This is a genomic window from Streptomyces sp. NPDC058796 (genome assembly GCF_042745235.1).
Taxonomy (GTDB): Bacteria; Actinomycetota; Actinomycetes; order Streptomycetales; family Streptomycetaceae; genus Streptomyces.
Genome location: NZ_JBHYOP010000007.1, coordinates 115,344 through 172,667, shown reverse-complemented (window position 1 = coordinate 172,667; position 57,324 = coordinate 115,344). Strand labels below are relative to the sequence as shown.

The window sequence follows — 57,324 nt, the reverse complement described above, 5'->3', positions numbered from 1 at the left end:
GCCGTTGGGCGGGAGTGCCCCAGGGGGGAGGTCCGCCTTCGGGCGGATCGCCCTGGCAGGGCAGGCTCGCCCTCCGGCAGGAACGCCCCGGACCTCAAGCACGCCCTGGGAACGCCACGACCGCAGGCCCGTCCCTCGGCGAAGGCGCCCCCGCCCGGCAAGGGTCCCCGCACCACGAGTCCTCGGCGGCGGAGCACCTGCGTACGCTCACCCCGTGACGACGGACGCCCTCCTTCCCGCCCTGACGCGCCGCGTCAGGGAAGCAGCCCACGCCCGCACCCCGGTCTGTCCCTGCGGAGCGGCCACCCCGGGCGACACCACCCTCGCCGACCGCCCCGACGGCCTCGTCGTCCGGCACGCCGGGACCGTCGCCAAGGCCCACGCGGCGGACGCGGACGCCACCGGGCTGGCCCGCCGTGTCACCGCCGCCGCCCGGCTCCCCGGCATCCTGCTGCCCCCGCTGCACCGGTCGCCCGTCGTCCTGCACGGAAGACTCGTCACGTACTGGCCGTACGGCACGCCCGTCGACCCCGAGGACCCGGACACCGCGCCGTGGGAAGCCGCCGCCACCCTCCTCGCGCGCCTCCACCGGAGCGCCGCCCCCACCGCCGTACCCCCCATGCGCGGCCCCGCGAAGGCGGCCCACGCCGTCGACCGCCTCCGGACCACCGCCCCGCACCATCCCGCCACCGCCCCCGTCCTGCGGGCCTGGGCCGCCCTCCCGGCATGGGCTCGGGGCGAGGCCGCCATGCCGGACGCGGCCGGTCTCTGCCACGGCGACTTCCACCTCGGCCAGCTCGTGCGCCACCCCTCGTCCGACGGCTCCTGGCTGCTGATAGACGTGGACGATCTCGGGACCGGTGCCCCGGCCTGGGACCTGGCCCGCCCGGCCGCCTGGTACGCGTGCGGACTGCTCCCGCCCGAGGACTGGAACCGCTTCCTGACCGCCTACCGCGCGGCCGGCGGCCCGGCCGTCCCGCCCCACGAGGATCCCTGGCCGACGCTGGACGTTCCGGCCCGTGCCCTCACCGCGCAGACCGCCGCCCGGGCCGTCACCAAGGCCGTCGCGGCGGGCCGCCCCCTGGACGCGGTGGAGGAGTCCCTGGTCGACGCCTGCGCCCGCATGGCCCCCGTGCGCCCCTCCGTCCCACGCGTGAGCGGAATTTCCACGACGCAGGGTGCAACCGACCCGTAGCCGGACAGAGTCTGTCCTGGCGATACGCGAAGCAGGACCGACCGGCGAGGAGTTGAGCCGACGATGCAGTGCCCCAAGTGCCGTGCACCGATGCACACCTACAACCGCAACGGCGTTCAGATAGAGCAGTGCAGCGGCTGCCGAGGGATCTTCCTGGACTACGGCGAGCTGGAGTCGCTGACGCGCCTGGAGTCCCAGTGGGCCCAGCCCGCCCCGCCGCCCCCGCCCGCGGCCCCGCAGGCCTACCCGGCCGCTCCCGCGCCCGCCTGGGGAGCCCCGCACGCCGGGCACGGCCACCACGGTCACCGCCGCCACAAGAGCTTCGGCCACATGCTCTTCTCCAGCTGATCTCGCTGGTCGGCCTCGCTGATCCGAGCCACGACGAAACCCCCGGCCGTACGAGACGGCCGGGGGCTTCGGGCGGTGTGGACGATACTGGGATTGAACCAGTGACCTCTTCCGTGTCAGGGAAGCGCTCTCCCGCTGAGCTAATCGTCCTGGGAGCACCAGGTGCGGTACTGCGTGCGCGATACTGGGATTGAACCAGTGACCTCTTCCGTGTCAGGGAAGCGCTCTCCCGCTGAGCTAATCGCGCGGGGATCCATGCGGATCAGTGATCCTTGCGGATCAGTGGACGATACTGGGATTGAACCAGTGACCTCTTCCGTGTCAGGGAAGCGCTCTCCCGCTGAGCTAATCGTCCTTGGAGGTGGAGACGGGATTTGAACCCGTGTAGACGGCTTTGCAGGCCGTTGCCTCGCCTCTCGGCCACTCCACCAGGAGTGTAGAGGGCCCGGGAGGCCCCCTTTTCCTGCGAGCGGACGACGAGGCTCGAACTCGCGACCTCAACCTTGGCAAGGTTGCGCTCTACCAACTGAGCTACGTCCGCCTGTCGGTTCGGTCCGCTTGCGCGTCCCGGCGACGTGTTGAACTCTAGCGGATTCCGGGGCCATCACAAAAACGCGTTTGTGCAGCGTGCTGCGCTGCGCCCGCCCGAGGGCCTGGTCAGGGCACCTGGAAGGACACGTTCGGGTCACCTCCGGGCCACCGTCCTAGACTCGGACACGTGCTCGACCTCCCTCCCCTCGCCCGCTTCGGCGAGCGTCTCGCCACCGGTCTCCTCGACGTCACGAGCGATCCCGCCGCCCTCGAATCCGAGGGCTTCTGGGCCGTCTGCGCAAACTTCGAAGGCCGTCTGACCTGCGCCCGCTTCGCGGACGTACGGACGCGGCCGGTGCCGGCCCCCACATCCGGCCGGTGGCGGGGACCGGCCGTCGGCGACTGGACGTCCTCCCTCGACCGCGCCGCGTACACGGCGGCCGTACGGCGCATACGCGAGCACATCGCCGCGGGCGAGGTCTACCAGGCCAACCTCTGCCGGGTGCTCTCTGCGCCCGTCGACCCCGGCGCGGACGTGGACGCCCTCACCGCCCTGCTGGCCCGCGGCAACCCGGCACCGTACGCCGGAACGGTCCGGCTGCCCGGCCACGGCGTCGAGATCGCCACCGCCTCGCCCGAGCTGTTCCTGCGCCGCGACGGCCGGACCGTCGAGTCCGGGCCGATCAAGGGAACCGGACGGACCGAGGCCGACCTGCTGGAGAAGGACTACGCCGAAAACGTCATGATCGTGGACCTCGTCCGCAACGACATCGGGCGGGTCTGCGCCACGGGCAGTGTGACCGTGCCCGACCTCTGCGCCGTCGAGAAGCACCCGGGGCTCGTGCACCTGGTGTCGTCGGTCCGCGGCGAGCTGCGCGCCGACGCCGGCTGGCCGGAGCTGCTCGCCGCGGCCTTCCCGCCCGGGTCCGTCACGGGCGCCCCCAAAACCAGCGCCCTGCGGATCATCGACGCCCTGGAGACCGTGCCCCGGGGCCCGTACTGCGGGGGCATCGGCTGGGTCGACGCCGACCGGGGCACCGCCGAGCTCGCCGTCGGCATCCGCACCTTCTGGATCGACCGTGCCGAGGGGGTCCTGCGCTTCGGGACCGGTGCCGGCATCACCTGGGGGTCCGACCCGGAGGGGGAGTGGCGGGAGACCGAGCTGAAGGCGTCGCGGCTGCTCGCGGTAGCGTCGGGGACGTACGAGGTGAGTGGAGAGGGAACACAGGCGTGAAGATCTGGCTCGACGGCGGGCTCCAGGACATCGAGTCCGCCCGCGTCTCCGTCCTCGACCACGGGCTGACCGTGGGCGACGGCATCTTCGAGACCGTGAAGGCGGTGGACGGCAGGCCGTTCGCCCTGACCCGGCACCTCGACCGGCTGACCCGCTCGGCCCGCGGCCTCGGCCTGCCGGATCCCGACCTCGACGAGGTCCGCCGCGCCTGCGCCGCCGTCATCGGGGCCAACCCCATGCCGCTGGGCCGGCTGCGCATCACGTACACCGGCGGTCACGGCCCGCTCGGCTCCGACCGGGGCGAGCACGGCACGACCCTCGTGGTCGCCCTCGGCGAGACCGGCCGGCGCCCCGACTCGACGGCCGTGATCACGGTGCCGTGGACCCGCAACGAGCGCGGCGCGCTCACCGGCCTGAAGACCACCTCCTACGCGGAGAACGTCGTCGCCCTGGCCCGCGCCCGCGAACGGGGCGCCACCGAGGCGCTGTTCGCCAACACGGTGGGGCAGCTGTGCGAGGGCACCGGCTCGAACGTCTTCGTCGTCCTCGACGGCGAGATCCACACCCCGCCGGTCGCCTCCGGCTGCCTCGCCGGGATCACCCGCGCCCTGGCCGTCGAGTGGACCGGCGCCCGCGAGACCGACCTCCCGATGGACGTCCTGGACCGCGCCGACGAGGTCTTCCTGACCTCCACCCTCCGGGACGTGCAGGCCGTGCACCGCGTGGACGACCGAGAACTGCCGGGCGCCCCGGGACCGGTGACCGCCAAGGCGATGCGCGTCTTCGAGGAGCGGTCGGGGAACGACCTGGACCCGTAAGGGCGCCCGCGGATACGGGAAGGCCTCGAAAATGAGGCTGACTCGAAGCCCGTCGCCGGGTAGAACTCCGGTGATGACCACCACCCTGCGGCCGACCGAGCCGCTTCAGCGCGCCGCCGACGGGACGCGTTCGCGCCACTACCAGGTGTGCGTGAACAGCCGGCCCGTCGGCGCGATACACCTCGGCACCTCACAGGCCTTCGGCGACTCGGTGGCGGTGATCCACCACCTGAGCATCGACGAACCCGACCGCCGACGCGGTCGTGGCACGGTGGCGGCCCTCGCGGCCGAGGAGGTCGTGCGGGGCTGGGGCTGCCGGCGGATCGAGACCAACCTGGCCCCCGACGCCCACGCGGGCCTGCGTCTCATGGAGGCGCTCGGCTACGCCGTGCGCAACCGCACCATGGCCAAACCGCTCGGCGGCACCGCGCCCGCCCTGCCCGCGGGCAGCCGGGCGCGGCCGATGACGGCCGAAGAGTTCGCCACCTGGCACGCCTACCAGTCGCAGCAGTACGCCCGTACCTGGATCGAGCGGGGCGTCCCCGAGGACGAGGCGTACGCGAAGGCGCGCAGTGATCACGAGCTACTGCTGCCGCAGGGGCAGGACACCGAGAACATGCTGTTCAGCGTGGTGGAGCACGAGGGAGCGCGGGTCGGAGTCCTGTGGCTGGCGCTGCGCGAGGACGGCGCCTTCGTCTTCGACGTCGAGACCGACGAGGCGCACCGGGGCCGGGGACACGGACGGACGCTCATGGCGCTGGCCGAGGCCCAGGCCGTCGACGCCGGCCGAAGACTGATCGGCCTCAACGTCTTCGCGGGCAACACCGCCGCCGAACGGCTCTACGAGTCGCTCGGCTACGCGACCACGCGCTACTACTGCAGCAAACCGCTGCTGTAGGGGTACGCGCCGGCGGCGTCGGTCCGTCAGTCCCGCCCCTCGGCCAGCAGCCGGTCCGCGATCCGCTCGACGCGCTCGCGCAGCCCTTCCTGGCTCTTGCCGCCGTCGAGGCGCTCGCCGTCGATCACGTACGTGGGGGTGCCGGTCACGCCGATCGCCTTGCCCTCGGCCTGGTCGGCGTCGACGATCAGGATGTGCCGGCCGTCGATCAGGGCCGTGTCGAACTCCTCGGCGTCCAGTCCCAGTTCCCGGGCGACCTCGACGAGGAAGGCCTCACCCTTGCGGTCCAGCTCCGCGACCCGGTTCAGCACGGCCTCCGCGTACGGCCATCCCTGCCCCTGGGCCGCGGCCTCCTCGGCGGCCTGTGCGGCGGCGAAGGAGTGCTTGTGCTTCTCCAGCGGGAAGTGCCGCAGCCGCAGCTCGATGCGGTCGCCGTAGCGGGCGCGCAGGGCGCGGAGATCGTCCAGGGCGGTGCGGCAGTCCGTGCACTGGAGCTCGCACCAGACGTCGAGGACGGGCGCGGCGGGCCGGGCGGGGGAGGAGTCGCTCATGGCCCCATTCTCCCAGCCCGCAGGGTGTCGTCCCGACCGGGTCGTACGGCGGCCACCGGCACCTGGGGAGGAGCGGACCCCGAGATCTCCCTGATCTCGGGGACGAGGCATGGCCCGAGGGCGTCCCGACGGTGCAGGATGGAAGGGACGAAGTACTCATGCCCGACCGACCTGCCCTGGAGGACCGGATGATTGCCGAGACCGTCTGCTCCGCGGTGTCCGCGGCCGGCCTGGGCATCGCGGCGGTCACCGCGTACCGCCGGCGTTTCCTCACCGCGGCCCGTATCGCCGCCTACTCGCTGGTCCCGGTCGGTCTGGTCATGACCGGAGTGGTCGAGTGGCTGGCGGACACGGCGTTCAGCCCCGTGGCCTGGGCCGGCTTCGCGGTGCTGGGCGTGTCGTGGGCGCTGTTCATGACCACGCGCGCCGTGGAGCGCCGCCGCGGCGGCACCCGCAAGGAGCGCAAGGAGGCCCGGGCCGCGGCACAGCGCGACGCGGTGGCCCCGGCGGCCTCGGAGACTTCAATCGGCCCCGGCGCCCGCCCGGCCTCCCGGCCCGCCTCCCGCCCGGCCAAGCCGTCCGGTGGCGAGGACGACTTCAGCGACATCGAGGCCATCCTCAAGAAGCACGGCATATGACCGTCGGTGCCGGTGTCGCCTGCCGGCACGGATGCCCGGGCTGAAACGACACAGCGGTCCGAGGTCGTCAGAGCGCGCTCCGTAATGATCAAGATCTGAACGGAGATTGCGGAATTCAACGAACTCCCTGTCTTCGCGGGCGTGTTGATCGCGTAGGCCCTGGTCACTGCGCCATCATCACGGCGAGATGCCGGACACCACTCAGCTGGATACCCAGCTGGACACGAGACAGAGCGAAACCACGCGGGCGCAGGACGAACCGCGCGGCTGCCTCTTCGCCCTTTCCCAGCCACCGCTCATGATCTTCCTTGCGGTGATCGGGTGTCTGCTGCTCATGGCTGCGTTGCACGATCTGCTGTTGCTGTGAGCCGTACCCGCGCTCCCCGGCGCCACCCGCCGGGGGCCGCGTCGCCACCGTGGCGCGCCCGGTGTCGCAGGCGGACGTCAGCCGGCCGCCTCCTTGCGCCGTGCCCGGTAAGCGGCCACGTGCAGGCGATTTCCGCACGTGCGGCTGTCGCAGTACCGCCGCGACCGGTTCCGTGAGAGGTCGACGAAGGCGCGTCGGCAGTCGGGGGCCTCGCACCGCCGCAGCCGCTCCTGCTCCCCGGCGACCACGAAGAAGGCCAGAGCCATCCCGCAGTCCGCGGCGAGGTGGTCGGCGACGGAGGCGCCCGGCGCGAAGTAGTGGATGTGCCAGTCGTACCCGTCGTGGTCGGTGAGCCGCGGTGTGGTGCCGGCGGCGGCGACCAGGTCGTTGATCAGGCCGGCGGCCGCTCGCGCGTCGGGTGCCGCGAAGACGGCCGCGAACCGGCCGCGGATCTTGCGCACCGCCGACAGGTCGAGCTCCGAGAGCACACCGACGTCGCTGATTTCGTGCGTTCCCACAAACACCTGGAGGGCCGCGACATCCTGCAGCCCGTCGGGCGCCGACTCGTCCTCCGGCGCGGTGTTCACCAGATCCACCACGGTGTCGAGGGCACACCGGGTGTCGTGGGTGATCAGCACATCTCGCTCCCTGGCCTGGGGTCGGGCGGGCGCCCGCCGATGCTGGCCGATGGTAGTGGCTTCCACGACGGGGGGAACCGGCTCGGATGTGCCGGTCCCGGCCGCTGGACACCCGTACCGCCGTCGGACGCCCGTACAACGGCGGCCGGCCGCCGTCCGTTCCCGCAGTGGTCCGAGGGCGGCCCCGTGGCCGCACACGCACCGGCGCCGTCCCCGCGGAGGACCGCGGCGACGACGCCGGTGTGTGCCGTTATGCGGTTGTCCGGGCCCGTGCCGTCACCCCGAGTCGACGGCGACGGGCGGCTTCACGGAGCATCGCCCTAGCTTTCCGCCAGGATGTGCGACAGCTCCTGATCGAGATCGAAGTGCCGGTGTTCCGTGCCGGGCGGCACGGCGGCGTCTGTGCGCTTCAGGAAGGACTCCAGGGCCCGCGCCGGGGCCTCGAGCAGTGCCTCGCCCTCCGGGGAGCTCAGGGCGATGCACACGACCCCCTGGCCGTGACTCCGGGACGGCCAGACACGGACGTCGCCGGTGCCGGTGGGACGGTGGAGACCTTCGGCGAGGAGGTCGCGGGCGAACACCCACTCGACGGTCTCCTCGGCTCCGGTGTGGAAGGTGGCGTGCACGGCGTAGGGGTCGGCCGTGTCGTACCGCAGGCCTGCGGGGACAGGCAGGGAGGACTCGCTCGACACAACGAGGCGCAGGTGCAGCTCGCAGCTGACCGTGGTGTTCATAAGCGCCAGGGCCTTTCGCTCAGTGTGCGCTCGGGGATTCGCACGTCGGCGAAATCGACATGCCACCTACGGTGCCGTTGTAAACCCCTCTGAGTGTTTTGCGTGTGTTTAGGTAACTCTTCCGGCCGAGCGACCGTTCGGGTCCTGCGCCCATTCCGGTGACAGCTTTCGCTCCGGTAGTGTTTGGCCGTATGAACACGGGGAGTAACAAGCCCGGCGAGGCCGCCGTGGCGGAAGACCGTACGGGGACGGACGACGAAGCGGCGCCCGCGCAGGCGCTCGGATCGCGTGCTCCGGACTTCATCAAGGCGCGCCGTGCCCTGCACCTGAGCTGGCAGGTCGGCGTCTTCATCGTCGGGCTGGCGGTCGTCGCGGCCGGCGCCGCCATGCTGGTGCTGCCGGGCCCGGGCTGGGTCGTGATCTTCGGCGGCATGGCGATCTGGGCGACCGAGTTCGTCTGGGCGCAACTCGTCCTGCGCTGGACCAAGCGCAAGGTCACCGAGGCGGCCCAGCGGGCCCTCGACCCCAAGGTGCGGCGCCGGAACATCATCCTGACCTCGGTCGGCCTGGTGATCGTGGCCGCGCTGGCGGGAATCTATTTGTGGAAGTTCGGCCTCCAGCTGCCCTGGAAGATCGAGGACCAGTGATCCGCGGCGGGGGTGCGGTGACCCGGCCCCCGCTGGTCACGGGCCCCCCTGACATGGGGTAATGTTCTTCCTGCGTCCGGGCGATTAGCTCAGTGGGAGAGCGCTTCGTTCACACCGAAGAGGTCACTGGTTCGAACCCAGTATCGCCCACCGGATCTTCAGGCGGCCCGGCTCACGATCGTGAGCCGGGCCGCCTTCGTGTGTGGGTGCTCCGGGTCTCCGGGCGTTCCGCTTCCGTCCGCCTTCACTCAACCGTGACCTTCCGCGCCGCCCGCCCAGGCGGGCCCGCCCGCGTTCGGTCCCTCGGTCACGCGGCGCCGACCAGCGAGTTCTTCCCCGCTGCCGACAGGCGGGAGCTCAAGGGGTGGTCCCGGCGGCGAGGGGCGGCGCCCGTCAATTCCTGTCCGAATCATTGACGCGCCCCGGGGCCCTCCGTACCTTGTGCCAGCAAGCGCTTACTTGAAACGATTCATGAGGCGGACGCGACGTCGCGGGGAGGCTCATATGCAGCAGGGCGGGAATGTGGAGAGGCGGACGATCCTCAAGGCGGCGGGGGCCTCGCTGGCCGTCGCGGGACTGGGGGCGACGGCCACCGCGTGCGGCGGCGGCAGCGGATCCGGGGACGGGACGGTGACGATTCGTTACTCCTGGTGGGGTGCCGAGGACCGGGCGGAACGCATCAACAAGACCATCGCGCTTTTCGAGAAGAAGTACCCGAAGATCAAGGTGAAGACGGACTTCCAGCCGTACACCGACTTCTGGAAGAAGTTCAACACCCAGGCCTCCGGCGGGAATCCGCCGGACGTCTTCCAGAATGCCATCGGATTTCTCCGGAAATACGATGCCAAGAATGTACTGCTCGACCTGAGCGAGCAGGTGAAGGCGGGCAATCTCTCCATGGACGGCTTCCGGGCTGGCCTGGAGAAGTTCGGCGAGATCGACGGAAAACTCCTCGGCGTGCCCGTCGGTTCGAACTCGATGGCGCTCGTCATCGACAAGCCCGTCTACACCCGGGCCGGCGTCAAGCCCGAACAGGGCTGGACGTGGGACGACTTCGACAAGGCGATGACGAGCATCCGGGACCGGACCGGCCGGGCCGGGGACAGCGGGATGTACGGCGTCATGTACCTCTACGACCTGTACCTGCGTCAGAACGGCAAGGCCTTCTTCACCGAGGACGGACTCGGCTTCACCGAGGCCGATCTGGCCACCTGGTGGACCAAGGCGGAGAAGGGCGTGAAGTCCGGCCTGTTCGCCGACCCGAAGAAGGTCGCCCAGATCAAGCCCAAGTCGGCGCTCTCCGCCGAACTCGCCGGCAGCGAGTTCACCTGGGACAACTTCACCGTCCGCTACACCTCCGAGGGCAAGAGCGAGTACGGTCTCGCGCCGATCCCCACCACGGACGGCGAGCGCACCGGCCAGTACCTCGGTTCGCTGATGCTCAGCGGTTACAAGCGCACCGAGCACCCGAAGGAAGTCGCCCAGTTCATCGACTTCATGGTCCACGACCCCGAGGTCGCCAAGATCATGGGTTACGACCGCGGGGTGCCGGCGACCCAGGTCCAGTACGACGCGTACCAGCCCACCGACCCGGTCAACAAGGCGATCGCCGCCTACGAGCAGTCGCTCGTCGACGCGGGTGTCCTGGAGACCATCACCCCGCACCCGAACGGCGCCGACATCTGCGAGGCCGCGTTCCTGCGCATCGCCGAGGAGATGGGGCTGGGCGAGCGCTCCGTCGAGGACGCCGTCAAGCAGTTCTTCACCGAGTCGAAGACGGCTCTCGCCGGCTGATGGGAAGCGCCGTGACACACGCCCCCGCCGTGGAGGACCCGGTCAAGGATCCCGAGCCGCGGCACGGTCCGGCGAAGTCCCCGCGCCCCGCCGAACTCAAGCGGCGGGGCCGCCGGGAGAACCTGGCCGGCTACCTCTTCATGTCCCCCTGGATCGCCGGGTTCCTGCTGCTGACGGCGGGACCGATGGCCGCCTCGCTCTACTTCGCGTTCACCGACTACAACCTGTTCGACGCGCCCAGATGGATCGGCCTGGACAACTTCTCCGAGATGTTCGGCGATCCGCGCTGGCGCCACTCGGTCCAGGTCACGCTCTGGTACGTGGTCGTCGGCACGCCGGTCAAGCTGATCGCCGCGCTCGGCGTGGCCCTGCTGCTGGCGCAGAAGCGGCGCGGGCAGGCCTTCTACCGGGCCGCCTTCTACGCCCCGTCACTGATCGGCGCGAGCGTGTCCGTCGCCATCGTGTGGAAGGCGATCTTCTCGGACGACGCGGTCGTCGACCGTACGCAGCAGTTCTTCGGGATCGACGCCGGTGGCTGGACCGGCGACCCGGACCTGATCATCTACAGCCTGGTGGCGCTCACCGTCTGGCAGTTCGGCGCCCCGATGGTCATCTTCCTGGCCGGCCTCAAGCAGGTGCCGCGCGAGCTGTACGAGGCGGCCGACGTGGACGGCGCGAGCAAGCTGCGGCAGTTCTGGAACATCACCCTGCCGATGATCTCCCCGGTCCTCTTCTTCAACGTCCTGCTGGAGACGATCCACTCCTTCCAGATCTTCAGCTCGGCCTACATCGTCGGCGGCGGCGCGGGCGGCAGCTCCTGCGGGCCGGCTGACGGAACCATGGTCTACACCTGTTATCTGTACATCCAGGGCTTCGAGAACAGTCGCATGGGCCTGGCCTCCGCCATGGCGTGGATGCTGCTGGTCGCGGTCGCCCTGGTCACCGCGGTGCTGTTCTGGTCGCAGAAGCGCTGGGTGCACTACGAGGAGGGCGGCCGATGAGCACGCAGGCCACCGACGTCACGCCGGTCCCGTCCGCCAAGGGGGCCCTGCGGCGCAGGCTGCCGGGCTCGCTCGCCTGGCACATCGGGTCGCTGGCGATCCTGGCGGTGATCCTCTATCCGGTGCTCTGGGTCATCGGCGGCTCGCTCAAGGAGAGCGGGGACATCGTCGGCAGCCTGGACCTGTTCCCGGCCGACCCGATCATCTCGAACTACACCGGCCTCGCCGACGGCATCGCCGACATCTCGATCTCCACGTTCTTCGTCAACTCACTCGTCCTCGCGGTGGGTTCGGTGATCGGGATCGTCGTGTCCTGCTCGCTGACGGCGTACGCCTTCGCGAAGATCCGGTTCGCCGGCCGCAACCTGCTCTTCACGCTGATGATCGGCACGCTCCTGCTGCCGTACCACGTGCTCCTCATCCCGCAGTACGTGCTCTTCCGCAACATGGACATGATCAACACGTACACCCCGCTGCTGCTGGGGAAGTACCTGGCCACGGAGGCGTTCTTCGTCTTCCTGATGGTGCAGTTCATGCGGAACCTGCCCAAGGAGCTGGACGAGGCGGCGCGCCTGGACGGCTGCGGGCACTTCCGCATCTACTGGTCGATCGTGCTGCCGCTGTGCCGGCCGGCCCTGATCACCAGCGCGATCTTCACCTTCATCAACTCGTGGAACGACTTCATGGGCCCGCTGATCTATCTCAACGAGCCCAGCAAGTACACCGTCTCCCTCGGTCTGAAGATGTTCGTGGACCAGGAGGGGCTGGCCAACTACGGCGGCATGATCGCCATGTCGCTCGTCGCCCTGCTGCCCGTCCTCGCCTTCTTCCTGGCCTTCCAGCGCTATCTGATCGACGGCATGGCCACGTCCGGCCTGAAGGGCTGAGGTGAACCGATCATGACCGAGGTGCGTGCGAAGGCCACCCCTGCGGAGAGGGCGGGGGAGCGGGGCGAGTCGCGGTTCGCCGAGGGGTTCGCGCTGTTCGCCGAGTGCCTGCTCACCGGCGTGTGGATCGCGGTGGCCTCGTTGCCGCTGGTCACCTACCCGGCCGCGTTCGCCGCGGGCGCGCGGCACCTCGGGCGCCGGCTCGCCCATGAGCGCGGTGGCTGGCGGGAGTTCACCGCCGACTTCCGTTCGGCGGTGCGCCGCGGGTGGCTCGTCGGGGTCGCCGGATGGGCCGCCCTGGCCGCGGTGTGGGTGGACGTCCAGGCCGTGCGCAGCGGGCTGCCGGGCGGTCCGTTCGTGGGCGCCGTCGGTGTGTTCGCCCTGATCGGCGCCGTCGTGGCCGGGCTGCGCGCGGCGGCCACCTGGCGTCCCGGTGCCTCCTGGCGTGCGCTGCTCGCGCAGGCCGGCCGGCGCACCGTGCTCGACCCGGCCGGTTCCTTCCTGATCGTCGGCGGGCTGGCCGTGGTGGTCTGCTCGGCCTGGTTCAGCGCGCCGCTGGCGGTCGCCGTCCTGGGCGCCGTCGCGGCGGCGGCCGTCGCCGTGGAGGAACGCCACCGGCGCCGCTGACGGCCCTGGCTCCCCCTGAAGGCCGGCGCCCCGGCGCCGCGTCTCGATCTGTCATGCCCTTGACATCTCGACCATCCCTCTGCATCCGCACGGAACGGAAAGGAAAGGCCATGTCCCCCATCCCCCGCAGGTCCCTCCTCAAAGCGGCCGCCGTCGCCGGAGCCGCCGCCCAGTTCAGCTGGGCTCTCGGCGCCAAGAACGCGCAGGCCGCCCCCGCCGCCGCGGCGGCCGACGACGGTCCCGTCACCCTGACCTGGCTGGAGGACGGCGGCCTCGGTGCCGCCCCCGGCTCCACCGTCGGCGTCCCCTGGCCCAGGGGCACCCACCAGGAGGACCAGACCTTCGCCGTCACGGACGAGGACGGCAAGGCCGTACCCACCCAGTCCTGGCCCCTCGCCTACTGGCCGGACGGCTCCCTGAAGTGGACCGCCCACGCAGTCGGCTCCGGCGAGGGCAAGCTCACCCTCACCGCCGGCACCCCCGCCACCCCCGCCAAGAAGGTCACCGTCGACCAGCGGGGCGGCACCATCGACATATCGACCGGCGTCATCACCGCCAGAATCGGCAAGTCGGGATCGACCCTCGTCAAGTCCGTCACCAGAGGCTCCACCGAGATCGCGAAGGACGGCCGCCTCGTCCTGCTGCGCCAGCCCGAGATCGAGGACGGCGACCAGGGCACGGTGAAGTACGAGCGCTTCGACGGCGCCATCGACGAGGTGAAGGTCGAACAGGAGGGCCCGGTCCGCGCCGTCGTCCGTATCGACGGCAAGCACCGCAAGGGCCACCGAGGCTGGCTCCCCTTCTCCATCCGCCTGTACTTCTACGCGGGCGCCGACTCCTTCCGCATGGTGCACACCATCACCTTCGACGGGAAGCAGGAACCCGGGAAGGCGAGCGGCGACTTCATCCGCGGCCTCGGCGTCCGCTTCACCGTCCCGATGCGCGACGAGTCCTACGACCGCCACATCCGCGTCGGCGGCGAGGGCACCGGACTGCTGCGCGAGGCCGTCAAGGGCATCACCGGCCTGCGCCGCGACCCGGGCGCCGCCGTGCAGGCGGCTCAGTACGCGGGGCAGAAGCTGCCCGACCCGTCCACCTGGGACCAGCGCGTCACCACCCGGCTCCAGTACATCCCGGAGTGGGGCGACTACACCCTCTCCCAGCTCTCCGCCGACGGCTTCACCCTGCGCAAGCGGACCAAGAAGGGCCACGGCTGGATCGGCGCCGGCGGCGGACGGCGTGCCTCCGGTTTCGGCTACGTCGGCGGCGTGAGCGGTGGCCTCTCCTTCGGCCTGCGCGACTTCTGGGAGAAGCACCCCGCCCAGCTCGACATCCGCGACGCGCAGACCGACGAGGCCGAGGTCACCCTCTGGCTCTGGTCGCCCGAGGCCCAGCCCATGGACCTGCGCTTCTACCACGACGGCCTGGGCCAGGACACGTACGAGGAGCAGCTGGAAGGCCTCAACATCACCTACGAGGACTACGAACCCGGCTTCGGCACCCCCTACGGCATCGCCCGCACCTCCGAGCTGCTCTTCTGGGCCAACGCCGCCACTCCGAGCGCCGAGCAGCTCGCCGAACAGGTCGAGGCCGTACGCGTCCTGCCGCAGCTGGCCGCCCCGCCGGAGCAGCTCATCAAGGCCGGGGTCTTCGGCCCCGGCCTCTACTCCGAGCCCGACCGCTCCACGCCCGCCAAGGCGAAGATCGAGGACCACCTCGACTTCCTCTTCACCTACTACAAGGACCAGGTGGAGCAGCGCCGCTGGTACGGCTTCTGGGACTACGGCGACATCATGCACACCTACGACGCCGCCCGGCACCAGTGGCGCTACGACATCGGCGGCTACGCCTGGGACAACTCCGAACTCTCCCCGGACCTCTGGCTCTGGTACGCCTACCTGCGCTCCGGCCGCGCCGACATCTTCCGCTTCGCCGAGGCCATGACCCGGCACACCGGCGAGGTCGACGTCTACCACCTCGGCGAATGGGCAGGCCTCGGCACCCGCCACGGCGTGCAGCACTACGCCGACAGCGCCAAGCAGCAGCGCATCGCCAACACCACCTACCGGCGCTTCTACTACTTCCTCACCGCCGACGAACGCGTCGGCGACCTCATGCACGCCAACGTCGACTCCGACGAGACCTTCCTCGCCCTCGACCCCCTCCGCAAGATCCGCACCGAGCCCTACACCCCCGACCGCAACGCCCTGTCGGTCGGCTTCGGCACCGACTGGAGCGGCCTGGTGTCGGCGTGGCTGACCGAGTGGGAACGCAAGGGCCCCAAGTGGGAGAAGGCCAAGGCCCGCGTGCTGTCCACGATGGAGACCATCGCCGCCCAGCCCAACGGCTTCGTCCAGGGCAGCGGCCTGTACGACCTCGACACCGGCCGCTTCGCGATCGCCGACACCCCGAAGGTCGAGGTCTCCCACCTGTCGGCCGTCTTCGGCCTCAACGAACTGTGCGCCGAACTCATCGACCTCGTCGACATGCCGCAGTTCAACGAGGCGTACTACGACTACTGCCGCTACTTCAACGCCTCCAAGGCCGAACAGGCGGCCCGCTACGGCAGCAACTTCGGCAGCCTCATCCTCTTCCAGGGCCACTCACGCCTCGACGCCTACGCCGCCGTGCGGACCGGGGACGCCAAGCTCGCCGCCCGCGCCTGGCAGAAGTTCTACGACTCGGACGGCTACAAGGAGTCGGCACCCTGGAAGACCGAGAAGCTGAGCGGGCCGGCCACCCTGGTGCCGGGCAGCGAGGCGACCTGGGTCTCCACCAATGACACTGCGCTCTACGGCCTCGCCGCCATCGAGAACCTGGCACTTCTGGGGGACCGGATGCCGTAGCAGGCACGTGACGGGCGCGGGCGCGGGCACACTTCCCGGGTGGACTGGAACCATTACCGATTCCGCAGCCTGTGGACGCTGCCCGCGCCCGCCCCGGCGGTCTACCGCGAGCTGGAACGGCTCGAGGACTACCCCCGGTGGTGGCCCCAGACACGGGAGGTCACCCGGCTCGACGACACCACCGCCGTCCTGAGGGTCCGCTCACTGCTCCCGTACGACCTGACCACGACCCTGCGCGAGGGCAGGCGCGCCCCGGAGGCGGGCGTGCTGGAGGTCGCGATGAGCGGCGACCTGGAGGGCTGGGCGCGCTGGACGGTCACCGAGCACGGCTCCGGCGCACTCGCCCGCTACGACCAGGAGGTCGTCGTACGCAAGCCGCTCCTGCGCCGCCTCGCGGTGCCGGGGCGGCCCCTGTTCCGGGCCAACCACCGGCTGATGATGCGGGCGGGACGGCGCGGGCTCGCCGCCCACCTGGAAGCGGTTTGAAGGAAGCCCGTCGGTCCCTGTATTGTTCAGTGCGTTCCCGGGCGATTAGCTCAGCGGGAGAGCGCTTCGTTCACACCGAAGAGGTCACTGGTTCGAACCCAGTATCGCCCACGTTCGCGAGAGCGACGTGTGTCCGCAGACAACGCGGACCACGTCGCTCTTTGTGTCTTGCGCGGTTTCGCCGCGCGAAGTGGGGGCTCCGCCACCCACACCCCGGACCCCCGGAGTCACCGTGGGCCGGACATGTGAGGTCACGCCGCCGCCCGCAGGTCCGGCCGCAGCGGCCACGCCGGGTCGACCGCCTCCTCGGTCCCGTTGAGCGCGAACCACGCCTGCAGTCCCCGCGCCTGCCCCGCGTGCCACACCGCCTGCAGCGTGTGCAGCTCCGCGGCGGACAGGCGCTCCAGCCGCGACGGGAAGCGGCGGCCCACCGCCCGTACGACCTCCAGCGCCGCCTGGGCGTCGGCCGCCGCGTCGTGCGCCCCGGCCAGCTCGACGCCGTAGTGCGCGCACAGGTCGGTCAGGGTCCGGCGGCCCTTGCGGTACCGGTCCAGATGCTTGTCGAGCACCCTCGGGTCCAGCACGTGCAGCGACGTCCGCTCCAGCCAGCGGCCCAGCGACGAGGCGCGGTGCCGGCGCAACTCCCGGTCCAGCAGCGTCAGGTCGAACGGGGCGTTCATCACCACCAGCGGGCGTCCGGCGCGCGCCTGTTCGCTCAGCGCCTCGGCTATCTCCCACATCACCGGCGCCGGCCAGCGGCCGTGCCGGTGCAGATGCTCCTCGGTCAGCCCGTGCACCGCCGTCGCCGCCTCCGGCACCGGCACACCCGGGTTCACCAGCCAGCGGGTGACCCGCGGCCTGAGCCCGGGAGCGTCCTGGACGACGAGGGCCGCCGACACGATCCGGTCGGTCTCGACGTCCACACCCGTCGTCTCCGTGTCGAAGGCGGCCAGCGGCCCCTCGAACCAGCACGTCATAGGGCACTCAACTCCTCGTCCAGGCACGGCGGCTGACGCGCCGTCTTCTGTCCCGGTTCGGTGATACCCGGGCTGTTTGCGCCGTACGCCGGAAGGACACAACAGGAGTGAGGGTCTTTGCAGTTCACAGGCCCGAAGCGGGGATTCACCAGTTCTGGAAGGCTGTTGGTCATGGCCATAGCGCAGCCCGAACGGGGCGGGCTGCTGCCCGAGCGCACCGCGCCCACACGCGGCTCCCTCGCCACCACCGCCTGCATGGAGACCTTGCAGGTCGGCTACCTCCACGCGGTCGCCGCGGCGGCGGGCTGCTCGCTCTCGCAGCCCTTCCCGGACAACGGCATCGACTGGCACGTCAGCCACAGCGCCCCCGGGCACACGGTCGACGACGAGGTCACCATCAAGGTGCAGCTCAAGGCGACGTACCAGATACCGCCGAACCCGCCCGCCCGTCGCCCACCACCACCCTCAGCCGAGAAGGCTGAGCCCTCGCCCCATCAAACGGGCCGCTTCTTCTCCTTCACCCTCGACAACGACCACCTGGCGAAGCTGGCCCGCACGCCGGTCTCGGTGCACAAGATCCTCGTCGTGATGATCGTCCCCCGGTCCCGGGACCAGTGGCTGCGCGCCGGCCACGACCGGCTCGACCTCAGACACTGCTGCTACTGGACCAACCTCGCCGGACACCCGGTCACCGGCCGGCGACGCACCACCGTGCGGATACCGACCGCGCGGATCTTCGACGACCGGGCGCTGTGCGAGATCATGACGCGGGTCGGGACGGGAGGGAAACCATGACGCACGGCCCGACCGGAGAGCCCCTGCGCGCCGTGCGGCCCCACCCCGTCGACGCCACGGCCTGGAGCGAGGGCCACCCGCCCGAGTCCGGCACCGTCGACCCGGCGGTGCTGACCGCCCTGCTCCACCGGCACGGCTGGCGGCGGCGCGGCGGCGCGCCCGGCCGCTACGGCCGGTGGACCCCGCCGGGATGGGGCGCCGGCGCCACCAGCCTGCTCGTACCCGTCAGCCGCGCCTTCCCGGACAGCGACGACCTGCTCGCCGAGGCCCTGCTCGCCCTCTCCCGCAGCGGCACCCCGGCCGCCCGCGAGATCCTGGTCTCCCTCGCCGTGCCCAGCGACGAGATCCGCTGGGGCCGAGACATACCGGCGGCCGGGCCCGGTGACGCCGCGTCCTGGCCCGCGGAGGAACAGTTGCGCTCCGCCGCCCGCCGGATGCTGCTCGCCGGGGCGCTCGCCACCCGCGCACGTGCGGGTTACTACGGCGCCCGGCACCGGCGCTCCGCCGCCGAGGTCCTGGAGAACGTCCTGGTCGGTGCCGCCCCCGGCGGTCGCCGGCTCACGGCGTTCGTCCCCGTCACCACCGGCCGCCCGCTCGCCGTACGCCTCCACCACGCCCTGTACGCCGCTCGCGAGGCCGTCGACTACCGACGGGCCACCGGCGGCATGGAGGCCTTCGACACGGCCGTGGCGGCCGGCGTCAGCCACGAACTCGCCGACGCGCTCGTCGCCCTGGTCCGCGGCACCCAGGGCGCCCGCGTCGGCATCGACTGGGCGCCGGCCGCGGGCGTCCCCGAGGGCTGCGCCTCACTCGCCGAACCCGTCGAGTTCTCGCCCGGAGACCTGCCCGCCCTGCGCGAGGCCGCCGCCCGCTACCTGCGCGCCGAGCCCTCCGTGCCGGTGCGGCTCACCGGCACCGTCGTCCGCATGCGCCGGCCCGGGCCACGCGGCGCGGGCACCGTACGGCTGCGGGTGCTGGCCGGGGCGGAGGTGCCGCACGTGCGGATCACCCTGGACGAGGAGGCCTACCGGATCGCCGGTCACGCCCACCTCCTCGGGCTGCCGGTGCGGGTGCTGGGCCGCCTGGAGAGCCGGGGCGGCTTCCGGCGGCTCACCGGGGCCTGCGAGATCGCCCCCGTGCCGGTCGACGACGCGGAACGGGACCGGCTGCTGAAGGCGGTGCAGGAGCACGTGGAGGTGGCCGCCTTCTTCGAGGAGACCTGCGGCGGGGAGGGCGAGGACGGGGAGGACGGCGGCGACCGCGGGGACTGATTTCGCGGTGGGCGGGCCACGGTCGGTACGATCGCCCCCATGCGTGCGCTCCGGTATGGCGCCGCGGCCCCACCTTCAGTCAGGAGAGACCGGTGTCAGACGTCCGTGTGATCATCCAACGCGATTCGGAGCAGGAAGAACGCGTGGTGACGACGGGCACTACGGCCGCCGAGCTCTTCGCCGGCCAGCGCTCGATCATCGCGGCGCGGGTGGCCGGTGAGCTCAAGGACCTCGCCTACGAGGTCAAGGACGGCGAGACGGTCGAGGGGGTCGAGATCTCCTCCGAGGACGGCCTGGACATCCTGCGCCACTCCACCGCGCACGTCATGGCGCAGGCCGTGCAGGAGCTGTTCCCCGAGGCCAAGCTGGGCATCGGCCCGCCCGTCAAGGACGGCTTCTACTACGACTTCGACGTCGAGAAGCCTTTCCACCCCGATGACCTCAAGGCCATCGAGAAGAAGATGCAGGAGATCCAGAAGCGCGGCCAGCGTTTCTCGCGCCGCGTCGTCACCGACGACGAGGCCCGCGAGGAGCTCGCCGACGAGCCGTACAAGCTGGAACTGATCGGCCTCAAGGGCTCCGCCTCGCACGACGACGGCGCGGACGTCGAGGTCGGCGCCGGCGAGCTGACGATCTACGACAACCTCGACGCCAAGACCGGAGACCTGTGCTGGAAGGACCTCTGCCGAGGCCCGCATCTGCCCAGTACTCGCGCCATCCCGGCCTTCAAGCTCATGCGCAACGCCGCCGCCTACTGGCGCGGCAGCGAGAAGAACCCGATGCTCCAGCGCATCTACGGCACCGCCTGGCCCACCAAGGACGAGCTGAAGGCGCACCTGGAGTTCCTCGCCGAGGCCGAGAAGCGCGACCACCGCAAGCTCGGCAGCGAGCTGGACCTCTTCTCCATCCCGGAGCAGATCGGCTCCGGCCTCGCCGTCTTCCACCCCAAGGGCGGCATCATCCGCCGGGTCATGGAGGACTACTCGCGGCGCCGCCACGAGGAAGAGGGCTACGAGTTCGTCTACACCCCGCACGCGACGAAGGGGAAGCTCTTCGAGACCTCGGGCCACCTGGACTGGTACGCCGACGGCATGTACCCGCCCATGCAGCTCGACGAGGGCGTGGACTACTACCTCAAGCCCATGAACTGCCCGATGCACAACCTGATCTTCGACGCGCGGGGTCGTTCCTACCGTGAGCTGCCGCTGCGCCTCTTCGAGTTCGGCACCGTGTACCGGTACGAGAAGTCGGGCGTCGTGCACGGCCTGACCCGGGCCCGCGGCTTCACCCAGGACGACGCGCACATCTACTGCACCCGCGAGCAGATGTCGGAGGAGCTGGACAAGACCCTCACCTTCGTCCTGAACCTGCTGCGCGACTACGGTCTGACCGACTTCTACCTGGAGCTGTCCACCAAGGACCCGGAGAAGTTCGTCGGCTCGGACGAGGCGTGGGAAGAGGCCACCGAGACGCTGCGCCAGGTCGCCGAGAAGCAGAACCTGGAGCTGGTGGCCGACCCGGGCGGTGCCGCCTTCTACGGCCCGAAGATCTCCGTCCAGGCCAAGGACGCCATCGGCCGCACCTGGCAGATGTCGACCATCCAGCTCGACTTCAACCTGCCCGAGCGCTTCGACCTGGAGTACACGGCGGCGGACGGCACCAAGACCCGGCCGGTCATGATCCACCGCGCCCTGTTCGGCTCCATCGAGCGCTTCTTCGCGGTCCTCCTGGAGCACTACGCGGGCGCCTTCCCGGCCTGGCTGGCGCCGGTGCAGGCGATCGGCATCCCGATCGGCGACGCGCACGTCGAGTACCTGGAGGAGTTCGCCGCGGCGGCCCGCAAGCAGGGTCTGCGCGTCGAGGTCGACTCGTCCTCCGACCGCATGCAGAAGAAGATCCGCAACGCCCAGAAGCAGAAGGTGCCCTTCATGGTCATCGCGGGCGACGAGGACATGGCGAACGGCGCCGTCTCCTTCCGCTACCGCGACGGCTCCCAGGAGAACGGCATCCCCGTCGACGACGCCATCGCGAAGATCGCGAAGGTCGTCGAGGAGCGGGCGCAGGTCTGAGCGACCACCACGGAGGGCCCCCGGGGGAGATCCCGGGGGCCTTTCCCTGTCACCGCGCACGACGCCATATGCTGCACGCATGACGAGTGAGCCCGAGCAGCAGATCGGAGTCGGGACGCAGGACGCGTTCCAGCGCCTGTGGACGCCCCACCGGATGGCCTACATCCAGGGCGAGAACAAGCCGAGCGGCCCCGGCGCGGACGACGGCTGCCCCTTCTGCTCGATCCCGGCCAAGTCCGACGAGGACGGGCTGATCGTCCGGCGCGGCGAGCACGTGTACGCGGTGCTCAACCTGTACCCGTACAACGGCGGCCACCTGATGACCGTGCCGTACCGCCATGTCGCCGACTACACCGAGCTGACCGGCGTGGAGACCGCGGAGCTCGCCGAGCTGACCAAGCAGGCGATGACGGCGCTGCGCACCGCCTCCGGAGCCCACGGCTTCAACATCGGCATGAACCAGGGCACGGTGGCCGGCGCGGGCATCGCCGCCCACCTCCACCAGCACGTCGTGCCCCGCTGGGGCGGCGACACGAACTTCATGCCGGTCGTCGGCCACACGAAGGTGCTGCCGCAGCTGCTGGGGGACACCCGCAAGATGCTGGCGGACGCCTGGCCCTCCAGCCCGTCCGGCGTTTGAGGACGAGGCCGTCCAGGCCGAAAGCGGGGGCCCGGGGACGGCAGCACCCGGGGACGGCCACCCGGAAGCCCCCGCCCGACCGCCGGAGGCCTACGCGTCGTAGACGTCCGCCTTCTTCGGCACCGCCTCCTGCACCGCCCCGCTCAGACCGCCCGCGCGGGCACCGAACTTCTCCGTGTCCACGCCGTTCTCCTTCAGCACCTTGATCGCCGCCGAGTGCACCGCCCGCAGGACCGGGGTGGCCGCGCGCAGCGCGTCGTCGGCCATGAAGCGGTGCCGCCACGGCCGGTCCGCCCAGGCGTGCCGCAGGCCGAAGGGCTCGGGCAGCGTGAGCTTGCCCCCCAGCCAGTACAGCAGCGGGGGATACCAGGTCAGCGGGGCCCGGGCGGCCAGCCGCACCACCTCGTCGGTGTCCACCAGCGGGAGCTTGACCGTGCGGGTCTCCCAGAATTTGACCGACTTCTGGACCGTCTTCTCCTTGGCCGCCGGCTTGCTCGTGAACAGGGAGTGCACCGGCCCGAGGGCGTGCCCGGTGACCTCGATGCGCAGCGTCTCGTGCAGCACCGTGACCGTGATCAGCATGGAGATGACCAACTGGCCGTCCCACAGGGTCCACTGCACGCCCAGGTAGTGCCGGTCACCCGCGCCGAACTGCTGCTTGTCGCAGATCTCCTGTATCGCGTGCTGCTTGACCTGGTACGCCTCGACGTCCGTGCCCTCGGGCCGGGACACCGAGTCGGCGTTCTCCCCGATCGGGGTCACGATCCAGTGCCGTACGGTCGGCTTGGGGAAGCCGCCGGTGTGCAGCGGGCCCCGTTCCAGCATGCGCAGCCGGTCGTGGATGGCCTTGATGACGTCCCAGCTGCGGAACGGGTTGATCTCCCGGTCCGGGTCGACGGGGACCAGTTCCTCGGCGAGCTGCCAGCTGCCCCAGCGGGTGCCCATGCCGAGGATCCCCTTGGGACCGGCGTAGAACACGGAGTTCGACTGCTGCTCGGCGCTGAGACGGGCCAGCGACTGCCGCAGCTCCTCGGCCGCCGTCTCGCCGGGGCTGCTCGGCACCGCCTCGGGCACCTTTGCGCCCACGCCCGCGCCGGACAGGAGGCCGCTCCACCGCTCCCGGAGGTCCCGCGCCGTGCGCTCGCAGATCCGCTTGGCCCAGAACCAGCCGATCACCGGAGCGACGACGCAGGCGCGCGCGTACCAGGCCCAGAAGCCGCCGAAGGGCATCTTGAGCAGGAACAGCACGGCGAGGACCGCCATCGCGACGAGCAACGCGGTGGCGAGCGCGCCGGCCCGCTTGTCCTCGCGCCGGGCGACGGTGGTGCGGATCTGGAAGACCAGCAGCCAGATCAGCAGCCCGGGCAGGAACAGCACTCCGCACAGCACCATGACGGCACTGAGCCAGTTGTCCCGTTCCCTGCGAATGCGGTGGGCCGCGAGGCTGTGTTCCACGACCACCTGCGGCTGCGTCCCGAAGGACTGGATGAGCGGGGCCCGCTCGGGGCCCAGCATCCGGTCGATGATCGCCCGTGAGTACGCCTCGCCCAGATTCGGCCGGAAGAGCTTGATCCGGGGCTTGCTGACGGCCGACTTGTGCCACTCGCTGTTGGCCTTGAGTATCTCCTCGGCCTCGCTGTCCCGGTAGGCGGCCGAGGCCAGCGCGAACGTGGCCGTCTGCCCGCCGTCGTCCGTACGCGGTACCTGCGGTCCGAAGAAGTCCGCGTAACCGCCGTCAACGGTCATTCCCGCCCCCGATCGCCACCACTGTCGCTCCTGCGGCCTTCCCGACTTCCCTGCCCCGCACACCTGTTGATCAGGTCATCAGCGTATCCGCAGGCACCGGCATGCGTCACCGCACGGCCAAAGGCGCCGCCGCACGCGCGGGTTGGCGCACAAGCGCGCCCTCGTGCGCCGGGGGAGCGCGTCCGGTGCGGGGGGAGGGGAAAGGGGGAGCCCCGCGCCGGTCCGACAGCGCTACGACGCGGCCCGCAGCTCCTCCCGAAGACGCTCCGCGACCTGCTGCGGCATCGGTTCGTGCCGTGCGTAGCGGCGGTCGAAGCGCGCGGTGCCGTGCGAGAGGGAGCGCAGGTCCACCGCGTACCGGCCGATCTCCATCTCGGGCACCTCGGCCCGGATCACGGTCCGCCCGCCGCTGGTCTGCTCGGTGCCGAGCACCTTGCCGCGCCGCCCCGACAGGTCGCTCATCACGGCGCCCACGTAGTCGTCACCGACCAGCACGCTCACCTCGGCGACCGGCTCCAGCAGGTGGATCCTCGCCTCGGCGGCCGCCTCCCGCAGCGCCAGCGCGCCCGCCGTCTGGAAGGCGGCGTCGGAGGAGTCCACGGAGTGCGCCTTGCCGTCCAGCAGCGTCACCCGCACGTCGATCAGGGGATGGCCCGCGGCGACGCCCTTGGCGGCCTGCGCCCGCACGCCCTTCTCGACGGAGGGGATGAACTGCCGGGGCACGGCGCCGCCGACCACCTTGTCCACGAACTCGATGCCCGAGCCGCCCGGCAGCGGCTCCACCTCGATCTCGCAGATGGCGTACTGCCCGTGTCCGCCGGACTGCTTGACGTGCCGTCCCCGCCCGGTCGCCCTGCCGCCGAACGTCTCCCGCAGGGAGACCCGGTGGGGTACGACGTCGACCTGGACGCCGTAGCGGCTGCGCAGCCGTTCCAGGGCGACGTCGGCGTGCGCCTCGCCCAGGCACCACAGGACCACCTGGCGGGTGTCCTGGTTCTGCTCCAGGCGCATCGTCGGGTCCTCGGCGACCAGCCGCGCCAGGCCTTGGGAGAGCTTGTCCTCGTCGGGTTTGCTGTGCGCCTGGATGGCGAGCGGCAGGAGTGGGTCGGGCATCTCCCACGGGTCCATCAGCAGGGGGTCGTCCTTGGCCGAGATCGTGTCCCCGGTCTCCGCGCGGCTCAGCTTGGCCACGCACGCCATATCGCCCGCGATCACGTGCGAGACCGGCCGCTGCTGCTTGCCGAACGGCGTCGACAGGGCGCCGATCCGCTCGTCGACGTCGTGGTCCTCGTGGCCCCGGTCGGCCAGGCCGTGGCCGGAGACGTGCACCGTCTGGTCGGCGCGCAGGGTGCCGGAGAACACGCGGACCAGTGAGATCCGCCCCACGTACGGGTCGGAGGACGTCTTGACGACCTCCGCGACCAGCGACTCCTCGGGGTCGCACGTCCGCAGTTCGCGCGGCACACCGCCGGGAGTGGTGACCCGTGGCGCCGCGCGTTCCAGGGGCGTGGGGAAGCCCCGTGTGACCAGTTCCAGCAGCTCGACCGTGCCGAGCCCCTGCCGGGCGCCCTCGGGGGCGGGGGCGGCGGCCAGGACGGGGAAGAACACACCGCGCGCCACGGCCCGCTCCAGGTCCTCGATCAGCGTCTTCACATCGACCTGTTCGCCGCCGAGGTAGCGCTCCATGAGGGTCTCGTCCTCGCTCTCCGAGATGATCCCCTCGATCAGCATGGAACGGGCCTCGTCGATCCGCGGCAGCTGCCTCTCGCCCGGCTCGGACTCCACGCGCTCGCCCGAGGCGTAGTCGAACAGCTTCCGCGTCAGCAGTCCGGTGAGGCCCGTCACGGGCGCGTGCCCGTCGGGCGCCGGCGGTCCGTGCAGTGGCAGGTACAGCGGCAGCACGGCGTCGGGGTCGTCCCCGCCGAAGGCCTCCGCGCAGATCCGGGTCATCTCCTCGAAGTCCGCGCGGGCGGCCTCCAGGTGCGTGACCACGATGGCGCGGGGCATGCCGACGGCGGCGCACTCCTCCCACAGCATCCGGGTCGAGCCGTCCACCCCGTCGGAGGCCGAGACGACGAAGAGGGCCGCGTCCGCCGCGCGCAGACCGGCCCTCAGCTCACCGACGAAGTCGGCGTACCCGGGAGTGTCCAGAAGGTTAACCTTGATGCCGTCCCATTCGACCGGTACCAGGGAGAGCTGTACGGAGCGCTGCTGCCGGTGCTCCAGCTCGTCGTAGTCCGAGACGCAGCCGCCGTCCTCCACGCGGCCCGCCCGGTTCAGTGCCCCCGCCGTCAGCGCGAGGGCTTCCACCAGGGTCGTCTTGCCCGATCCGGAGTGGCCGACCAGCACCACATTCCGTACGGACGCGGGGTGGTCGGCCGCCGTTGCCCTGCCGGCGGCTCCGGGGTGGGTGTGTGCCTTGTCGCCCATGTCCTTGCCTCCCGTGCACGGTGAGGTCACTGTGGGCGCGGACACGCGGGACCGCGTGCACTGGCGGCTCCGGCGACGCCCGCGGTTCTTCGAGCTTTCCACTCCCGTCACGCCGCGTCCATACGAAGGACCCGATCCCGCCGCCCACCGGCCGCCCACCAGCGGGTCCGGGTGCCCGTCCGTCGCACGCGCGCGTGCGTGACTACGATGGGCCAGCCGGTGGCCAGCAGGGGCCGCGGCCACACCGACCGTCGGGAAGGCCATGCTGAACAAGTACGCGCGTGCATTTTTTACGCGTGTCCTCACACCGTTCGCCGCGTTTCTCATCCGCCGGGGCGTCAGCCCGGACACGGTCACGCTGATCGGCACCGCGGGTGTGGTCGCGGGGGCGCTGGTCTTCTACCCCATGGGCGAGTTCTTCTGGGGCACGGTCGTGATCACGCTCTTCGTCTTCTCCGACCTGGTCGACGGCAACATGGCCCGCCAGCTCGGCCGCTCCAGCCGCTGGGGCGCGTTCCTGGACTCCACGCTGGACCGGGTCGCCGACGGCGCGATCTTCGGCGGCTTCGCTCTCTGGTACGCGGGCGCCGGCGACGACAACGTCCTGTGCGCCGTGTCCATCTTCTGCCTGGCCAGCGGCCAGGTGGTGTCGTACACCAAGGCGCGCGGCGAGTCGATCGGGCTGCCGGTCGCGGTCAACGGCCTGGTCGAGCGGGCCGAGCGCCTGGTCGTCTCGCTGGTCGCCGCCGGGTTCGCGGGCCTGCACAAGTTCGGTGTGCCCGGCATCCAGTACCTGCTGCCCGTCGCCCTGTGGATCGTCGCCGCCGGCAGCCTGGTCACGCTGGTCCAGCGCGTCGTCACGGTCCGCCGCGAGGCCGCCGAGGCCGACGCCGCCGCGCAGGAGGACCAGGGCACCGAGGCGGCGAAGTGAGCGCTCAGGACCGGCTGGCCGACGCCCTGTACGGCGTCGGCTGGAGCACCGTCAAGAAGCTGCCCGAGCCCGTCGCCGTGCGCCTGGGCCGCACCATCGCTGACGTCGCCTGGAAGCAGCGCGGCACGGGTGTGCGGCGGCTGGAGGGCAACTACGCGCGCGTGGTGCCCGGTGCGAGCGCCGAACGGCTCGCCGCGCTCTCCCGCGCGGGCATGCGCTCCTACCTGCGCTACTGGATGGAGTCCTTCCGTCTCCCGGCGTGGAGCACCGAGCGCGTCAGGGCGGGATTCGTCCCCGAGGACCTGCACCACCTCACCGACGGCCTGGACGCGGGCAAGGGCGTCGTCCTCGCCCTGCCGCACCTGGCCAACTGGGACCTGGCCGGTGCCTGGGTCACCACCGAGCTCGGCATCCCCTTCACGACGGTCGCCGAGCGCCTCAAGCCGGAGACCCTGTACGACCGCTTCGTCGCCTACCGCGAAGGGCTCGGCATGGAGGTCCTGCCGCACAGCGGCGGCACCGCCTTCGGCACGCTGGCCCGGCGGCTGCGCGACGGCGGCCTGGTCTGCCTGGTCGCCGACCGCGACCTGTCCGCCTCCGGCGTGGAGGTCGGCTTCTTCGGCGAGACGGCCCGCATGCCCGCCGGCCCCGCCCTGCTCGCCCAGCAGACCGGCGCACGGCTCCTGCCGGTGACACTCTGGTACGACGACTCTCCGGTGATGAAGGGCCGGGTGCATCCGCCCGTCGGGATCCCCGAGTCAGGTACCCGGGCCGAGAGGACGTCTGTCATGACACAGGCGCTGGCCGACGCCTTCGCCACGGGAATCGCCGAGCACCCGGAGGACTGGCACATGCTGCAGCGCTTGTGGCTGAAGGATCTCGACCCGGCCAAGGCGCCCGGGGCGCGCGAGCGGGGCGCCCAGTGAGGATCGGCATCGTCTGCCCGTACTCCTGGGACGTGCCGGGCGGCGTCCAGTTCCACATCCGGGACCTGGCCGAGTATTTCGTCCGCCTCGGCCACGAGGTGTCCGTCCTCGCTCCCGCCGACGACGACACCCCGCTGCCCCCGTACGTCGTCTCGGCCGGCCGCGCGGTGCCGGTGCCGTACAACGGCTCGGTGGCCCGCCTCAACTTCGGCTTCCTGTCGGCGGCCCGGGTACGGCGCTGGCTGCACGACGGCGCCTTCGACGTCATCCACATCCACGAGCCCACCTCGCCCTCGCTCGGTCTGCTCACCTGCTGGGCCGCGCAGGGTCCGATCGTGGCCACCTTCCACACGTCCAACCCGCGCTCCCGCGCGATGATCGCCGCGTACTCCATCCTCCAGGCCGCCCTCGAGAAGATCAGCGCCCGGATCGCGGTGAGCGAGTACGCCCGCCGTACCCTCGTCGAGCACCTCGGCGGGGACGCCGTCGTCATCCCCAACGGCGTCGACGTCGACTTCTTCGCCGACGCCGAGCCCAAGCCCGAGTGGCAGGGGGACACCATCGGCTTCGTCGGGCGCATCGACGAACCCCGCAAGGGGCTGCCGGTGCTCATGCGGGCCCTGCCGAAGATCCTCGCCGCCCGCCCGCAGGCCCGGCTGCTGGTAGCCGGACGCGGCGACGAGAAGGAGGCGGTGGCCTCCCTGCCCGCCGAACTGCGCTCCCGCGTGGAGTTCCTCGGCATGGTCAGCGACGAGGACAAGGCCCGCTTCCTGCGCAGCGTCGACCTCTACGTCGCGCCCAACACCGGCGGCGAGAGCTTCGGCATCATCCTCGTCGAGGCGATGTCGGCCGGCGCCCCGGTGCTCGCCTCGGACCTCGACGCCTTCGCCCAGGTCCTCGACCAGGGTGCGGCCGGCGAACTGTTCCCCAACGAGGACGCCGACGCGCTGGCCGACGCGGCCGTGCGGCTGCTGGCGGACCCGCAACGCCGGGCGGCGCTGCGCGAACGCGGCAGCGCCCACGTACGGCGCTTCGACTGGTCCACCGTCGGCGCGGACATCCTGTCCGTCTACGAGACGGTGACGGCGGGCGCGGCGGCCGTGGCGACGGACGACCGGGCGACGGGCCTGCGCGCCCGCTTCGGACTGGCGAGGGACTGAGCGCGGGGCCCTGCGGGGGAGGTACTGCAGAGGCATCGTGATTCCCGGCCCGTCCCGCGTTGACTAGGGTTGCGGCCCGTGACCGCAACTCTCATCTGGATCCTGGTCGTCCTCGTGGCCGTCGGCCTCTACCTCAGCTGGACGGCCGGCCGCCTGGACCGCCTGCACGCCCGGATCGACGCGGCGCGTGCCGCCCTCGACGCGCAGCTGCTGCGCAGGGCGTCCGTGGCCCAGGAACTGGCCACCTCGGGCGTCCTCGACCCGGCCGCCTCCATCGTCCTGTACGAGGCGGCGCACGCCGCCCGGCAGGCGGAGGAGGAACAGCGGGAGGTCGCCGAGAGCGAACTGAGCCAGGCCCTCAGGGCGGTGTTCGCCGAACCGCAGCAGGTCGACGCCCTGCGAGAGGCGCCCGGGGGAGAGGAGGCGGCCCACGAGCTGGCCGAGGCCGTGCGGCGCGTCCCGATGGCCCGGCGCTTCCACAACGACGCGGTGGGAGCCGCGCGCCGGCTGCGCGAGCACCGCAAGGTCCGCTGGTTCCGCCTCGCCGGGCACGCGCCCTTCCCGCTGGCCTTCGAGATGGACGACGAGTCTCCGGCCGCGCTGGTCGAGCGGGCCGCGTAGCCCGCCCGGCACGGAAAACGATCCACCGCCTCCGCATTGGCCCTTGCTGTGGCCTGGTCCTCTCACGTTTCCTCGTTGCTGCAGAAACCCCCTTCTCCCAGCGAGGTACCCGTGTCCAGCACGCTCTCCGAAAACCAGGCCCCCGAGACCGGCACCGCCCGCGTGAAGCGCGGCATGGCCGAGCAGCTCAAGGGCGGCGTGATCATGGACGTCGTCACGCCCGAGCAGGCGAAGATCGCCGAGGACGCGGGCGCCGTCGCCGTCATGGCCCTGGAGCGCGTCCCCGCCGACATCCGCAAGGACGGCGGCGTGGCCCGCATGTCCGACCCGGACATGATCGAGGGCATCATCGAGGCCGTCTCCATCCCCGTCATGGCCAAGTCCCGCATCGGCCACTTCGTCGAGGCCCAGGTGCTGCAGTCCCTCGGCGTCGACTACATCGACGAGTCCGAGGTCCTCACCCCGGCCGACGAGGTCAACCACTCCGACAAGTGGGCCTTCACCACCCCGTTCGTCTGCGGCGCCACCAACCTGGGCGAGGCCCTGCGCCGCATCGCCGAGGGCGCCGCGATGATCCGCTCCAAGGGCGAGGCAGGCACCGGCAACGTCGTCGAGGCGGTCCGCCACCTGCGCCAGATCAAGAACGAGATCGCCCGCCTGCGCGGCTACGACAACAACGAGCTGTACGCCGCCGCCAAGGAGCTGCGCGCCCCGTACGAGCTGGTCAGGGAGGTCTCCGAGCTGGGCAGGCTGCCGGTGGTCCTCTTCTCCGCCGGCGGTGTCGCCACCCCGGCCGACGCCGCGCTGATGCGCCAGCTCGGCGCCGAGGGCGTCTTCGTCGGCTCCGGCATCTTCAAGTCCGGCGACCCCGCCAAGCGCGCCGCCGCCATCGTGAAGGCGACCACCTTCTACGACGACCCGAAGATCGTCGCGGACGCCTCCCGCAACCTCGGTGAGGCCATGGTCGGCATCAACTGCGACACCCTGCCCGAGACCGAGCGCTACGCCAACCGCGGCTGGTAAGGCACCGATCCCATGAGTGACACCCCCGTCATCGGCGTCCTGGCCCTCCAGGGCGACGTACGGGAGCACCTCGTCGCCCTGGCCGCGGCCGACGCCGTGGCCAGGCCGGTGAGGCGCCCCGAAGAGCTCGCCGAGGTCGACGGCCTGGTCATCCCCGGCGGCGAGTCCACCACCATCTCCAAACTGGCCGTCCTCTTCGGAGTGATGGAGCCCCTGCGCGCACGCGTGCGGGACGGCATGCCGGTCTACGGCACCTGCGCCGGCATGATCATGCTGGCCGACAAGATCCTCGACCCGCGCTCCGGGCAGCAGACGGTCGGCGGCATCGACATGATCGTGCGCCGCAACGCCTTCGGACGGCAGAACGAGTCCTTCGAGGCGGCCGTCGACGTCAAGGGCGTCGGGGGCGAGCCCGTGGAGGGCGTCTTCATCCGCGCCCCCTGGGTGGAGTCCGTGGGCGCCTCGGCCGAGGTGCTCGCCGAGCACGACGGCCACATCGTCGCCGTCCGCCAGGGCAACGCGCTGGCCACGTCGTTCCACCCGGAGCTGACCGGCGACCACCGCGTGCACCGCCTCTTCGCCGACATGGTGCGCGCGAACCGGGCCCCGGAGTCCTTGTAGGATTCCTCCGTTCGTACAAAGACGGGTTACGCGAAGGAGACAGGCAGATGTCCGGCCACTCTAAATGGGCCACGACGAAGCACAAGAAGGCCGTCATCGATGCCAAGCGCGGCAAGCTCTTCGCGAAGCTGATCAAGAACATCGAGGTCGCGGCCCGCATGGGCGGTGCCGACATCGACGGCAACCCGACGCTGTACGACGCCATCCAGAAGGCGAAGAAGCAGTCGGTCCCGAACAAGAACATCGACTCCGCGGTCAAGCGCGGCGCCGGTCTCGAGGCCGGCGGCGCCGACTACGAGACGATCATGTACGAGGGCTACGGTCCGAACGGTGTCGCGGTGCTCATCGAGTGCCTCACCGACAACCGCAACCGCGCCGCCTCCGACGTCCGCGTCGCCATGACCCGCAACGGCGGCTCCATGGCCGACCCCGGCTCGGTGTCGTACCTGTTCAACCGCAAGGGCGTCGTGATCGTCCCCAAGGGCGAGCTCGGCGAGGACGACGTCCTCGGCGCCGTCCTGGACGCGGGCGCCGAGGAGGTCAACGACCTCGGCGAGTCCTTCGAGGTGCTCAGCGAGGCCACCGACCTGGTCGCGGTCCGCACGGCCCTCCAGGACGCCGGCATCGACTACGAGTCCGCCGACGCCAACTTCGTCCCGACCATGCAGGTCGAGCTGGACGAGGAGGGCGCCCGGAAGATCTTCAAGCTGATCGACGCCCTGGAGGACAGCGACGACGTGCAGAACGTCTTCGCCAACTTCGACGTGAGCGACGAGGTCATGGAGAAGGTCGACGCGTAACGCGTCCACTGGCTCAGCGGGCCGACGGGACACACCCCGTCGGCCCGCCGCTTTGTCAGTGCCACCCGATAGCCTGCACAAACAGGTGATCGATGGGAGGGGACGTGCGCGTACTGGGGGTGGACCCCGGACTGACCCGCTGCGGCGTGGGGGTCGTCGAGGGTGTCGCGGGCAGACCGCTCACCATGGTCGGCGTGGGCGTCGTCCGCACGCCGGCGGACGCGGACCTCGGCCACCGCCTCGTCGCCGTCGAGCAGGGCATCGAGCAGTGGATCGACGAGCACCGGCCGGAGTTCGTCGCCGTGGAGCGCGTCTTCAGCCAGCACAACGTCCGCACCGTCATGGGCACCGCCCAGGCCAGCGCCGTGGCCATCCTGTGCGCCTCCCGCCGCGGCATCCCCGTCGCCCTGCACACTCCGAGTGAGGTCAAGGCCGCCGTCACCGGCAGCGGCCGCGCGGACAAGGCGCAGGTCGGCGCCATGGTCACGCGTCTGCTGCGGCTCGCGGCGCCGCCCAGGCCCGCCGATGCCGCCGACGCCCTCGCCCTCGCCATCTGCCACATCTGGCGCGCCCCCGCACAGAACCGGCTCCAGCGGGCCGTGGCCCTGCACGCGTCCCGTGCCCCCCGCACCCCGCACGTCCCGAAAGGCCGTACGACATGATCGCCTTCGTCAGCGGCACCGTCGCCGCCCTCGCCCCCGACGCCGCGGTGGTCGAGGTCGGCGGCGTCGGCATGGCCGTCCAGTGCACGCCGAACACGCTCTCCACGCTCCGCCTCGGCAAGCCCGCCAAGCTCGCCACCTCCCTCGTCGTGCGCGAGGACTCGCTCACCCTCTACGGCTTCGCCGACGACGACGAGCGCCAGGTCTTCGAGCTCCTCCAGACCGCCAGCGGCGTGGGCCCCCGCCTGGCGCAGGCGATGCTGGCCGTGCACAGCCCGGACGCCCTGCGCAGGGCGGTGTCGACCGGCGACGAGAAGGCGCTCACCGCCGTCCCCGGCATCGGCAAGAAGGGCGCCCAGAAACTGCTGCTGGAGCTGAAGGACCGCCTCGGCGAACCGGTCGGCGCCCCCGCCGTCGGCGCCCCGGTCAGCACCGGCTGGCGCGACCAGCTGCACGCCGCCCTGATCGGCCTGGGGTACGCCACCCGCGAGGCCGACGAGGCCGTCACCGCCGTGACGCCCCAGGCCGAGGCCGCCGAGGGCACGCCCCAGGTGGGACAGCTGCTGAAGGCGGCCCTCCAGACGCTCAACCGCGCCCGATAGCCGGCTAGGAGACTCACACCGTGAACTGGGACGACGACACGACCGGCACCGAAGCCGCCGAGCGGCTGGTGGGCCCGGCCGCCGACGGCGAGGACCAGGCCGTCGAGGCCGCCCTGCGCCCCAAGGACCTGGGCGAGTTCATCGGCCAGGAGAAGGTCCGCGAGCAGCTCGACCTCGTCCTGCGGGCCGCCCGCGCGCGGGGGGCGACCGCCGACCACGTCCTGCTCTCGGGCGCCCCCGGCCTCGGCAAGACCACCCTCTCGATGATCATCGCGGCCGAGATGGGCGCCCCCATCCGGATCACCTCCGGTCCCGCCATCCAGCACGCCGGCGACCTCGCGGCGATCCTCTCCTCCCTCCAGGAGGGAGAGGTCCTCTTCCTCGACGAGATCCACCGCATGTCACGGCCCGCCGAGGAGATGCTCTACATGGCGATGGAGGACTTCCGCGTCGACGTCATCGTCGGCAAGGGGCCGGGCGCCACCGCCATCCCCCTGGAGCTGCCCCCCTTCACCCTCGTCGGCGCCACCACCCGAGCCGGACTGCTGCCGCCCCCGCTGCGCGACCGCTTCGGCTTCACCGCCCACATGGAGTTCTACGGACCGGCCGAACTGGAACGGGTGATCCACCGCTCCGCCGGCCTGCTCGACGTCGAGATCGACCCGGCCGGCGCCGCCGAGATCGCCGGCCGTTCCCGCGGCACCCCCCGCATCGCCAACCGCCTGCTGCGCCGGGTCCGCGACTACGCCCAGGTCAAGGCCGACGGCCTGATCACCCAGGAGATCGCCGCCGCCGCCCTCGCGGTCTACGAGGTCGACGCCCGGGGCCTGGACCGGCTGGACCGGGGCGTGCTGGAGGCCCTGCTCAAGCTGTTCGGCGGCGGCCCGGTCGGCCTGTCCACGCTCGCCGTAGCCGTGGGGGAGGAGCGTGAGACAGTGGAAGAGGTCGCCGAACCGTTCCTCGTACGGGAGGGCCTGCTGGCCCGCACACCGCGCGGACGGGTGGCGACCCCGGCGGCATGGGCGCATCTCGGCCTCACCCCGCCACGTGCGCAGAGTTCCGGAAACGGACAACAGGACTTGTTCGGGACGTGACGGCACCGTCACGAAGAGGACATTCGCCGGAGCAGGAACCCCGGTGCCATGCTGAGCGTTGTTCCATGCGCGCGGACTCGCTTAGACTCCGCCGATGCCGCCCTTGTCGGCGGCGCACACACCCCCAACCATCAGGCCGCTCACCAATTGCGGTCGTGTGAAGGAAGTACCGACCCGTGAGTCTCGTGACCCTCCTCCCGTTCATCGTGCTCATCGGGGCCATGTTCCTGATGACCCGGTCGGCGAAGAAGAAGCAGCAGCAGGCCGTCGACATGCGGAACCAGATGCAGCCCGGTTCCGGCGTCCGCACCATCGGGGGCATGTACGCCACGGTCAAGGAGGTCAACGACGACACGGTCCTCCTTGACGCCGGCCCGGGTGTGGAGCTGCTCTTCGCCAAGAACTCCATCGGTGCCGTCCTCACGGACGAGGAGTACAACCGCATCGTCCACGGCATCGAGCACGACCTGAAGTCCGACTCCGACATCGTCCCGGACGATGCCTCCTCCCTCACCGGGACCGACGCCTCCGCCGACGACGCTGCCGCCTCCGGCGACAAGTCCGTCGACCTCGGCAAGAAGGACGCCGACGACACGCCGGCCGACGAGCCGACGGCCGGCGCCACGTCCGCCGAGGCCAAGACCGACGAGCAGGCGAAGAAGTCCGACGGCGGTTCCGAGGCGAAGTAAGCCGTGCTCCGGGGTGTGCGGACCGTTCCCGCGCACCCCGTGCGATGCGCGGCTCGCACGGATCCCGACACCATGTGATGGCCGCCGGTGACGCCTACCCGGCGCGACGCGGCCCGAGAGGGAGTACGCAAAGGTGGTAGCACCTAAAAAGGGAAAGAATGCGAGCGCTCAGAGTAAGCCCGGGCGCTCGCTGGCCCTGATTCTGATCGCCATCGTGGCGCTCACCGGAGGCATGTTCGCCTCCGGGCACACGACTCCGCGTCTCGGTATCGACCTCGCCGGCGGCACGAGCATCACGCTCCGTGCGGTCCCGGAAGAGGGCCAGAAATCGGCGATCAACAAGACCAACATGAACACCGCGGTCGGCATCATGGAGCGCCGTGTCAATGGTCTGGGTGTGTCCGAAGCCGAGGTTCAGACCCAGGGCGACCGGAACATCATCGTCAACATTCCCAAGGGCACGAATTCCGAGAAAGCCCGGGAGCAGGTCGGCACCACCGCCAAGCTCTACTTCCGCCCGGTCGTAGCCACGGAGCTGTCCGGCCCCGGCGCGACCGGCAGCCCCTCGCCGAGCGCCACCGGCAACGCCTCCGGCGAGCCGACGGACAAGGCGACCGACGGCGCGGCCGACAAGGACAAGGCCACCGACGGCGGCAAGGCGAGCGACACGCCGTCCGACGCCGCCTCGGCGAGCGCCAGCCCACAGGGCCGGGCCGCCAGCGACGCCCTCAAGGCCGACCCCAGCCCCTCCGGCGAGCCGTCCGGCGACGCCTCCCCGTCTCCGAGCGCCTCCGGCGACGACGCGGCCGCCAAGCTGCAGGAGCAGTACGCGAAGCTGGACTGCACCGACGCGGACGCCCGCGCCAAGGCCGGTGACGGTTCCAAGCCCGGCGAGTCGATGGTCGCCTGCGGTCAGAACGCGCAGGGCCAGTGGCAGAAGTACATCCTCGGCCCCGCCGCGGTCGACGGCACGGACGTCGACGAGTCCGAAGCCGTACTGAACACCCAGACCGGTGCCGGCTGGACCGTGACGATGAGGTTCACGGACGAGGGCGCCAAGAAGTTCGCCGACATCACCGGCAAGCTCGCTCAGAACCAGTCCCCGCAGAACCAGTTCGCCATCGTCCTGGACAACGAGGTCGTCTCCGACCCCTACGTCAGCCAGGCGCTCACCGGCGGCAGCGCGGAGATCTCCGGCAACTTCGACCAGGAAGAGGCCGAGGGCCTCGCCAACATGCTCTCCTACGGTGCCCTGCCGCTGACCTTCAAGGAGGACAGCGTCACGACCGTCACCGCCGCGCTCGGCGGTGATCAGCTCAAGGCCGGTCTGATCGCCGGTGCGATCGGCCTGGCCCTGGTCATCCTCTACCTGCTGGTGTACTACCGCGGCCTGTCGTTCATCGCCATCGCCTCGCTCTTCGTCTCCGCGGGGCTCACGTACGTGATCATGTCGCTGCTCGGCCCGGCCATCGGCTTCGCGCTGAACCTGCCGGCCGTGTGCGGTGCCATCGTCGCGATCGGCATCACGGCGGACTCGTTCATCGTGTACTTCGAACGCGTCCGCGACGAGATCCGGGAGGGCCGCTCGCTGCGACCCGCCGTCGAGCGGGCCTGGCCGCGCGCCCGGCGCACCATCCTGGTCTCCGACTTCGTCTCCTTCCTCGCCGCCGCGGTCCTGTTCGTCGTCACCGTCGGCAAGGTCCAGGGCTTCGCGTTCACGCTCGGCCTGACCACCCTGCTCGACGTGGTGGTGGTGTTCCTCTTCACCAAGCCGCTGCTGACGCTGATGGCCCGCCGCAAGTTCTTCGCGAGCGGCCACAAGTGGTCCGGCCTCGACCCGAAGAGCCTGGGCGCCAAGCCGCCGCTGCGCCGCACCCGCCGTCCCGCGCGCACCGTCGCCGGCCCCGTCGACCCGAAGGAGGCGTGAGATGGGGAAGCTCGGCAACCTCGGCGCCCGGCTGCACCACGGCGAGATCGGCTACGACTTCGTCAAGAACCGCAAGCTCTGGTACGGCATCTCGATCCTGATCACCATCACGGCCATCGTCGGCCTGGCGGTGCGCGGTCTGCACATGGGCATCGAGTTCCAGGGCGGCGCGGTCTTCACCACCCCGAAGAACATGAGCACCTCGGTCTCCCAGGCCGAGAGCTACGCGGAAGAGGCCTCGGGCCACGACGCGATCGTCCAGAAGCTCGGCGACGGCAGCCTCCGCATCCAGATCGCGGGCACCGACACCGAGGCCTCGGACCAGATCAAGGAAGAGCTCTCCAAGGACCTCGACGTCCCCGCGGAGAAGATCAACGCCGACCTGGTCGGCCCCAGCTGGGGTGACCAGATCGCCAACAAGGCGTGGCAGGGCCTCGGGATCTTCATGGTCCTCGTGGTCATCTACCTGGCCATCGCCTTCGAGTGGCGCATGGCGATGGCAGCGTTCGTCGCGCTGATCCACGACATCACCATCACCGTCGGCATCTACGCCCTCGTCGGCTTCGAGGTCACCCCCGGCACGGTGATCGGTCTGCTCACGATCCTCGGTTACTCGCTGTACGACACGGTCGTCGTCTTCGACAGCCTCAAGGAACAGACGAGAGACATCACCAAACAGACCCGCTGGACCTACGCCGAGATCGCCAACCGTTCGATCAACAGCACGCTGGTCCGCTCCATCAACACCACGGTGGTCGCGCTGCTGCCGGTGGCGGGCCTGCTGTTCATCGGCGGTGGTGTCCTCGGCGCCGGCATGCTCAACGACATCTCCCTGTCGCTGTTCGTGGGCCTCGCGGCCGGCGCGTACTCGTCGATCTTCATCGCCACGCCGCTCGTCGCCGACCTCAAGGAGGCCGAGCCGCAGATGAAGTCCCTCAAGAAGCGTGTCCTCGCCAAGCGCGCCCAGGCCGCGGCCAAGGGAGAGCCGGTGGAGTCCGACGCCGACGAAGCGGCCGACGAGCCCGACGACGCGGCGCCCGCCGTCGTCGGACCCCGCAACCAGCCCGCCTCCCGCGCCCGAGGCCGCGGCCGTCCCTCGGGGAAGGGCCGATGACCGAGACGACCGATATCACGGAGCTGCTGCTCAGCCGCATCCGGGACGTGGAGGACTACCCGGAGCCGGGCGTGATGTTCAAGGACATCACCCCGCTCCTGGCGGACCCCGAGGCCTTCGCCGTACTCACCGACGCGCTCGCCGAGGTGGCCCGGGACACCGGTGCCACCAAGGTCGTGGGTCTGGAGGCACGCGGCTTCATCCTGGGCGCCCCCGTGGCGCTGCGGGCGGGCCTCGGCTTCATCCCCGTACGCAAGGCGGGCAAGCTCCCCGGAGCGACCCTCAGCCAGGCCTACGACCTTGAGTACGGCTCCGCCGAGATCGAGGTGCACGCCGAGGACCTGGCCGCGGGCGACCGGGTGCTGGTCGTCGACGACGTCCTCGCCACCGGCGGTACCGCCGAGGCGTCCGTGGAGCTCATCCGCCGGGCCGGTGCCGAGGTCTGTGGCCTCGCCGTCCTGATGGAGCTGGGTTTCCTGGGCGGCCGGGCCCGCCTGGAGCCGGCCCTGACCGGGGCGCCGCTGAAGGCGCTGCTCACGGTCTGAGCCCACGTACCGCACACCTGGGGCGGGCCCGGAGGAATCCGGCGCCCGCCCCAGGCGTTTCACGGGTTGACGGCCCTCACATTGGCCTGAAGGCGGTCCCGGGGTGCAGGATCGCTACCATGGGGACTCCGGAGCCTGACCGGGGGACCCGGATCGCGCACGAGGAGTCCTCTTGCCAGACGAGGCCCAGCCACTGACCGCCGCAAAGCCCGAGTCCGCCTCGGCGCCCGCGGCGAAGCCCGCGCCGAGCGGGCCCCAGGCGAAGAACGACACCCGCGGGCCGATCCAGCACGCCCCGTCCGCGCCCGTCGACAAGCCGGCCGAGCAGCAGCCGCGTCCCAAGCCCATGCCGCCCGAGCGTGAACGCAACGCGCCCGTGGTGCGCACCCCCGCCGGGCAGCCCGCCCGCTCCGGCTCCTCCAACCGCGTCCGTGCCCGCCTCGCCCGCCTCGGCGTGCAGCGCGCCAATCCGTACAACCCGGTCCTGGAGCCCCTGCTGCGGATAGTGCGCAGCAACGACCCCAAGATCGAGGCGGCGACGCTGCGCCAGATCGAGCGCGCCTACCAGGTCGCCGAACGCTGGCACCGCGGCCAGAAGCGCAAGAGCGGCGACCCGTACATCACGCACCCGCTCGCCGTCACCACCATCCTCGCCGAACTGGGCATGGACCCGGCCACGCTCATGGCGGGCCTGCTGCACGACACCGTCGAGGACACCGAGTACGGCCTGGAGGACCTGCGCCGCGACTTCGGCGACGTCGTCACCCTCCTCGTCGACGGCGTGACCAAGCTCGACAAGGTGAAGTTCGGCGAGGCCGCGCAGGCCGAGACCGTGCGCAAGATGGTCGTCGCCATGGCGAAGGACCCGCGCGTCCTGGTCATCAAACTCGCCGACCGCCTGCACAACATGCGCACGATGCGCTACCTCAAGCGGGAGAAGCAGGAGAAGAAGGCGCGCGAAACCCTGGAGATCTACGCGCCGCTCGCCCATCGCCTGGGCATGAACACCATCAAGTGGGAGCTGGAGGACCTCGCCTTCGCGATCCTCTACCCCAAGATGTACGACGAGATCGTCCGCCTGGTCGCCGAGCGTGCCCCCAAGCGCGACGAGTACCTGGCGATCGTCACCGACGAGGTCCAGCAGGACCTGCGCGCGGCCCGTATCAAGGCGACCGTCACCGGCCGGCCCAAGCACTACTACAGCGTCTACCAGAAGATGATCGTCCGCGGCCGTGACTTCGCGGAGATCTACGACCTGGTGGGCATCCGCGTCCTGGTGGACACCGTCCGCGACTGCTACGCGGCGCTCGGTACGGTCCACGCCCGCTGGAACCCGGTCCCGGGGCGGTTCAAGGACTACATCGCGATGCCCAAGTTCAACATGTACCAGTCGCTGCACACGACGGTCATCGGGCCCAACGGCAAGCCGGTCGAGCTGCAGATCCGCACCTTCGACATGCACCGCCGCGCGGAGTACGGCATCGCCGCGCACTGGAAGTACAAGCAGGAGGCCGTCGCCGGCGCCTCCAAGGTCCGCTCCGACGCGCCCAAGTCCTCCGGCAAGGGCAAGGACGACCACCTCAACGACATGGCGTGGCTGCGCCAGCTCCTCGACTGGCAGAAGGAGACCGAGGACCCCGGCGAGTTCCTGGAGTCCCTGCGCTTCGACCTCTCCCGCAACGAGGTCTTCGTCTTCACGCCCAAGGGCGACGTCATAGCGCTCCCGGCCGGGGCCACGCCCGTGGACTTCGCCTACGCGGTCCACACCGAGGTCGGCCACCGGACCATAGGGGCACGGGTCAACGGCCGTCTCGTCCCGCTGGAGTCCACCCTCGACAACGGCGACCTGGTGGAGGTCTTCACCTCCAAGGCGGCCGGCGCGGGTCCCTCCCGCGACTGGCTCGGCTTCGTCAAGTCGCCGCGCGCCCGCAACAAGATCCGCGCCTGGTTCTCCAAGGAGCGCCGCGACGAGGCGATCGAGCAGGGCAAGGACTCCATCGTCCGCGCGATGCGCAAGCAGAACCTGCCGATCCAGCGCATCCTGACCGGCGACTCCCTGGTCACCCTCGCGCACGAGATGCGCTACTCGGACATCTCCGCGCTGTACGCGGCGATCGGCGAGGGCCACGTCTCCGCGCAGAACATCGTGCAGAAGCTGGTCCAGGCGCTCGGCGGCGAGGAGGCGGCCACCGAGGAGATCGACGAGTCGGTCCCGCCGGCCCGCGGTCGCGGCCGCAAACGCCGCACCAGTGCCGACCCGGGCGTCGTCGTCAAGGGCGTCGAGGACGTGTGGGTCAAGCTGGCCCGCTGCTGCACACCCGTCCCCGGCGACCCGATCATCGGCTTCGTCACCCGCGGCAGCGGCGTCTCCGTCCACCGCAGCGACTGCGTGAACGTGGACTCGCTCTCCCGCGAGCCCGAGCGCATCCTCGAGGTCGAGTGGGCGCCCACCCAGTCCTCCGTCTTCCTGGTCGCCATCCAGGTCGAGGCCCTGGACCGCTCCCGGCTCCTCTCGGACGTCACCCGCGTGCTGTCCGACCAGCACGTCAACATCCTCTCCGCGGCCGTCCAGACCTCCCGCGACCGTGTGGCCACCTCCCGCTTCACCTTCGAGATGGGCGACCCGAAACACCTGGGCCACGTCCTGAAGGCCGTACGCGGCGTGGAGGGCGTCTACGACGTCTACCGGGTGACATCGGCGCGCAGGCCGTCGTAGGCCGCGACAGACACGAGAGAGGGGCTTCCGTACGACGCGTACGGAAGCCCCTCTCTCGTGAACCCGTCAGCCGCCGAACTCGTGCAGCCCCTTCAGCGCCTGGTCCAGCAGGGCCTGCCGGCCCTCCAGCTCACGCTCCAGCTTGTCGGCCTTCGCGTTGTTGCCCTGGGCGCGGGCCTGCTCGATCTGGCCCCTGAGCTTGTCGACGGCGGCCTGCAGCTGACCGGTCAGGCCCTCGGCACGCGCGCGTGCCTCAGGGTTCGTCCGGCGCCACTCGGCCTCCTCGGCCTCCTGGAGGGCCCGCTCCACGGCGTGCATCCGGCCCTCGACCTTGGGCCGGGCGTCGCGCGGCACGTGGCCGATGGCCTCCCAGCGCTCGTTCACCGAGCGGAACGCGGCGCGGGCCGCCTTCAGGTCGGTGACCGGCAGGAGCTTCTCGGCCTCCTCGGCCAGCTCCTCCTTGAGCTTGAGGTTCTCCGCCTGCTCGGCGTCACGCTCGGCGAAGACGGAGCTGCGGGCGGCGAAGAACACGTCCTGGGCGCCGCGGAAGCGGTTCCACAGGTCGTCCTCGTGCTCGCGCTGCGCGCGGCCCGCGGCCTTCCACTCGGACATCAGGTCGCGGTAGCGCGCGGCCGTAGGCCCCCAGTCCGTCGAGTTCGACAGCGCCTCCGCCTCGGAGACCAGCCGTTCCTTGGTCTTGCGGGCCTCCTCGCGCTGGGCGTCCAGCTGGGCGAAGTGCTGCTTGCGCCGCTTGGAGAACGCCGACCGCGCGTGCGAGAAACGGTGCCACAGCTCGTCGTCGGACTTGCGGTCCAGCCGCGGCAGACCCTTCCAGGTGTCCACCAGGGACCGCAGCCGCTCACCGGCCGACCGCCACTGGTCGGACCGGGCCAGCTCCTCGGCCTCGGCGACCAGCGCCTCCTTGGCGGCGCGCGCCTCGTCGGACTGCTTCGCCCGCTGGACCTTCCGCTCCTCGCGGCGCTTCTCCACCAGCTCGACGAGCTTGTCCAGCCGGGTCCGCAGCGCGTCCAGGTCGCCCACCGCGTGGTGCGCGACGACCTGCTCCCGCAGGTGGTCGATGGCGGTCTGGGCGTCCTTCGCCGACAGGTCGGTGGTCTTCACGCGCTTCTCGAGGAGGCCGATCTCGACAACCAGGCCTTCGTACTTGCGCTCGAAATAGGCCAGCGCCTCCTCGGGGGAGCCCGCCTGCCAGGAACCGACGACCTTCTCGCCGTCGGCCGTACGCACGTACACGGTCCCCGTCTCGTCGACGCGGCCCCACGGGTCGCTGCTCACAGCGCCTCCTCCACATGATGCCTGCGGAGGGCTTCGCTACCCCCGGGCATCGTCCACAGTTTCGTCACGGCCAACATAGGCGACCGGCGGGGGGCCTGTCCGCATCCCGCGCGACCGAACTTTCGCTGATGAGGGTCAGGATTTCGTGACGGTGGCCTTGTCGATGACGACCGTCGCGTTGGGCGCGGTGTTGCCGGTCGTCGGGTCCGCGGGCTGGGATCCGGCGGACGCGATCTTCTTCAGGACCGTCATGCCCTCGTCCGAGATCGTGCCGAACGGGGTGTAGCTCGGCGGCAGCTGGCTGTTCTGGTACACGAGGAAGAACTGGCTGCCGCCGGAGTCCGGCTGACCGGTGTTCGCCATCGCCACCGTACCCGCCGGATACATGTTGTCCTTGAGGCTCTTGTCCTTCAGGTTCTCGTCCGGGATGTTGTAGCCCGGGCCGCCGTTGCCCTGGGCGGTGGGGTCGCCGCACTGGAGCACGTAGATGCCCTCGGTGGTGAGCCGGTGGCACTTGGTGTGGTCGAAGAAGCCCTTGCCCGCCAGGAAGTTGAACGAGTTGACGGTGTGCGGAGCCGCCTTCGCCTTCAGCGCGATGTCGATGTCGCCGCAGGTGGTCTCCAGCTTCATCGTGTACTTCGCCGACTCGTCGATGGTCATCGCAGGTTCCTTCTCCCAGGTCTGCGTCTTGACCTTGCCCTCGGCCGGCTTGTCGCACGGGTCCGGCGCCTTGCTGGACGCGGAGGCGCTCGGGGTGACCTCCGCGCTCGCGTTCGTCTTGCTGTCGTCGTCCTTCAGGACCACGCCCGTCGTGTACAGCGCGACACTGCCGATCAGGATCACGCCGAGCACCGACGCGATCGCGGCGTTGCGCATGCGCGCCCTGCGCCGCGCGGACGTGCGCCGCTGCTGCTGCCGCAAGAACTTCTCCCGGGCGAGCTGACGCCGCCGCTGCTCCTGGCTGACCACCGGGTTCTCTCCTCATGCGTCTTCGTGTGCCGACCGGTACGCGTGGGTGCGATGAGCCGACCGTGGGCGTGTAGCCCCGTACCGTATATGGGTTCGCTGAGGAATCGGCACCGCCGGTAGGCTCTGACCATGGGCGCGACCCGTTCGCAAGCCCACCCGTACCGACACAAACGAAGGACGATCGTGCTCATTGCCGGGTTCCGCGCCGGAGCATGGGGGACGAACTGTTATCTCGTCGCCCCGGCCGCCGGTGAGGAGTGCGTGATCATCGACCCGGGCCACCAGGCGGCCCCCGGAGTCGAGGAAGCGATCAGGAAGCATCGGCTCAAGCCCGTCGCCGTCGTCCTCACCCACGGCCACATCGACCACGTGGCCTCGGTCGTCCCGGTGTGCGGCGCGCACGACGTGCCCGCCTGGATCCACCCCGAGGACCGCTACATGATGAGCGACCCCGAGAAGGGGATCGGCCGCACGATCGGCATGCCGCTCATGGGCGAGCTGACCGTCGGGGAGCCGGACGACGTCAAGGAGCTGACCGACGGCGCGCGGCTGGAGCTGGCCGGCCTGACCCTGTCGGTCGCGCACGCGCCGGGCCATACCAAGGGGTCGGTGACCTTCGGCCTCCCCGAGGCGGCGGACATCCCGCCGATCATGTTCTCGGGCGACCTGCTGTTCGCCGGCTCCATCGGACGCACCGACTTCCCCGGTGGCTCCATGGACGACATGCTCGAGTCCCTGGCCCGCGTGGTCCTGCCGCTCGACGACTCCACCGTGGTGCTGCCCGGGCACAACGAGTACACGACCATCGGCCAGGAACGCGCCACCAACCCGTATCTGCGGCAAGTGGCCGCCGGCCAGGGCGCCCCGGACGCGCCCCGACGAGGAATGTGACGAGACCTTCCGTGAGCACCTTCAAGGCCCCCAAGGGCACGTACGACCTGCTGCCGCCCGACTCCGCCAAGTTCCTGGCGGTCCGCGAGGCGATCGCCGCCCCGCTGCGCAACTCGGGCTACGGCTACATCGAGACGCCCGGCTTCGAGAACGTCGAGCTCTTCGCGCGCGGTGTCGGTGAGTCGACCGACATCGTGACCAAGGAGATGTACGTCTTCGAGACCAAGGGCGGCGACCGCCTCGCCCTGCGCCCGGAGACCACCGCCCCCGTGCTGCGCGCGGTCCTCGAGGCCAACCTGCACAAGGCGGGCAACCTGCCGGTCAAGGTCTGGTACTCCGGCTCGCAGTACCGCTACGAGCGCCCCCAGAAGGGCCGTTACCGCCACTTCTCCCAGGTCGGCGCCGAGGCGATCGGTGCGGAGGACCCGGCGCTCGACGCCGAACTGATCATCCTCGCCGACCAGTCGTACCGCGCGCTCGGCCTGCAGAACTTCCGCATCCTCCTCAACTCCCTGGGCGACAAGGAGTGCCGCCCGGTCTACCGCGCCGCGCTCCAGGACTTCCTGCGCGGCCTGGACCTGGACGAGGAGACGCTGCGCCGCGCGGAGATCAACCCGCTGCGCGTCCTGGACGACAAGCGCCCGGAGGTCCAGAAGCAGCTCACCGACGCCCCGCTGCTGCGCGACTACCTGTGCGACGCCTGCAAGGCGTACCACGAGGAGGTCCGCGAACTGATCACGGCGGCCGGCGTCGTCTTCGAGGACGACCCGAAGCTGGTGCGCGGCCTGGACTACTACACCCGCACGACGTTCGAGTTCGTCCACGACGGTCTCGGCTCCCAGTCCGCGGTGGGCGGCGGCGGCCGCTACGACGGACTGTCCGAGATGATCGGCGGCCCGTCCCTCCCGTCCGTGGGCTGGGCCCTCGGCGTCGACCGCACCGTCCTCGCCCTGGAGGCGGAGGGCATCGAACTGGACATCCCGTCCGCGACCTCCGTCTTCGCGGTCCCGCTGGGCGAGGAGGCCCGCCGGATCCTGTTCGCCAAGGTCACCGAGTTGCGCAAGAACGGCGTCGCCGCCGACTTCTCGTACGGCGGCAAGGGCCTGAAGGCCGCGATGAAGGCCGCCAACCGCTCCGGCGCCCGCTACGCCCTGGTCCTCGGCGAGCGCGACCTCGCCGAGGGCGTCGTCCAGCTCAAGGACATGGAGTCCGGCGAACAGACCGCGATCGGCGTCAACGAGATCGTCGCGGAACTGGAGTCGCGGCTCGGCTAACACAGCGGCACCCTCCGGGGGTACGCGCATTCGCTCGCGCGTGCCCCGGGGGAACGGGTGGTGGCCGAAAGGCGCCGCTCAGGAGTGATCGCCGACCCGTTCATAGGTTCATCGAACGGTGGTCATACAGGCCCGTGCGGCACAATGGCCCCTGCCCGAAGCAGGTCCGACCCTCCAGTGACGGAATCGGCGTGATGAGCAAGACGACAGTGAAGGACGTCTCCACCGTGGCAGAGTCCGCGCCGGACCCCGGCGCCCGCACCCCGCGCGCAGAGGGCGGCAGCCGAGCCCTCGCACTGCTGCTGGTGATCACGGGCGCGGCCGGTCTGCTCGCTGCCTGGGTCATCACGATCGACAAGCAGAAGATCCTCGAGGCCAAGATCGCCGGCACCACCTTCACCCCCGGCTGCAGCCTCAACCCGGTCGTCTCCTGCGGCAACATCATGGAGAGCGACCAGGCCTCCGTCTTCGGCTTCCCCAACCCGATGCTCGGCCTCGTCGCCTACGGCATGGTCGTCTGCGTCGGCATGAGCCTGCTCGGCCGCGCCCGCTTCCCGCGCTGGTACTGGCTCACCTTCAACGCCGGCACGCTCTTCGGTGTGGGCTTCTGCACCTGGCTGCAGTTCCAGTCCCTGTACCGGATCAACTCGCTGTGCCTGTGGTGCTGCCTCGCCTGGGTCGCGACGATCCTGATGTTCTGGTACGTGACCTCGTTCAACGTCCGCAAGGGCTTCCTGCCCGCGCCGGGCTGGCTCAGGAGCTTCTTCGGCGAGTTCACCTGGGTCCTGCCGGTGCTGCACATCGGCATCATCGGCATGATGATCCTGACCCGCTGGTGGGACTTCTGGACCAGCTGACCGGCCTGGTGCGCCGGGCCCACCGTGCGCGCCGGGTTGTCAGTGCGGTGATTTAGGGTTCAGAGCGTGGAGCCCGACCTGTTCACCGCAGCAGCAGAAGAACGCCAGGAGAAGGACCCGACCGGCAGCCCCCTCGCCGTGCGGATGCGCCCGCGCACCCTCGACGAGGTCGTCGGCCAGCAGCACCTGCTCAAGCCCGGTTCCCCCCTGCGCCGACTGGTCGGAGAGGGCGGCTCCGGCCCCGCGGGCCCCTCCTCGGTCATCCTCTGGGGACCGCCCGGCACCGGCAAGACCACGCTGGCGTACGTCGTCTCCAAGGCCACCAACAAGCGCTTCGTGGAGCTGTCGGCGATCACCGCGGGCGTCAAGGAGGTCCGCGCGGTCATCGACGGCGCCCGCCGCGCGGTCGGCGGGTACGGCAAGGAGACCGTTCTCTTCCTCGACGAGATCCACCGCTTCAGCAAGGCCCAGCAGGACTCCCTCCTCCCGGCCGTGGAGAACCGCTGGGTCACCCTCATCGCCGCCACCACCGAGAACCCGTACTTCTCGGTGATCTCCCCCCTGCTCTCCCGCTCCCTCCTCCTCACCCTCGAACCGCTCACCGACGACGACGTCCGGGGCCTGCTGCGCCGCGCCCTGACCGACGAACGCGGCCTGGGGGAGGCCGTCACGCTCCCCGAGGACACCGAGGACCACCTGCTGCGCATCGCCGGCGGTGACGCCCGCCGCGCGCTGACCGCGCTGGAGGCCGCCGCCGGGGCCGCCCTCGACAAGGGCGAGAGCGCGGTCACCCTGGCGACGCTGGAGGAGACCGTCGACCGGGCCGCGGTGAAGTACGACCGCGACGGCGACCAGCACTACGACGTCGCCAGCGCCCTGATCAAGTCCATCCGAGGCTCCGACGTGGACGCCGCCCTGCACTACCTGGCCCGGATGATCGAGGCCGGCGAGGACCCCCGGTTCATCGCCCGCCGCCTGATGATCTCCGCCAGCGAGGACATCGGCCTCGCCGACCCGAACGCCCTGCCAATCGCCGTGGCCGCCGCCCAGGCCGTCGCCATGATCGGCTTCCCCGAGGCCGCTCTCACCCTCAGCCACGCCACCATCGCCCTGGCTCTCGCCCCCAAGTCCAACGCCGCCACCACCGCCATCGGCGCCGCCCTGGACGACGTGCGCAAGGGGCACGCCGGGCCGGTCCCGGCCCACCTGCGCGACAGCCACTACAAGGGCGCCGGAAAGCTCGGGCACGGGCAGGGGTACGTGTACCCGCACGACCTGCCGGAGGGCATCGCCGCCCAGCAGTACGCCCCGGACGAGCTGAAGGACCGCACCTACTACACCCCGACCCGGCACGGCGCCGAGGCCAGGTACGCGGACGCGGTGGAGTGGACCCGAGGGCACCTCGGTCGCAAGCGGTCCTGAGCAGCCTGTAGAATCGCCCGGAGTGCCGAGTCCCGTGCAGTCAGAACGGGACAACCGGCCGGAACCCTTCGGGGTTCCAGGAGCGTCGCGCACCGTCGATGGTGTCGCGGGCAGCCCACCACCACCCGGAGATCCGGGACAGGTCGGTGGGCCACTCGCGTGCTGCACGTATGTGCCCAGACCAGGGGAGCGGCTGCCCGGCAGGTCCCACGCGGACCCGGCGGGTTTCCCCGGCTGCGGATTGCGACCTCCCTCAACCCTGACAAGCCGGAGAACTAGGAAAGAGACACAGTGGCGAACCAGTCCCGCCCCAAGGTCAAGAAGTCGCGTGCCCTCGGCATCGCGCTGACGCCGAAGGCCGTCAAGTACTTCGAGGCCCGCCCCTACCCGCCGGGTGAGCACGGCCGCGGCCGCAAGCAGAACTCGGACTACAAGGTCCGTCTGCTCGAGAAGCAGCGTCTGCGCGCGCAGTACGACCTCAGCGAGCGCCAGCTCGTCCGTGCCTACGAGCGTGCCTCCAAGACCAACATGAAGACCGGTGAGGCCCTGGTCATCGAGCTCGAGCGCCGCCTCGACGCGCTGGTCCTGCGTTCGGGCATCGCCCGCACGATCTACCAGGCCCGCCAGATGGTCGTCCACGGCCACATCCAGGTCAACGGGCAGAAGGTCGACAAGCCGTCCTTCCGCGTCCGTCCGGACGACGTCGTGCAGGTGCGCGAGCGCTCCAAGGAGAAGACCCTCTTCACGATCGCCCGTGAGGGTGGCTTCGCCCCCGACGGCGAGACCCCGCGCTACCTCCAGGTGAACCTCAAGGCCCTGGCGTTCCGCCTGGACCGCGAGCCGAACCGCAAGGAGATCCCGGTGATCTGCGACGAGCAGCTCGTCGTCGAGTACTACGCCCGCTGATCCCAGCCCCGGCGCAGTACACCCGCGGTACCTCAGCCCGCCGTCTCCCCGCCCTTCCGGGTGGGCGAGGCGGCGGGCTTCGCCCACCCCGCGCCCGCAGCGGTCCGGCGCCCGCTCCCGCGCGGCACGGGCAGCGGGACCGGCGCCGTCCCCGGCCGCCTGAGCGCCCGCGTCACCACCTCCCGGCGGCCGAGCCGCGCTCCGTGCCGTACGCACTCCTCGTAGCGCTCGTCGCCCAGCTGCTCCCGCGCCGCCGCCTCGCACAGCTCGTGCGGGGCGTTGTAGTGCGCCGAACCGAACAGCGGCAGCCCCACCGACGGCCACATCCGCGCCGCCCCGCCCTGCAGCACCGCCGCCTCCGCGGCGTCGCCCTCCGCCACGGTGACCAGGGCCAGCAGCTCCACCGCCAGCACCGATCCCAGCTGGTCCCGGAAGCGGTGCGCACCGCGCAGACAGTCGACCAGCAACTCGCGGGCCCGCACCGGCTCACCGTCGTTCCAGGCCGCGTAGGCCAGCACGTACAGGGCGTAGCCCCGGGCCCAGCGCTCCCCGTGGTCCTCGCACACCAGGCGCACGTCCTCGCACAGGCGCACCGCGTCCGGCAGGTCGCCCTGGAACGCCAGGGTCATCGCCAGCTCCACCTGCCCCATCAGGACGTTGCTGTTGAGCTCGCCGATCTCCCGGTAGCGGTGCAGCGCCGAGCGCAACAGCGTCTCCGCGCGCGGCATGTCGTCCGTGACCAGCGCCAGACAACCGGTGCGGTGCTCCGCGTAGGCCACCGCCGTCGGGTTGGCCGACCGCTCGGCCTCCTCCCGGCACTCCTGGAGCGCCGCGAACGCGTGCGCGGTGTCGCCCTGGAGGACCGCCACGTAGCCGAGCACCCACAGCGCCTTGAGCCGGGACTGCTCGCCCGCCGTGCCCTCCGCCTCCAGCCGCACCGCCCGCTCCAGCCACCGCCGCCCCTCCGACAGCCGTCCGCAGCCGACCCAGTGGAACCACAGGGCACCCGCGAGGTACTGGCCCAGGTGCGCCTCGTCCGGCTCGGTCAGCGAGTGCTCCAGGGCCCCGCGCAGGTTCGGCAGCTCCGCTTCCACCCGCGCGGCGACCTCCAGCTGGCGCGGCGAGAACCACTCGAGCTCGCACCAGGTCGCCAGGCCCACGAACCAGTCCCGGTGCCGGCGCCGCAGCCGCGCCGCGTCCCCCGTCGCCTCCAGCCAGTCGGCGCCGTAGGCCCGCACCGTGTCGAGCATCCGGTAGCGCACTCCGGCCGGGGTCTCCTCGCGGGCCAGCAGGGACTGGGTGAGCAGCGCGGACAGGACGTCCAGCACCTCGTCGGCGGGCAGTCCGTCGCCGCTGCACACGTACTCGGCCGCCTCCAGGTCGAACGAGCCGGTGAACACCGACAGCCGCGCCCACAGCAGCCGCTCCCCGGGCGTGCACAGCTCGTGACTCCAGCCGATCGCCGTGCGCAGCGTCCGGTGCCGGGGGAGCGCGGTGCGGTCCCCGCCGGTCAGCAGGCGGAACCGGTCGTCCAGCCGTTGCAGCATCTGCCGCGGGGACAGCGCGCCGAGCCGGCCCGCCGCCAGTTCGATGGCCAGCGGAATGCCGTCCAGGCGCCGGCACAGCTCGCGCACCTCTTCCCGGTCCTCGTCCAGGGCGTGACCGCGGCCGGACCCCGCGTGCCGCTGCCCCGCCCGGACCGCCAGCAGCTCCACCGCCTCCTCCGGCCGCAGCGGAGCCAGCGGCAGCACCCGCTCCCCGGCCACCGCCAACGGCCTGCGGCCCACGGCCAGCACCCGCAGGCCGGGGGAGCGGCCCAGCAGCTCGGCCACCAGCGAGGCACACGCGTCCACCAGGTGCTCGACCCCGTCCAGGACCAGCAGCAGCTCCCGGTCGGCGAGGTGCGCGAGCAGCGTCTCGCGCGGCAGCCGGGTGGTGTGGTCGACCAGGCCCAGCGCCTCCACCACCGCGTAGTCGACGAACTCCTCGTCGCGCACCGGCGACAGATCCACCCGCCACACCCCGTCCCGGGGCGCGCACCGCGCGGCGGTCCGCACCGCCAGACGGGACTTCCCGACACCGCCCGCCCCGGTCACCGTCACCAGCCGCGCCGAGCCCAGCGCCCGGGCCAGCTCCGCGAGTTCCGCGGCTCTTCCCACGAAGGCGTCCAGTTCCAGCGGGAGGTTGCCGTGGGGGATGCGGTCGCGCCGAAGGTCTCGCATGAGACACGGAGCGTACTGAACCGTATTCACTCCGTACAATCGCTTCGCCCGACTCCCTCGTTCTCCCCAGGACGCGGACGGTAATCCGGTACGGAGCCCCGCGCCCGGCGCGATAGGCTCGGTACACGACTTTTTGATGTTCAGGCACGTCTTTCAGGGAGCGGGTGCGGCAGTGTCCGGTGGCGAGGTGGCCGGGATCCTGGTGGCCGTCTTCTGGGCGATCCTGGTCTCCTTCCTCGCCGTGGCACTGGCGAGGCTGGCCCAGACGCTCAGGGCGACCACCAAGCTGGTGGCGGACGTGACCGACCAGGCCGTCCCGCTGCTGGCCGACGCCTCGTCGGCGGTGCGTTCCGCGCAGACCCAGATCGACCGCGTCGACGCGATCGCCTCGGACGTCCAGGAGGTCACGTCGAACGCCTCGGCGCTGTCCACCACCGTGGCCTCCACCTTCGGCGGCCCCCTGGTCAAGGTCGCCGCGTTCGGGTACGGCGTGCGCCGGGCACTCGGCGGCCGCAAGGAGGACGGGCCCGCGGGCCCGGCCAAGCAGCCGCGGCGCACCGTGATCGTCGGCCGTACGATCCCGGCCGCGCGGCGGATGAAGCGGAAGAAGGACTGATCCAGCGATGTTCCGCCGTACGTTCTGGTTCGGCACCGGTGTCGCCGCCGGTGTGTGGGCCACCACAAAGGTCAACCGGAAGCTCAAGCAGCTCACCCCGGACAGCCTCGCCGCGACCGCGGCGAACAAGGCGCTGGACGCGGGTACCCGGCTCAAGGACCGCGCGGTGGGCTTCGCCCTCGACGTCCGCGAGAACATGGCCCAGCGGGAGGCCGAACTGGACGACGTGCTCGGGCTGAACGCCCCCGTCGACCGTGAACTGCCCGCACTGCGGCACCACGCCGCCATCGAGAACCGCAACGACCCGAAGTCCGTCGTCGACGTCAGGACGACGTACTCGTACAACCGGAATGAGGACCACTGATGGAGTCGGCCGAGATTCGTCGCCGCTGGTTGAGCTTCTTCGAGGAGCGCGGTCACACCGTCGTCCCTTCGGCGTCGCTCATCGCGGACGACCCGACTCTGCTCCTCGTCCCGGCCGGCATGGTGCCGTTCAAGCCCTACTTCCTGGGTGAGGTCAAGCCGCCCTTCGACCGCGCCACCAGCGTGCAGAAGTGCGTGCGCACGCCGGACATCGAAGAGGTCGGCAAGACCACGCGCCACGGCACGTTCTTCCAGATGTGCGGCAACTTCTCCTTCGGCGACTACTTCAAGGAAGGCGCCATCAAGCTCGCCTGGGAGCTGCTCACCAGCGCCCAGGACAAGGGCGGTTACGGCCTCGACCCCGAGCGCCTGTGGATCACCGTCTACGAGGACGACGACGAGGCCGAGCGCATCTGGCACGACGTCGTCGGCGTCCCCTCCGAGCGCATCCAGCGCCTGGGCAAGAAGGACAACTACTGGGACATGGGCGTCCCCGGCCCGTGCGGCCCCTGCTCCGAGATCAACTACGACCGCGGCCCCGAGTTCGGCGTCGAGGGCGGCCCGGCCGTCAACGACGAGCGGTACGTGGAGATCTGGAACCTCGTCTTCATGCAGTACGAGCGCGGCGAGGGTCCCGGCAAGGACTACCCGATCCTCGGGGACCTGCCGAGCAAGAACATCGACACGGGTCTCGGCCTGGAACGCCTCGCCATGATTCTGCAGGGCGTGCAGAACATGTACGAGATCGACACCTCCATGGCCGTCATCAAGAAGGCCACCGAGCTGACCGGCGTGGCCTACGGCGACGCCCAGGCCTCGGACGTCTCCCTGCGCGTGGTCACCGACCACATGCGCACCTCCGTGATGCTCATCGGTGACGGCGTCACCCCGGGCAACGAGGGCCGCGGCTACGTACTGCGCCGCATCATGCGCCGTGCCATCCGCAACATGCGCCTGCTCGGCGCCACCGGTCCGGTCGTCAAGGACCTGATCGACGTCGTGATCGGCATGATGGGGCAGCAGTACCCCGAGCTGATCACCGACCGCGAGCGGATCGAGAAGGTCGCCCTCGCCGAGGAGAACGCCTTCCTCAAGACGCTGAAGGCCGGCACCAACATCCTCGACACCGCCGTGAGCGACACCAAGGCCGCCGGCGGGACCGTCCTCGCCGGCGACAAGGCGTTCCTGCTCCACGACACCTGGGGCTTCCCGATCGACCTCACCCTGGAGATGGCCGCCGAGCAGGGGCTGTCCGTGGACGAGGACGGGTTCCGGCGCCTGATGAAGGAGCAGCGGGAGCGCGCCAAGGCCGACGCCCAGGCCAAGAAGACCGGCCACGCCGGCGCCGGCGCCTACCGCGAGATCGCCGACCAGGCCGGTGCCACCGACTTCGTCGGCTACACGGACACCGAGAGCGAGTCCACGATCGTCGGCATCCTCGTAGACGGTGCCTCCTCCCCGGCCGCCACCGAGGGCGACGAGGTCGAGATCGTCCTCGACCGCACCCCGTTCTACGCCGAGGGCGGCGGCCAGATCGGCGACACCGGCCGGATCAAGGTCGACTCCGGTGCCGTCATCGAGGTGCGCGACTGCCAGAAGCCGGTGCCGGGCGTCTACGTGCACAAGGGCGTCGTGCAGGTCGGTGAGATCACCGTCGGCGCCAAGGCCCACGCCTCCATCGACGACCGGCGCCGCAAGGCCATCGCCCGCGCCCACTCGGCCACCCACCTCACCCACCAGGCCCTGCGCGACGCCCTCGGTCCGACGGCCGCCCAGGCCGGTTCGGAGAACCAGCCCGGCCGCTTCCGCTTCGACTTCGGCTCGCCGGCCGCCGTGCCGACGGCCGTGATGACCGACGTCGAGCAGAAGATCAACGAGGTCCTCGCCCGGGACCTGGACGTGCGCGCCGACGTCATGGGCATCGACGAGGCCAAGAAGCAGGGCGCCATCGCCGAGTTCGGCGAGAAGTACGGCGAGCGCGTGCGCGTCGTGACCATCGGTGACTTCTCCAAGGAGCTGTGCGGCGGCACCCACGTGCACAACACCGCCCAGCTCGGCCTGGTCAAGCTGCTCGGCGAGTCGTCCATCGGCTCCGGCGTGCGCCGCATCGAGGCCCTGGTCGGTGTGGACGCCTACAACTTCCTCGCCCGCGAGCACACGGTCGTCGCCCAGCTCCAGGAGCTGATCAAGGGCCGCCCGGAGGAGCTTCCGGAGAAGGTCTCCGCCATGCTCGGCAAGCTGAAGGACGCCGAGAAGGAGATCGAGAAGTTCCGCGCCGAGAAGGTCCTCCAGGCCGCCGCCGGTCTCGCCGAGTCCGCCAAGGACGTACGCGGCGTGGCCGTCGTCACCGGCCGGGTCCCGGACGGCACCACCGCCGACGACCTGCGCAAGCTCGTCCTCGACGTACGCGGCCGCATCCAGGGCGGCCGGGCCGCCGTGGTCGCGCTGTTCACCACGGTGGGCGGCAAGCCGCTCACGGTCATCGCCACCAACGACGCCGCTCGCGACCGCGGTCTCAAGGCCGGTGACCTGGTGCGCACCGCCGCCAAGACCCTCGGCGGCGGCGGTGGCGGCAAGCCGGACGTCGCCCAGGGCGGCGGCCAGAACCCGGCCGCCATCGGCGAGGCCGTCGACGCCGTCGAGCGCCTCGTGGCGGACACCGCCAAGTGAGCGGCGCGGCGAACGGCCGGATGGACGACGGCCGGATGGACCAGCGGGCGGACCGCCGGGCGGATGACCGTACGAACGGCCGGACGGACGAGCCTGCGGGCAGCCGGACGGATGATCGGACGGACGCCGGTCCGGCCATGCGCCGCGGCCGCCGCCTGGCCATTGACGTCGGGGACGCCCGCATCGGGGTCGCCTCCTGCGACCCCGACGGGATCCTCGCCACCCCGGTGGAGACCGTCCCCGGCCGCGACGTCCCGGCGGCGCACCGCCGGCTGCGCGCGCTGGTCGAGGAGTACGAGCCGATCGAGGTCGTCGTCGGCCTCCCTCGCTCCCTCAAGGGGGGCGAGGGCCCGGCCGCGGCCAAGGTCAGGCGCTTCGCACAGGAGCTGGCCCGGGGCGTCGCGCCGGTCCCGGTCCGGCTCGTCGACGAGCGGATGACGACGGTGACGGCGACCCAGGGACTGCGCGCCTCGGGCGTGAAGTCGAAGAAGGGCCGTTCCGTCATCGACCAGGCCGCCGCTGTGATCATCCTCCAGCAGGCCCTGGAATCCGAACGGGTGTCAGGCAGGCCACCCGGCGAGGGCGTCGAAGTGGTCATCTGATCGCGATACGGTAACGTTCCGCGCGATGCGGAGGCATTCGAACAGCCACCGCACAGCAAGAGGCGGAACGGAAGCCGGCCCCCATGACAGGTCGCGCGCGCCCCCGCCTCGCGGCTCTAGGGGATCGATGACTGAGTATGGCCGGGGCCAAGGCTCCGAACCGTGGCATCCGGAGGACCCGTTGTACGGGGACGGCGGATGGGGCGGGCAGCAGACCCACACGGGTCAGCAGCCCCCCTACGGCGGCCAGCCGCAGCAGTATCCGGAGCAGCCGCAGTCGCAGCAGCAGTACGGCGACTGGGGCGACGGCGGCCAGCCCGCATACGGTCACCAGCCGCAGTACGACCAGTACGGGCAGCAGCACCCCGAGCCGCAGTACGACCAGTACGGCCGGCCGCAGTACCACCAGCAGTCCGGAGACCAGCAGCAGTACGACCAGCGGTACGGCGATCAGCAGCAGTACGACCAGCAGTACGGCGACCAGGCGAACCCCCAGCACCAGCAGGGCTACGGCGACGGCGGCTGGGGCTCCGGCGCCCAGCCCCAGGCGCAGTACCCCGCCGACCCGTCGGACCCCTACGGCCAGCAGGCCGCCTACGGCCCGGACCAGCCGGACTACTACGGCACCCCGGAGGCCTATCCGCCGCCGGAACCGCCCACGCGCCGGCGCGCCGAGCCCGAACCGCAGCGGACCGACTGGGACCCGGGCCCCGACGAGGGCGAGCACGCCTTCTTCGCGGGCGGGGACGCCGGGGAGGAAGACGAGACCGCCGACGACGGCCGCGGCGAGCGCAGGACCCGGGGCGGCGGGAAGCCCAAGAAGCGTCGCAACGGATGCGCGTGCCTGGTGGTCTGCCTGGTACTCGGCGGCGGCGTCGCGGGTATCGGGTACTTCGGCTACCAGTTCTACCAGGAACGTTTCGGCGCGGCCCCCGACTACGCGGGCGACGGCAACGGCGAGCAGGTCACCGTGACCATCCCCAAGGGCGCCGGCGGCTCGACGATCGGCCAGGAGCTCAAACGCAAGGGCGTGGTGAAGAGCGTCGACGCCTTCATCGCCGCCCAGCAGAGCAACCCGCGCGGCAAGAGCATCCAGGACGGCGTCTACACGCTGCAGAAGGAGATGTCGGCCGCGAGCGCGGTCGAACTCCTGCTCAACCCCAAGAGCCGCAGCAACCTGATCATCGCCGAGGGCAAGCGCAACGTCGACGTGTACAAGATGATCGACAAGCAGCTCGGCGTGGACGAAGGCACTACGGCCAAGGTCGCCAAGACCGAGTGGAAGAGTCTCGGCCTGCCCGAATGGGCGATGAACCACAAGGACGTGAAGGACCCGCTGGAAGGGTTCCTCTACCCGTCCAGCTACTCGGCGGCCAAGGGGCAGAAGCCCGAGGAAGTGCTGAAGCAGATGGTGGCGCGGGCCAACGAGCAGTACGAGAAGATCGGGCTCGAGGAGAAGGCGGAGGGCCTGGGCCTCAAGGGCCCCTGGCAGTTGCTCACCGTGGCGAGCCTCGTGCAGGCCGAGGGCAAGACCCACGAGGACTTCCGCAAGATGTCCGAGGTCATCTACAACCGGCTCAAGCCCACCAACACCGAGACGAACCAGGAGCTCCAGTTCGACTCGACCTTCAACTACC

At 70.9% G+C, this 57,324-nt stretch carries 52 protein-coding genes and 7 tRNA genes (1 of these 59 cut by a window edge); 45 read left to right on the top strand and 14 right to left on the bottom strand.

Annotated features, from left to right (window positions below):
* Positions 1-214 precede the first annotated feature (214 nt).
* A complete protein-coding gene (locus ACFW47_RS19140) occupies positions 215-1,195 on the top strand; it encodes a phosphotransferase enzyme family protein (protein WP_386286220.1) in 981 nt (326 codons plus the stop codon).
* A gap of 63 nt (positions 1,196-1,258) precedes the next feature.
* Positions 1,259-1,543, top strand: coding sequence for a zf-TFIIB domain-containing protein (locus ACFW47_RS19135; RefSeq protein ID WP_386286221.1), 285 nt, complete (start codon positions 1,259-1,261; stop codon positions 1,541-1,543).
* Positions 1,544-1,621: 78 nt separating this feature from the next.
* Here ACFW47_RS19135 and ACFW47_RS19130 read toward each other — a convergent pair.
* From ACFW47_RS19130 to ACFW47_RS19110, 5 genes are all read right to left on the bottom strand, one after another.
* Positions 1,622-1,693: transfer RNA gene (locus tag ACFW47_RS19130), tRNA-Val, on the bottom strand.
* 25 nt (positions 1,694-1,718) lie between these two features.
* Positions 1,719-1,790: transfer RNA gene (locus ACFW47_RS19125), tRNA-Val, on the bottom strand.
* Positions 1,791-1,826: 36 nt separating this feature from the next.
* A tRNA-Val gene (locus tag ACFW47_RS19120) sits at positions 1,827-1,898 on the bottom strand.
* Position 1,899: 1 nt separating this feature from the next.
* Positions 1,900-1,973 (bottom strand) — tRNA-Cys (locus tag ACFW47_RS19115).
* A 38-nt stretch (positions 1,974-2,011) separates the two neighbouring features.
* Positions 2,012-2,084, bottom strand: a tRNA-Gly gene (locus tag ACFW47_RS19110).
* A gap of 177 nt (positions 2,085-2,261) precedes the next feature.
* On the opposite strand from ACFW47_RS19110, the gene ACFW47_RS19105 reads away from it, so the two are divergent.
* The 3 genes from ACFW47_RS19105 to ACFW47_RS19095 all read left to right on the top strand — a co-directional run bounded on the left by ACFW47_RS19105 (position 2,262) and on the right by ACFW47_RS19095 (position 5,024).
* Complete coding sequence (locus ACFW47_RS19105) at positions 2,262-3,308, top strand: chorismate-binding protein (RefSeq protein ID WP_386306395.1); 1,047 nt, start codon at positions 2,262-2,264, stop codon at positions 3,306-3,308.
* Positions 3,305-4,126, top strand: coding sequence for an aminotransferase class IV (locus ACFW47_RS19100; protein WP_386286223.1), 822 nt, complete (start codon positions 3,305-3,307; stop codon positions 4,124-4,126). The genes ACFW47_RS19105 and ACFW47_RS19100 overlap by 4 nt, the downstream gene beginning before the upstream one ends.
* A gap of 73 nt (positions 4,127-4,199) precedes the next feature.
* Positions 4,200-5,024 (top strand): GNAT family N-acetyltransferase, encoded by an 825-nt coding sequence (locus ACFW47_RS19095; protein WP_386286224.1) that lies wholly within the window; start codon positions 4,200-4,202, stop codon positions 5,022-5,024.
* A 26-nt stretch (positions 5,025-5,050) separates the two neighbouring features.
* Here ACFW47_RS19095 and ACFW47_RS19090 read toward each other — a convergent pair whose 3' ends face one another.
* Entirely contained in the window at positions 5,051-5,575 is a 525-nt protein-coding gene (locus tag ACFW47_RS19090) for a DsbA family protein (protein WP_386286225.1), read from the bottom strand.
* Positions 5,576-5,763: 188 nt separating this feature from the next.
* Here ACFW47_RS19090 and ACFW47_RS19085 point away from each other — a divergent pair, with 188 nt between their 5' ends.
* Positions 5,764-6,213 (top strand): hypothetical protein, encoded by a 450-nt coding sequence (locus tag ACFW47_RS19085; protein ID WP_386306502.1) that lies wholly within the window; start codon positions 5,764-5,766, stop codon positions 6,211-6,213.
* Between the two features lie 187 nt (positions 6,214-6,400).
* Positions 6,401-6,580 (top strand): hypothetical protein, encoded by a 180-nt coding sequence (locus ACFW47_RS19080; protein ID WP_386286226.1) that lies wholly within the window; start codon positions 6,401-6,403, stop codon positions 6,578-6,580.
* Positions 6,581-6,657: 77 nt separating this feature from the next.
* On the opposite strand, the gene ACFW47_RS19075 is transcribed toward ACFW47_RS19080, so the two are convergent.
* Together ACFW47_RS19075 and ACFW47_RS19070 are read right to left on the bottom strand one after the other, a co-directional pair.
* Positions 6,658-7,218, bottom strand: coding sequence for a CGNR zinc finger domain-containing protein (locus ACFW47_RS19075; RefSeq protein ID WP_386286227.1), 561 nt, complete (start codon positions 7,216-7,218; stop codon positions 6,658-6,660).
* A 320-nt stretch (positions 7,219-7,538) separates the two neighbouring features.
* Positions 7,539-7,952 (bottom strand): SsgA family sporulation/cell division regulator, encoded by a 414-nt coding sequence (locus ACFW47_RS19070; protein WP_004002642.1) that lies wholly within the window; start codon positions 7,950-7,952, stop codon positions 7,539-7,541.
* Positions 7,953-8,143: 191 nt separating this feature from the next.
* On the opposite strand from ACFW47_RS19070, the gene ACFW47_RS19065 reads away from it, so the two are divergent.
* From ACFW47_RS19065 to ACFW47_RS19025, 9 genes are all read left to right on the top strand, one after another.
* A complete protein-coding gene (locus tag ACFW47_RS19065; protein ID WP_073730848.1) occupies positions 8,144-8,599 on the top strand; it encodes a TIGR02611 family protein in 456 nt (151 codons plus the stop codon).
* Positions 8,600-8,677: 78 nt separating this feature from the next.
* A tRNA-Val gene (locus ACFW47_RS19060) sits at positions 8,678-8,749 on the top strand.
* Positions 8,750-9,103: 354 nt separating this feature from the next.
* Positions 9,104-10,393 (top strand): ABC transporter substrate-binding protein, encoded by a 1,290-nt coding sequence (locus ACFW47_RS19055; protein ID WP_386286228.1) that lies wholly within the window; start codon positions 9,104-9,106, stop codon positions 10,391-10,393.
* Entirely contained in the window at positions 10,393-11,394 is a 1,002-nt protein-coding gene (locus ACFW47_RS19050; RefSeq protein ID WP_386286229.1) for a carbohydrate ABC transporter permease, read from the top strand. Before ACFW47_RS19055 ends, ACFW47_RS19050 begins: the two co-directional genes overlap by 1 nt.
* The gene (locus tag ACFW47_RS19045) at positions 11,391-12,281 is read left to right on the top strand and encodes a carbohydrate ABC transporter permease (protein ID WP_386286230.1); all 891 of its coding nucleotides are present in this window, start codon (positions 11,391-11,393) and stop codon (positions 12,279-12,281) included. Before ACFW47_RS19050 ends, ACFW47_RS19045 begins: the two co-directional genes overlap by 4 nt.
* 12 nt (positions 12,282-12,293) lie before the next feature.
* Positions 12,294-12,908, top strand: coding sequence for a hypothetical protein (locus tag ACFW47_RS19040; protein ID WP_386286231.1), 615 nt, complete (start codon positions 12,294-12,296; stop codon positions 12,906-12,908).
* A gap of 110 nt (positions 12,909-13,018) precedes the next feature.
* On the top strand, positions 13,019-15,754 hold the full coding sequence (locus ACFW47_RS19035; RefSeq protein WP_386286232.1) for a Tat pathway signal sequence domain protein: 2,736 nt from the start codon (positions 13,019-13,021) through the stop codon (positions 15,752-15,754).
* Between the two features lie 39 nt (positions 15,755-15,793).
* Complete coding sequence (locus ACFW47_RS19030; RefSeq protein WP_386286233.1) at positions 15,794-16,240, top strand: SRPBCC family protein; 447 nt, start codon at positions 15,794-15,796, stop codon at positions 16,238-16,240.
* Positions 16,241-16,279: 39 nt separating this feature from the next.
* Positions 16,280-16,351 (top strand) — tRNA-Val (locus ACFW47_RS19025).
* A gap of 140 nt (positions 16,352-16,491) precedes the next feature.
* Here the strand turns inward: ACFW47_RS19025 and ACFW47_RS19020 are convergent.
* Positions 16,492-17,217, bottom strand: a complete 726-nt coding sequence (locus ACFW47_RS19020) for a 3'-5' exonuclease (RefSeq protein WP_383287731.1) — start codon at positions 17,215-17,217, stop codon at positions 16,492-16,494.
* Positions 17,218-17,388: 171 nt separating this feature from the next.
* Between ACFW47_RS19020 and ACFW47_RS19015 the strand changes: the two genes are divergently transcribed.
* The 4 genes from ACFW47_RS19015 (at position 17,389) to ACFW47_RS19000 (ending at position 21,992) form a co-directional block, all read left to right on the top strand.
* Entirely contained in the window at positions 17,389-18,012 is a 624-nt protein-coding gene (locus tag ACFW47_RS19015) for a DUF4365 domain-containing protein (protein ID WP_386286234.1), read from the top strand.
* Complete coding sequence (locus ACFW47_RS19010) at positions 18,009-19,283, top strand: hypothetical protein (RefSeq protein WP_386286235.1); 1,275 nt, start codon at positions 18,009-18,011, stop codon at positions 19,281-19,283. Before ACFW47_RS19015 ends, ACFW47_RS19010 begins: the two co-directional genes overlap by 4 nt.
* A 92-nt stretch (positions 19,284-19,375) precedes the next feature.
* The gene (gene thrS, locus ACFW47_RS19005) at positions 19,376-21,352 is read left to right on the top strand and encodes a threonine--tRNA ligase (protein WP_386286236.1); all 1,977 of its coding nucleotides are present in this window, start codon (positions 19,376-19,378) and stop codon (positions 21,350-21,352) included.
* A 79-nt stretch (positions 21,353-21,431) separates the two neighbouring features.
* Positions 21,432-21,992, top strand: a complete 561-nt coding sequence (locus ACFW47_RS19000; protein WP_386286237.1) for an HIT family protein — start codon at positions 21,432-21,434, stop codon at positions 21,990-21,992.
* A 90-nt stretch (positions 21,993-22,082) separates the two neighbouring features.
* Here ACFW47_RS19000 and ACFW47_RS18995 read toward each other — a convergent pair whose 3' ends face one another.
* Both ACFW47_RS18995 and ACFW47_RS18990 read right to left on the bottom strand, forming a co-directional pair.
* Entirely contained in the window at positions 22,083-23,738 is a 1,656-nt protein-coding gene (locus ACFW47_RS18995) for a hypothetical protein (protein ID WP_386286238.1), read from the bottom strand.
* Between the two features lie 231 nt (positions 23,739-23,969).
* Positions 23,970-26,168 (bottom strand): elongation factor G-like protein EF-G2, encoded by a 2,199-nt coding sequence (locus ACFW47_RS18990; protein ID WP_386306394.1) that lies wholly within the window; start codon positions 26,166-26,168, stop codon positions 23,970-23,972.
* Between the two features lie 262 nt (positions 26,169-26,430).
* On the opposite strand from ACFW47_RS18990, the gene pgsA reads away from it, so the two are divergent.
* The 15 genes from pgsA (at position 26,431) to relA (ending at position 41,599) form a co-directional block, all read left to right on the top strand.
* The gene (gene pgsA / locus ACFW47_RS18985) at positions 26,431-27,099 is read left to right on the top strand and encodes a phosphatidylinositol phosphate synthase (protein WP_386286240.1); all 669 of its coding nucleotides are present in this window, start codon (positions 26,431-26,433) and stop codon (positions 27,097-27,099) included.
* A complete protein-coding gene (locus ACFW47_RS18980) occupies positions 27,096-28,025 on the top strand; it encodes a phosphatidylinositol mannoside acyltransferase (protein WP_386286241.1) in 930 nt (309 codons plus the stop codon). Before pgsA ends, ACFW47_RS18980 begins: the two co-directional genes overlap by 4 nt.
* The gene (locus ACFW47_RS18975) at positions 28,022-29,185 is read left to right on the top strand and encodes a glycosyltransferase family 4 protein (protein WP_386286242.1); all 1,164 of its coding nucleotides are present in this window, start codon (positions 28,022-28,024) and stop codon (positions 29,183-29,185) included. Before ACFW47_RS18980 ends, ACFW47_RS18975 begins: the two co-directional genes overlap by 4 nt.
* A 78-nt stretch (positions 29,186-29,263) precedes the next feature.
* Positions 29,264-29,806 carry a membrane protein gene (locus ACFW47_RS18970; protein WP_019325110.1) on the top strand — a complete coding sequence of 181 codons (543 nt, stop codon included), beginning with the start codon at positions 29,264-29,266 and terminating at the stop codon, positions 29,804-29,806.
* Positions 29,807-29,917: 111 nt separating this feature from the next.
* Positions 29,918-30,829: a pyridoxal 5'-phosphate synthase lyase subunit PdxS gene (pdxS, locus tag ACFW47_RS18965; RefSeq protein WP_386286243.1), complete on the top strand. Its 912-nt coding sequence runs from the start codon at positions 29,918-29,920 to the stop codon at positions 30,827-30,829.
* Positions 30,830-30,841: 12 nt separating this feature from the next.
* On the top strand, positions 30,842-31,450 hold the full coding sequence (gene pdxT, locus ACFW47_RS18960; protein WP_386286244.1) for a pyridoxal 5'-phosphate synthase glutaminase subunit PdxT: 609 nt from the start codon (positions 30,842-30,844) through the stop codon (positions 31,448-31,450).
* Between the two features lie 47 nt (positions 31,451-31,497).
* Complete coding sequence (locus ACFW47_RS18955; protein ID WP_386286245.1) at positions 31,498-32,250, top strand: YebC/PmpR family DNA-binding transcriptional regulator; 753 nt, start codon at positions 31,498-31,500, stop codon at positions 32,248-32,250.
* Between the two features lie 104 nt (positions 32,251-32,354).
* Complete coding sequence (gene ruvC / locus ACFW47_RS18950; RefSeq protein WP_386286246.1) at positions 32,355-32,912, top strand: crossover junction endodeoxyribonuclease RuvC; 558 nt, start codon at positions 32,355-32,357, stop codon at positions 32,910-32,912.
* Positions 32,909-33,514: a Holliday junction branch migration protein RuvA gene (ruvA, locus tag ACFW47_RS18945; protein ID WP_217254668.1), complete on the top strand. Its 606-nt coding sequence runs from the start codon at positions 32,909-32,911 to the stop codon at positions 33,512-33,514. The genes ruvC and ruvA overlap by 4 nt, the downstream gene beginning before the upstream one ends.
* Positions 33,515-33,534: 20 nt before the next feature.
* On the top strand, positions 33,535-34,608 hold the full coding sequence (ruvB, locus tag ACFW47_RS18940; RefSeq protein WP_386306393.1) for a Holliday junction branch migration DNA helicase RuvB: 1,074 nt from the start codon (positions 33,535-33,537) through the stop codon (positions 34,606-34,608).
* A 176-nt stretch (positions 34,609-34,784) separates the two neighbouring features.
* Complete coding sequence (gene yajC, locus ACFW47_RS18935) at positions 34,785-35,297, top strand: preprotein translocase subunit YajC (RefSeq protein ID WP_386306392.1); 513 nt, start codon at positions 34,785-34,787, stop codon at positions 35,295-35,297.
* A 133-nt stretch (positions 35,298-35,430) separates the two neighbouring features.
* Positions 35,431-37,224 (top strand): protein translocase subunit SecD, encoded by a 1,794-nt coding sequence (secD, locus tag ACFW47_RS18930; protein WP_386286249.1) that lies wholly within the window; start codon positions 35,431-35,433, stop codon positions 37,222-37,224.
* A 1-nt stretch (position 37,225) separates the two neighbouring features.
* The gene (gene secF / locus ACFW47_RS18925) at positions 37,226-38,338 is read left to right on the top strand and encodes a protein translocase subunit SecF (protein ID WP_386286250.1); all 1,113 of its coding nucleotides are present in this window, start codon (positions 37,226-37,228) and stop codon (positions 38,336-38,338) included.
* Positions 38,335-38,883: an adenine phosphoribosyltransferase gene (locus tag ACFW47_RS18920; protein ID WP_386286251.1), complete on the top strand. Its 549-nt coding sequence runs from the start codon at positions 38,335-38,337 to the stop codon at positions 38,881-38,883. The genes secF and ACFW47_RS18920 overlap by 4 nt, the downstream gene beginning before the upstream one ends.
* A 172-nt stretch (positions 38,884-39,055) precedes the next feature.
* Positions 39,056-41,599 (top strand): GTP pyrophosphokinase, encoded by a 2,544-nt coding sequence (gene relA / locus ACFW47_RS18915; protein ID WP_386286252.1) that lies wholly within the window; start codon positions 39,056-39,058, stop codon positions 41,597-41,599.
* 66 nt (positions 41,600-41,665) lie between these two features.
* Here the strand turns inward: relA and ACFW47_RS18910 are convergent, their stop codons facing one another.
* Together ACFW47_RS18910 and ACFW47_RS18905 are read right to left on the bottom strand one after the other, a co-directional pair.
* Positions 41,666-42,895 carry a DUF349 domain-containing protein gene (locus ACFW47_RS18910; protein ID WP_386286253.1) on the bottom strand — a complete coding sequence of 410 codons (1,230 nt, stop codon included), beginning with the start codon at positions 42,893-42,895 and terminating at the stop codon, positions 41,666-41,668.
* A gap of 135 nt (positions 42,896-43,030) precedes the next feature.
* Positions 43,031-43,864: a peptidylprolyl isomerase gene (locus ACFW47_RS18905; RefSeq protein WP_386286254.1), complete on the bottom strand. Its 834-nt coding sequence runs from the start codon at positions 43,862-43,864 to the stop codon at positions 43,031-43,033.
* A gap of 183 nt (positions 43,865-44,047) precedes the next feature.
* Between ACFW47_RS18905 and ACFW47_RS18900 the strand changes: the two genes are divergently transcribed.
* The 5 genes from ACFW47_RS18900 (at position 44,048) to rpsD (ending at position 49,214) form a co-directional block, all read left to right on the top strand.
* Positions 44,048-44,755 carry an MBL fold metallo-hydrolase gene (locus ACFW47_RS18900; protein ID WP_386286255.1) on the top strand — a complete coding sequence of 236 codons (708 nt, stop codon included), beginning with the start codon at positions 44,048-44,050 and terminating at the stop codon, positions 44,753-44,755.
* Positions 44,756-44,766: 11 nt separating this feature from the next.
* Positions 44,767-46,029, top strand: a complete 1,263-nt coding sequence (gene hisS / locus ACFW47_RS18895) for a histidine--tRNA ligase (RefSeq protein WP_386306390.1) — start codon at positions 44,767-44,769, stop codon at positions 46,027-46,029.
* A 194-nt stretch (positions 46,030-46,223) separates the two neighbouring features.
* Positions 46,224-46,886, top strand: a complete 663-nt coding sequence (locus ACFW47_RS18890; RefSeq protein ID WP_386286257.1) for a vitamin K epoxide reductase family protein — start codon at positions 46,224-46,226, stop codon at positions 46,884-46,886.
* A gap of 66 nt (positions 46,887-46,952) precedes the next feature.
* Complete coding sequence (locus ACFW47_RS18885; RefSeq protein WP_386286258.1) at positions 46,953-48,308, top strand: replication-associated recombination protein A; 1,356 nt, start codon at positions 46,953-46,955, stop codon at positions 48,306-48,308.
* Positions 48,309-48,599: 291 nt separating this feature from the next.
* Entirely contained in the window at positions 48,600-49,214 is a 615-nt protein-coding gene (gene rpsD, locus ACFW47_RS18880; protein ID WP_030185023.1) for a 30S ribosomal protein S4, read from the top strand.
* Positions 49,215-49,246: 32 nt separating this feature from the next.
* Here rpsD and ACFW47_RS18875 read toward each other — a convergent pair whose 3' ends face one another.
* Positions 49,247-51,436, bottom strand: coding sequence for an ATP-binding protein (locus ACFW47_RS18875; RefSeq protein ID WP_386306389.1), 2,190 nt, complete (start codon positions 51,434-51,436; stop codon positions 49,247-49,249).
* A gap of 172 nt (positions 51,437-51,608) precedes the next feature.
* Here ACFW47_RS18875 and ACFW47_RS18870 point away from each other — a divergent pair, with 172 nt between their 5' ends.
* The 5 genes from ACFW47_RS18870 to mltG form a co-directional block, all read left to right on the top strand.
* Positions 51,609-52,052 (top strand): DUF948 domain-containing protein, encoded by a 444-nt coding sequence (locus ACFW47_RS18870; RefSeq protein ID WP_386286260.1) that lies wholly within the window; start codon positions 51,609-51,611, stop codon positions 52,050-52,052.
* A 7-nt stretch (positions 52,053-52,059) separates the two neighbouring features.
* A complete protein-coding gene (locus ACFW47_RS18865) occupies positions 52,060-52,416 on the top strand; it encodes a hypothetical protein (RefSeq protein ID WP_386286261.1) in 357 nt (118 codons plus the stop codon).
* Positions 52,416-55,085: an alanine--tRNA ligase gene (gene alaS / locus ACFW47_RS18860; RefSeq protein ID WP_386306387.1), complete on the top strand. Its 2,670-nt coding sequence runs from the start codon at positions 52,416-52,418 to the stop codon at positions 55,083-55,085. The genes ACFW47_RS18865 and alaS overlap by 1 nt, the downstream gene beginning before the upstream one ends.
* 137 nt (positions 55,086-55,222) lie before the next feature.
* Complete coding sequence (gene ruvX / locus ACFW47_RS18855) at positions 55,223-55,687, top strand: Holliday junction resolvase RuvX (protein ID WP_386306501.1); 465 nt, start codon at positions 55,223-55,225, stop codon at positions 55,685-55,687.
* Positions 55,688-55,814: 127 nt separating this feature from the next.
* Positions 55,815-57,324, top strand: the 5' portion of a protein-coding gene (gene mltG / locus ACFW47_RS18850) for an endolytic transglycosylase MltG (RefSeq protein ID WP_386286264.1). Its footprint extends 263 nt past the window's final position; 1,510 of the gene's 1,773 nt are visible here — the first part of the coding sequence; it begins with the start codon at positions 55,815-55,817; its stop codon lies off the right edge, out of view.

Bases quoted from the DNA above. Each gene is read 5' to 3' on its own strand.
- ACFW47_RS19135 (WP_386286221.1), top strand. From the start codon at position 1,259: ATGCAGTGCCCCAAGTGCCGTGCACCGATGCACACCTACAACCGCAAC.
- ACFW47_RS19095 (WP_386286224.1), top strand. From the start codon at position 4,200: ATGACCACCACCCTGCGGCCGACCGAGCCGCTTCAGCGCGCCGCCGAC.
- ACFW47_RS19090 (WP_386286225.1), bottom strand. From the start codon at position 5,575: ATGAGCGACTCCTCCCCCGCCCGGCCCGCCGCGCCCGTCCTCGACGTC.
- ACFW47_RS19085 (WP_386306502.1), top strand. From the start codon at position 5,764: ATGATTGCCGAGACCGTCTGCTCCGCGGTGTCCGCGGCCGGCCTGGGC.
- ACFW47_RS19080 (WP_386286226.1), top strand. From the start codon at position 6,401: ATGCCGGACACCACTCAGCTGGATACCCAGCTGGACACGAGACAGAGC.
- ACFW47_RS19070 (WP_004002642.1), bottom strand. From the start codon at position 7,952: ATGAACACCACGGTCAGCTGCGAGCTGCACCTGCGCCTCGTTGTGTCG.
- ACFW47_RS19065 (WP_073730848.1), top strand. From the start codon at position 8,144: ATGAACACGGGGAGTAACAAGCCCGGCGAGGCCGCCGTGGCGGAAGAC.
- ACFW47_RS19055 (WP_386286228.1), top strand. From the start codon at position 9,104: ATGCAGCAGGGCGGGAATGTGGAGAGGCGGACGATCCTCAAGGCGGCG.
- ACFW47_RS19050 (WP_386286229.1), top strand. From the start codon at position 10,393: ATGGGAAGCGCCGTGACACACGCCCCCGCCGTGGAGGACCCGGTCAAG.
- ACFW47_RS19045 (WP_386286230.1), top strand. From the start codon at position 11,391: ATGAGCACGCAGGCCACCGACGTCACGCCGGTCCCGTCCGCCAAGGGG.
- ACFW47_RS19040 (WP_386286231.1), top strand. From the start codon at position 12,294: ATGACCGAGGTGCGTGCGAAGGCCACCCCTGCGGAGAGGGCGGGGGAG.
- ACFW47_RS19035 (WP_386286232.1), top strand. From the start codon at position 13,019: ATGTCCCCCATCCCCCGCAGGTCCCTCCTCAAAGCGGCCGCCGTCGCC.
- ACFW47_RS19020 (WP_383287731.1), bottom strand. From the start codon at position 17,217: ATGACGTGCTGGTTCGAGGGGCCGCTGGCCGCCTTCGACACGGAGACG.
- ACFW47_RS19015 (WP_386286234.1), top strand. From the start codon at position 17,389: ATGGCCATAGCGCAGCCCGAACGGGGCGGGCTGCTGCCCGAGCGCACC.
- ACFW47_RS19010 (WP_386286235.1), top strand. From the start codon at position 18,009: ATGACGCACGGCCCGACCGGAGAGCCCCTGCGCGCCGTGCGGCCCCAC.
- ACFW47_RS19000 (WP_386286237.1), top strand. From the start codon at position 21,432: ATGACGAGTGAGCCCGAGCAGCAGATCGGAGTCGGGACGCAGGACGCG.
- ACFW47_RS18995 (WP_386286238.1), bottom strand. From the start codon at position 23,738: ATGACCGTTGACGGCGGTTACGCGGACTTCTTCGGACCGCAGGTACCG.
- ACFW47_RS18990 (WP_386306394.1), bottom strand. From the start codon at position 26,168: ATGGGCGACAAGGCACACACCCACCCCGGAGCCGCCGGCAGGGCAACG.
- pgsA (WP_386286240.1), top strand. From the start codon at position 26,431: ATGCTGAACAAGTACGCGCGTGCATTTTTTACGCGTGTCCTCACACCG.
- pdxT (WP_386286244.1), top strand. From the start codon at position 30,842: ATGAGTGACACCCCCGTCATCGGCGTCCTGGCCCTCCAGGGCGACGTA.
- ACFW47_RS18955 (WP_386286245.1), top strand. From the start codon at position 31,498: ATGTCCGGCCACTCTAAATGGGCCACGACGAAGCACAAGAAGGCCGTC.
- ruvA (WP_217254668.1), top strand. From the start codon at position 32,909: ATGATCGCCTTCGTCAGCGGCACCGTCGCCGCCCTCGCCCCCGACGCC.
- secF (WP_386286250.1), top strand. From the start codon at position 37,226: ATGGGGAAGCTCGGCAACCTCGGCGCCCGGCTGCACCACGGCGAGATC.
- ACFW47_RS18920 (WP_386286251.1), top strand. From the start codon at position 38,335: ATGACCGAGACGACCGATATCACGGAGCTGCTGCTCAGCCGCATCCGG.
- ACFW47_RS18890 (WP_386286257.1), top strand. From the start codon at position 46,224: ATGAGCAAGACGACAGTGAAGGACGTCTCCACCGTGGCAGAGTCCGCG.
- ACFW47_RS18875 (WP_386306389.1), bottom strand. From the start codon at position 51,436: ATGCGAGACCTTCGGCGCGACCGCATCCCCCACGGCAACCTCCCGCTG.
- ACFW47_RS18865 (WP_386286261.1), top strand. From the start codon at position 52,060: ATGTTCCGCCGTACGTTCTGGTTCGGCACCGGTGTCGCCGCCGGTGTG.
- alaS (WP_386306387.1), top strand. From the start codon at position 52,416: ATGGAGTCGGCCGAGATTCGTCGCCGCTGGTTGAGCTTCTTCGAGGAG.
- ruvX (WP_386306501.1), top strand. From the start codon at position 55,223: ATGCGCCGCGGCCGCCGCCTGGCCATTGACGTCGGGGACGCCCGCATC.